Source organism: Serratia sp. CC22-02 (genome assembly GCF_900182895.1).
Classification (GTDB): domain Bacteria; phylum Pseudomonadota; class Gammaproteobacteria; order Enterobacterales; family Enterobacteriaceae; genus Serratia; species Serratia nevei.
The window spans coordinates 1-56,293 of record NZ_FXUD01000002.1; the positions used below are offsets into that span (position 1 = coordinate 1).

General features: G+C 58.9%; 55 protein-coding genes, 3 tRNA genes and 1 rRNA gene (1 of these 59 cut by a window edge). 43 read left to right on the forward strand and 16 right to left on the reverse strand.

What is annotated here, in order from left to right; genetic code table 11:
* From rrf to dkgB, 3 genes are all read left to right on the forward strand, one after another.
* Window positions 1-85, forward strand: a 5S ribosomal RNA gene (gene rrf, locus QOL81_RS25790); the annotation flags it as partial.
* Window positions 86-179: 94 nt separating this feature from the next.
* Window positions 180-256 (forward strand) — tRNA-Asp (locus QOL81_RS06735).
* 213 nt (window positions 257-469) lie between these two features.
* Window positions 470-1,273 (forward strand): 2,5-didehydrogluconate reductase DkgB, encoded by an 804-nt coding sequence (gene dkgB, locus QOL81_RS06740; protein ID WP_060425251.1) that lies wholly within the window; start codon window positions 470-472, stop codon window positions 1,271-1,273.
* 46 nt (window positions 1,274-1,319) lie between these two features.
* On the opposite strand, the gene yafC is transcribed toward dkgB, so the two are convergent.
* Window positions 1,320-2,204 (reverse strand): DNA-binding transcriptional regulator YafC, encoded by an 885-nt coding sequence (gene yafC, locus QOL81_RS06745; protein WP_060425254.1) that lies wholly within the window; start codon window positions 2,202-2,204, stop codon window positions 1,320-1,322.
* A 330-nt stretch (window positions 2,205-2,534) separates the two neighbouring features.
* Between yafC and QOL81_RS06750 the strand changes: the two genes are divergently transcribed.
* Window positions 2,535-3,329: an endonuclease/exonuclease/phosphatase family protein gene (locus QOL81_RS06750; protein WP_025160092.1), complete on the forward strand. Its 795-nt coding sequence runs from the start codon at window positions 2,535-2,537 to the stop codon at window positions 3,327-3,329.
* A gap of 52 nt (window positions 3,330-3,381) precedes the next feature.
* On the opposite strand, the gene mltD is transcribed toward QOL81_RS06750, so the two are convergent.
* Complete coding sequence (mltD, locus tag QOL81_RS06755; RefSeq protein WP_060440648.1) at window positions 3,382-4,764, reverse strand: murein transglycosylase D; 1,383 nt, start codon at window positions 4,762-4,764, stop codon at window positions 3,382-3,384.
* A 71-nt stretch (window positions 4,765-4,835) separates the two neighbouring features.
* The gene (gene gloB, locus QOL81_RS06760) at window positions 4,836-5,591 is read right to left on the reverse strand and encodes a hydroxyacylglutathione hydrolase (RefSeq protein ID WP_072265509.1); all 756 of its coding nucleotides are present in this window, start codon (window positions 5,589-5,591) and stop codon (window positions 4,836-4,838) included.
* Window positions 5,592-5,635: 44 nt separating this feature from the next.
* Here gloB and QOL81_RS06765 point away from each other — a divergent pair, with 44 nt between their 5' ends.
* Window positions 5,636-6,355 (forward strand): class I SAM-dependent methyltransferase, encoded by a 720-nt coding sequence (locus QOL81_RS06765; RefSeq protein ID WP_060425259.1) that lies wholly within the window; start codon window positions 5,636-5,638, stop codon window positions 6,353-6,355.
* Here QOL81_RS06765 and rnhA read toward each other — a convergent pair.
* Entirely contained in the window at window positions 6,352-6,819 is a 468-nt protein-coding gene (gene rnhA, locus QOL81_RS06770) for a ribonuclease HI (protein ID WP_033649910.1), read from the reverse strand. The genes QOL81_RS06765 and rnhA overlap by 4 nt on opposite strands.
* A gap of 72 nt (window positions 6,820-6,891) precedes the next feature.
* Here rnhA and dnaQ point away from each other — a divergent pair, with 72 nt between their 5' ends.
* Entirely contained in the window at window positions 6,892-7,635 is a 744-nt protein-coding gene (dnaQ, locus tag QOL81_RS06775; RefSeq protein WP_159317667.1) for a DNA polymerase III subunit epsilon, read from the forward strand.
* Between the two features lie 144 nt (window positions 7,636-7,779).
* Window positions 7,780-7,856: transfer RNA gene (locus QOL81_RS06780), tRNA-Asp, on the forward strand.
* A 105-nt stretch (window positions 7,857-7,961) separates the two neighbouring features.
* Here QOL81_RS06780 and QOL81_RS06785 read toward each other — a convergent pair.
* A complete protein-coding gene (locus QOL81_RS06785; protein WP_283439748.1) occupies window positions 7,962-10,202 on the reverse strand; it encodes a TonB-dependent siderophore receptor in 2,241 nt (746 codons plus the stop codon).
* A 229-nt stretch (window positions 10,203-10,431) separates the two neighbouring features.
* Here QOL81_RS06785 and QOL81_RS06790 point away from each other — a divergent pair, with 229 nt between their 5' ends.
* The 4 genes from QOL81_RS06790 to hpxK all read left to right on the forward strand — a co-directional run bounded on the left by QOL81_RS06790 (window position 10,432) and on the right by hpxK (window position 14,989).
* Window positions 10,432-11,310: a siderophore-interacting protein gene (locus QOL81_RS06790; protein WP_100397117.1), complete on the forward strand. Its 879-nt coding sequence runs from the start codon at window positions 10,432-10,434 to the stop codon at window positions 11,308-11,310.
* A 136-nt stretch (window positions 11,311-11,446) separates the two neighbouring features.
* On the forward strand, window positions 11,447-12,286 hold the full coding sequence (locus tag QOL81_RS06795; protein WP_283439749.1) for a MurR/RpiR family transcriptional regulator: 840 nt from the start codon (window positions 11,447-11,449) through the stop codon (window positions 12,284-12,286).
* A 208-nt stretch (window positions 12,287-12,494) separates the two neighbouring features.
* On the forward strand, window positions 12,495-13,739 hold the full coding sequence (locus tag QOL81_RS06800) for a pyridoxal-phosphate-dependent aminotransferase family protein (protein ID WP_283439750.1): 1,245 nt from the start codon (window positions 12,495-12,497) through the stop codon (window positions 13,737-13,739).
* Window positions 13,736-14,989: an allantoate amidohydrolase gene (hpxK, locus tag QOL81_RS06805; protein ID WP_100397115.1), complete on the forward strand. Its 1,254-nt coding sequence runs from the start codon at window positions 13,736-13,738 to the stop codon at window positions 14,987-14,989. Before QOL81_RS06800 ends, hpxK begins: the two co-directional genes overlap by 4 nt.
* Here hpxK and QOL81_RS06810 read toward each other — a convergent pair.
* Together QOL81_RS06810 and QOL81_RS06815 are read right to left on the reverse strand one after the other, a co-directional pair.
* A complete protein-coding gene (locus QOL81_RS06810; RefSeq protein WP_197784817.1) occupies window positions 14,981-15,754 on the reverse strand; it encodes an amidohydrolase in 774 nt (257 codons plus the stop codon). The genes hpxK and QOL81_RS06810 overlap by 9 nt on opposite strands.
* Window positions 15,742-16,902, reverse strand: a complete 1,161-nt coding sequence (locus QOL81_RS06815; protein WP_141958030.1) for a pyridoxal phosphate-dependent aminotransferase — start codon at window positions 16,900-16,902, stop codon at window positions 15,742-15,744. Before QOL81_RS06815 ends, QOL81_RS06810 begins: the two co-directional genes overlap by 13 nt.
* 164 nt (window positions 16,903-17,066) lie before the next feature.
* Between QOL81_RS06815 and QOL81_RS06820 the strand changes: the two genes are divergently transcribed.
* From QOL81_RS06820 to QOL81_RS06830, 3 genes are read left to right on the forward strand one after another with little or no spacing between them, the layout of a single operon-like run.
* Window positions 17,067-17,681: a methylthioribulose 1-phosphate dehydratase gene (locus QOL81_RS06820; RefSeq protein WP_038871354.1), complete on the forward strand. Its 615-nt coding sequence runs from the start codon at window positions 17,067-17,069 to the stop codon at window positions 17,679-17,681.
* Window positions 17,678-18,367 carry an acireductone synthase gene (gene mtnC, locus QOL81_RS06825; RefSeq protein WP_043135516.1) on the forward strand — a complete coding sequence of 230 codons (690 nt, stop codon included), beginning with the start codon at window positions 17,678-17,680 and terminating at the stop codon, window positions 18,365-18,367. The genes QOL81_RS06820 and mtnC overlap by 4 nt, the downstream gene beginning before the upstream one ends.
* Entirely contained in the window at window positions 18,364-18,906 is a 543-nt protein-coding gene (locus tag QOL81_RS06830; RefSeq protein ID WP_169318072.1) for a 1,2-dihydroxy-3-keto-5-methylthiopentene dioxygenase, read from the forward strand. Before mtnC ends, QOL81_RS06830 begins: the two co-directional genes overlap by 4 nt.
* Window positions 18,907-18,923: 17 nt before the next feature.
* Here the strand turns inward: QOL81_RS06830 and mtnA are convergent, their stop codons facing one another.
* Window positions 18,924-19,952: an S-methyl-5-thioribose-1-phosphate isomerase gene (mtnA, locus tag QOL81_RS06835; RefSeq protein ID WP_060425286.1), complete on the reverse strand. Its 1,029-nt coding sequence runs from the start codon at window positions 19,950-19,952 to the stop codon at window positions 18,924-18,926.
* A gap of 146 nt (window positions 19,953-20,098) precedes the next feature.
* Here mtnA and mtnK point away from each other — a divergent pair, with 146 nt between their 5' ends.
* The 10 genes from mtnK to QOL81_RS06885 all read left to right on the forward strand — a co-directional run bounded on the left by mtnK (window position 20,099) and on the right by QOL81_RS06885 (window position 29,303).
* Complete coding sequence (gene mtnK / locus QOL81_RS06840) at window positions 20,099-21,298, forward strand: S-methyl-5-thioribose kinase (RefSeq protein WP_169318073.1); 1,200 nt, start codon at window positions 20,099-20,101, stop codon at window positions 21,296-21,298.
* Window positions 21,299-21,808: 510 nt separating this feature from the next.
* Window positions 21,809-22,111 (forward strand): urease subunit gamma, encoded by a 303-nt coding sequence (locus QOL81_RS06845; RefSeq protein ID WP_025160087.1) that lies wholly within the window; start codon window positions 21,809-21,811, stop codon window positions 22,109-22,111.
* Between the two features lie 55 nt (window positions 22,112-22,166).
* Window positions 22,167-22,613 (forward strand): urease subunit beta, encoded by a 447-nt coding sequence (locus tag QOL81_RS06850; protein ID WP_087763216.1) that lies wholly within the window; start codon window positions 22,167-22,169, stop codon window positions 22,611-22,613.
* Window positions 22,614-22,616: 3 nt separating this feature from the next.
* The gene (locus QOL81_RS06855; RefSeq protein ID WP_064290444.1) at window positions 22,617-24,332 is read left to right on the forward strand and encodes an urease subunit alpha; all 1,716 of its coding nucleotides are present in this window, start codon (window positions 22,617-22,619) and stop codon (window positions 24,330-24,332) included.
* Between the two features lie 12 nt (window positions 24,333-24,344).
* Window positions 24,345-24,941: an urease accessory protein UreE gene (locus tag QOL81_RS06860; protein WP_070915461.1), complete on the forward strand. Its 597-nt coding sequence runs from the start codon at window positions 24,345-24,347 to the stop codon at window positions 24,939-24,941.
* Complete coding sequence (locus QOL81_RS06865; protein WP_070915463.1) at window positions 24,938-25,624, forward strand: urease accessory protein UreF; 687 nt, start codon at window positions 24,938-24,940, stop codon at window positions 25,622-25,624. The genes QOL81_RS06860 and QOL81_RS06865 overlap by 4 nt, the downstream gene beginning before the upstream one ends.
* An 18-nt stretch (window positions 25,625-25,642) precedes the next feature.
* Entirely contained in the window at window positions 25,643-26,278 is a 636-nt protein-coding gene (gene ureG, locus QOL81_RS06870; RefSeq protein ID WP_019454316.1) for an urease accessory protein UreG, read from the forward strand.
* A complete protein-coding gene (locus QOL81_RS06875) occupies window positions 26,275-27,222 on the forward strand; it encodes an urease accessory protein UreD (RefSeq protein WP_049202286.1) in 948 nt (315 codons plus the stop codon). Before ureG ends, QOL81_RS06875 begins: the two co-directional genes overlap by 4 nt.
* 19 nt (window positions 27,223-27,241) lie before the next feature.
* On the forward strand, window positions 27,242-28,219 hold the full coding sequence (gene yut, locus QOL81_RS06880; protein ID WP_060425293.1) for an urea transporter: 978 nt from the start codon (window positions 27,242-27,244) through the stop codon (window positions 28,217-28,219).
* Window positions 28,220-28,259: 40 nt separating this feature from the next.
* Entirely contained in the window at window positions 28,260-29,303 is a 1,044-nt protein-coding gene (locus tag QOL81_RS06885; protein ID WP_049271941.1) for a HoxN/HupN/NixA family nickel/cobalt transporter, read from the forward strand.
* 73 nt (window positions 29,304-29,376) lie between these two features.
* Here QOL81_RS06885 and QOL81_RS06890 read toward each other — a convergent pair whose 3' ends face one another.
* Window positions 29,377-29,529, reverse strand: a complete 153-nt coding sequence (locus tag QOL81_RS06890; RefSeq protein WP_197794041.1) for a Hok/Gef family protein — start codon at window positions 29,527-29,529, stop codon at window positions 29,377-29,379.
* Between the two features lie 289 nt (window positions 29,530-29,818).
* Window positions 29,819-32,275 (reverse strand): acyl-CoA dehydrogenase FadE, encoded by a 2,457-nt coding sequence (gene fadE / locus QOL81_RS06895; RefSeq protein WP_038871338.1) that lies wholly within the window; start codon window positions 32,273-32,275, stop codon window positions 29,819-29,821.
* A 246-nt stretch (window positions 32,276-32,521) separates the two neighbouring features.
* Here fadE and lpcA point away from each other — a divergent pair, with 246 nt between their 5' ends.
* Together lpcA and QOL81_RS06905 are read left to right on the forward strand one after the other, a co-directional pair.
* Window positions 32,522-33,103 (forward strand): D-sedoheptulose 7-phosphate isomerase, encoded by a 582-nt coding sequence (gene lpcA, locus QOL81_RS06900; protein WP_004930220.1) that lies wholly within the window; start codon window positions 32,522-32,524, stop codon window positions 33,101-33,103.
* 97 nt (window positions 33,104-33,200) lie between these two features.
* Entirely contained in the window at window positions 33,201-34,004 is an 804-nt protein-coding gene (locus QOL81_RS06905; protein ID WP_004930222.1) for a class II glutamine amidotransferase, read from the forward strand.
* On the opposite strand, the gene dpaA is transcribed toward QOL81_RS06905, so the two are convergent.
* The gene (gene dpaA / locus QOL81_RS06910; protein ID WP_060425295.1) at window positions 33,939-34,706 is read right to left on the reverse strand and encodes a peptidoglycan meso-diaminopimelic acid protein amidase; all 768 of its coding nucleotides are present in this window, start codon (window positions 34,704-34,706) and stop codon (window positions 33,939-33,941) included. The genes QOL81_RS06905 and dpaA overlap by 66 nt on opposite strands.
* Window positions 34,707-35,259: 553 nt before the next feature.
* Here dpaA and QOL81_RS06915 point away from each other — a divergent pair.
* From QOL81_RS06915 to QOL81_RS06955, 9 genes are all read left to right on the forward strand, one after another.
* Window positions 35,260-36,609, forward strand: a complete 1,350-nt coding sequence (locus QOL81_RS06915) for a Na(+)-translocating NADH-quinone reductase subunit A (RefSeq protein ID WP_060425296.1) — start codon at window positions 35,260-35,262, stop codon at window positions 36,607-36,609.
* Window positions 36,610-36,612: 3 nt separating this feature from the next.
* Entirely contained in the window at window positions 36,613-37,854 is a 1,242-nt protein-coding gene (locus QOL81_RS06920) for an NADH:ubiquinone reductase (Na(+)-transporting) subunit B (protein WP_033649926.1), read from the forward strand.
* Window positions 37,844-38,638: a Na(+)-translocating NADH-quinone reductase subunit C gene (locus tag QOL81_RS06925; protein ID WP_015376731.1), complete on the forward strand. Its 795-nt coding sequence runs from the start codon at window positions 37,844-37,846 to the stop codon at window positions 38,636-38,638. Before QOL81_RS06920 ends, QOL81_RS06925 begins: the two co-directional genes overlap by 11 nt.
* Entirely contained in the window at window positions 38,631-39,260 is a 630-nt protein-coding gene (locus QOL81_RS06930) for an NADH:ubiquinone reductase (Na(+)-transporting) subunit D (RefSeq protein ID WP_004930232.1), read from the forward strand. The genes QOL81_RS06925 and QOL81_RS06930 overlap by 8 nt, the downstream gene beginning before the upstream one ends.
* A 6-nt stretch (window positions 39,261-39,266) precedes the next feature.
* On the forward strand, window positions 39,267-39,863 hold the full coding sequence (nqrE, locus tag QOL81_RS06935; RefSeq protein WP_015376732.1) for an NADH:ubiquinone reductase (Na(+)-transporting) subunit E: 597 nt from the start codon (window positions 39,267-39,269) through the stop codon (window positions 39,861-39,863).
* Between the two features lie 15 nt (window positions 39,864-39,878).
* Complete coding sequence (nqrF, locus tag QOL81_RS06940; protein WP_033649928.1) at window positions 39,879-41,102, forward strand: NADH:ubiquinone reductase (Na(+)-transporting) subunit F; 1,224 nt, start codon at window positions 39,879-39,881, stop codon at window positions 41,100-41,102.
* On the forward strand, window positions 41,103-42,134 hold the full coding sequence (locus tag QOL81_RS06945) for an FAD:protein FMN transferase (RefSeq protein ID WP_283439751.1): 1,032 nt from the start codon (window positions 41,103-41,105) through the stop codon (window positions 42,132-42,134).
* 7 nt (window positions 42,135-42,141) lie between these two features.
* Complete coding sequence (nqrM, locus tag QOL81_RS06950) at window positions 42,142-42,369, forward strand: (Na+)-NQR maturation NqrM (RefSeq protein ID WP_004930244.1); 228 nt, start codon at window positions 42,142-42,144, stop codon at window positions 42,367-42,369.
* A 176-nt stretch (window positions 42,370-42,545) separates the two neighbouring features.
* Window positions 42,546-42,965: a putative T6SS immunity periplasmic lipoprotein gene (locus tag QOL81_RS06955; RefSeq protein WP_197757424.1), complete on the forward strand. Its 420-nt coding sequence runs from the start codon at window positions 42,546-42,548 to the stop codon at window positions 42,963-42,965.
* Window positions 42,966-43,113: 148 nt separating this feature from the next.
* Here QOL81_RS06955 and QOL81_RS06960 read toward each other — a convergent pair whose 3' ends face one another.
* From QOL81_RS06960 to QOL81_RS06970, 3 genes are all read right to left on the reverse strand, one after another.
* Window positions 43,114-43,323: a hypothetical protein gene (locus QOL81_RS06960; RefSeq protein WP_033651022.1), complete on the reverse strand. Its 210-nt coding sequence runs from the start codon at window positions 43,321-43,323 to the stop codon at window positions 43,114-43,116.
* On the reverse strand, window positions 43,320-43,838 hold the full coding sequence (locus QOL81_RS06965; RefSeq protein WP_197757423.1) for a type VI secretion system amidase effector protein Tae4: 519 nt from the start codon (window positions 43,836-43,838) through the stop codon (window positions 43,320-43,322). Before QOL81_RS06965 ends, QOL81_RS06960 begins: the two co-directional genes overlap by 4 nt.
* 390 nt (window positions 43,839-44,228) lie before the next feature.
* Window positions 44,229-45,122 carry a glycerophosphodiester phosphodiesterase family protein gene (locus QOL81_RS06970; RefSeq protein WP_197658110.1) on the reverse strand — a complete coding sequence of 298 codons (894 nt, stop codon included), beginning with the start codon at window positions 45,120-45,122 and terminating at the stop codon, window positions 44,229-44,231.
* A gap of 183 nt (window positions 45,123-45,305) precedes the next feature.
* On the opposite strand from QOL81_RS06970, the gene dinB reads away from it, so the two are divergent.
* The gene (gene dinB, locus QOL81_RS06975) at window positions 45,306-46,367 is read left to right on the forward strand and encodes a DNA polymerase IV (RefSeq protein ID WP_283439752.1); all 1,062 of its coding nucleotides are present in this window, start codon (window positions 45,306-45,308) and stop codon (window positions 46,365-46,367) included.
* Between the two features lie 41 nt (window positions 46,368-46,408).
* Here dinB and pepD read toward each other — a convergent pair whose 3' ends face one another.
* Window positions 46,409-47,869 (reverse strand): beta-Ala-His dipeptidase, encoded by a 1,461-nt coding sequence (gene pepD, locus QOL81_RS06980; RefSeq protein WP_060425301.1) that lies wholly within the window; start codon window positions 47,867-47,869, stop codon window positions 46,409-46,411.
* 338 nt (window positions 47,870-48,207) lie between these two features.
* Here pepD and gpt point away from each other — a divergent pair, with 338 nt between their 5' ends.
* The 7 genes from gpt (at window position 48,208) to QOL81_RS07015 (ending at window position 55,291) form a co-directional block, all read left to right on the forward strand.
* Complete coding sequence (gene gpt / locus QOL81_RS06985; RefSeq protein WP_159317676.1) at window positions 48,208-48,666, forward strand: xanthine phosphoribosyltransferase; 459 nt, start codon at window positions 48,208-48,210, stop codon at window positions 48,664-48,666.
* A 141-nt stretch (window positions 48,667-48,807) separates the two neighbouring features.
* Window positions 48,808-50,055: an esterase FrsA gene (gene frsA, locus QOL81_RS06990; RefSeq protein WP_070915473.1), complete on the forward strand. Its 1,248-nt coding sequence runs from the start codon at window positions 48,808-48,810 to the stop codon at window positions 50,053-50,055.
* A gap of 60 nt (window positions 50,056-50,115) precedes the next feature.
* Window positions 50,116-50,517, forward strand: coding sequence for a sigma factor-binding protein Crl (gene crl, locus QOL81_RS06995; RefSeq protein ID WP_004930258.1), 402 nt, complete (start codon window positions 50,116-50,118; stop codon window positions 50,515-50,517).
* Between the two features lie 116 nt (window positions 50,518-50,633).
* Complete coding sequence (gene proB / locus QOL81_RS07000) at window positions 50,634-51,737, forward strand: glutamate 5-kinase (protein ID WP_015376738.1); 1,104 nt, start codon at window positions 50,634-50,636, stop codon at window positions 51,735-51,737.
* Window positions 51,738-51,746: 9 nt separating this feature from the next.
* Window positions 51,747-53,000, forward strand: coding sequence for a glutamate-5-semialdehyde dehydrogenase (gene proA, locus QOL81_RS07005; protein WP_060425303.1), 1,254 nt, complete (start codon window positions 51,747-51,749; stop codon window positions 52,998-53,000).
* Between the two features lie 187 nt (window positions 53,001-53,187).
* A tRNA-Thr gene (locus tag QOL81_RS07010) sits at window positions 53,188-53,263 on the forward strand.
* Between the two features lie 87 nt (window positions 53,264-53,350).
* Window positions 53,351-55,291, forward strand: a complete 1,941-nt coding sequence (locus tag QOL81_RS07015; protein WP_197757421.1) for a site-specific integrase — start codon at window positions 53,351-53,353, stop codon at window positions 55,289-55,291.
* A gap of 327 nt (window positions 55,292-55,618) precedes the next feature.
* Here QOL81_RS07015 and QOL81_RS07020 read toward each other — a convergent pair whose 3' ends face one another.
* On the reverse strand, window positions 55,619-56,293 hold the 3' portion of the coding sequence (locus QOL81_RS07020; protein ID WP_283439753.1) for an HNH endonuclease. Its footprint extends 501 nt past the window's final position; 675 of the gene's 1,176 nt are visible here — the last part of the coding sequence; the start codon falls outside the window, past its right edge; its stop codon occupies window positions 55,619-55,621.

Below are 56,293 nucleotides of genomic sequence, written 5' to 3' on the forward strand. Positions count from 1 at the left end.
ACCCCATGCCGAACTCAGAAGTGAAACGCCGTAGCGCCGATGGTAGTGTGGGGTCTCCCCATGCGAGAGTAGGACACTGCCAGGCATCAAATAAACGTTATCAGTGTGACGACTGGTAATGCGCAAATCGCAGAGCGCGATTTTGCCGGCATCGAGAGATGCAACGTAAAAGAATCGGTGGAGCGGTAGTTCAGTTGGTTAGAATACCTGCCTGTCACGCAGGGGGTCGCGGGTTCGAGCCCCGTCCGTTCCGCCACTTAATTGATAAGCCCTGAGTCTCTGACTCAGGGCTTTTTCATATGCAAAATTCACGGAATATCGTCGAAATTGCCACCGCTCCTGCCGCTTTTCCTCAATATTGTTGCCTGTTGATCAAAAGTCTTATGCCGAACCTGGCGTTTTTGCTCACTAAAAATATTGCCATACTCTCTCGCATCGCTATTTATCCACTAATGAGAGAGTAAACATTGTGAGCATTCCTGCATTTGGTTTAGGTACTTTCCGCCTTCAGGATCAGGTCGTTATCGACTCGGTGAGTACGGCGCTGGAACTGGGCTATCGGGCTATCGATACCGCACAGATCTATGAAAACGAAGCGGCCGTCGGCCAGGCTATCGCAGCCAGCGGTGTGCCGCGTGACGAGCTGTTCATCACGACCAAAATTTGGATCGCGAATCTGGCCAAGGGGTCATTAATTCCCAGCCTGCGAGACAGCTTGGTCAAACTGCAGACCTCGTATGTCGATCTGACATTGATTCACTGGCCATCGCCAAATGATGAAGTGTCGGTCGCCGAGTTTATGGCTGAATTGCTGGAAGCCAAGCGATTGGGGCTAACCCGTCAGATAGGGGTATCCAATTTCACGGTCGATCTGATGCAGCAGGCGATTGACGCGGTCGGTGCCGATCAGATCGCAACCAACCAGATCGAACTGTCGCCGTTCTTGCAGAATGAGAAAGTGGTGGCGTTCGCACGGCAGCATGGCATTGCCATCACCTCTTATATGACGCTGGCGTATGGCAAAGCGTTGCAGGAGGAGACGATCAAGCGTATCGCGGCGCGGCACAAGGCGACGCCGGCACAGGTGGTCCTGGCCTGGGCGCTGAAGCTCGGCTATGCGGTGATCCCTTCCTCGACCAAGCGTGAAAACCTGGAAAGCAACCTGCTAGCGCAGCAGCTGCAGCTGAGTGATGAAGATATGGCACAGATTGCCGCGCTGGAAAGCAACGGCCGGTTGGTCAGCCCGGAAGGTCTGGCACCCGACTGGGACTAATCTTCAGATATGATGACCTCAGGCGCTCGAGAGAGCGCCTTTTTTATCACTTTAACCGCTCGCTGATAAAATCGATAAAGCTGCGCAGGCGGTTACTGACGGCGCTATCGCTGTAGTACACCGCGTTGATCGGCATTTCGAGTGGCAGCGTGTCCCCCACCAGAAGGGGGACCAGATCCCCGCGTTTGACGTCTTCATCACTCATAAAGTCCGACAGGCAGGCGATGCCGTTGCCGTGCAGGCACAGGTGGCGCTGGGTTTCGCCGCTGTTGGTGGTCAGCCCTGGAACGATCTCCAGTTGGCGACCATCGGCACAGGCCAGCGGCCAGCGGTTTAGGTTAGGCAGGTCGTTAAAGCCGATGCAGCAATGGTGTTCCAGATCGGCCACCGTCTTTGGCGCGCCATACTGCGCCAGGTAGGCGGGGGAGGCCAGGATGCGCCGATAGCTGGCCATTAGCTTGCGCGCTTTCAGCGTAGAGTCCGTCAGCTCGCCGACGCGGATTGCGATATCCACTTTCCGTTCGATCAAATTGATGAAGTTTTCCGAAGAGACTAACGATAGCGACATTTCCGGATAGCGTTCACGAAACTCGGCGACCAGCGGCGTCAACAGATGCAAGACGACCGGCGTTGCGGCATCGACGCGCAGCAGCCCCTGCGGGCGTTGGCGGCTTTCCAGCAACGCATTTTCCGCTGCGGCCATATCGCTCAACACCTTTTGCACCTGCCGAAAGTAGTTTTCGCCTTCCTGTGTCAGGCTGATTTGGCGTGTCGTACGGTTGAGCAGGGTCACGCCCAGCTTGCTCTCCAGTTTTTTTACCGTACGGCTAACCACGGAGTTGGCCTGCTGCAGGCGCTCTGCCGCCCGGCTGAAGCTGCCGCTCTCCACTACGGTGACGAAGGTGATAAGCTCGTCCGAATTCGCTTTCATTTTTGCTCCACAGGCAAACATCGTTTGAAATTTTGAGCGATTTCGTCATTTAATCACGTCGGAGCATCGCCGTCACCCACTTGAGCGCGAACCTGTACATTCCGATATCCCGTGCGCATTTTGCTGGCCTTTTCGCATTTTTCACCTCTGATGCGTCACCTTTACACAGCTATACCCTCAGAATATTGAAATCACCGCAGACGGCCCCTATAACTGAAAAGATTATGCCTGTAAAAGCCATGCCCTCTGTGCGGGGCAGGCGTATAATCAATTCACCGTTGGCGAAGTCTTCATCGCCAGTTTCATGCTAATGGGTAATAGGCGAATCGCGTGCCGAAACGAACTTATGCAATGAGGTATGTTGCAGGCCAGCCAGTTGAGCGAATTTTTCCTGGCGCCGTTAACCAGCCGTTGCCGCCAGGGGCTGCGCTGCCGACGACCGGCGCTCTGCGCGTCATGGTATGGAATATTTTCAAACAGCAACGAGCCGACTGGCTTTCGGTGCTGAAAAATCATGGCAAAGATGCGCAGCTGGTGTTGTTGCAAGAGGCGCAAACCACGCCGGAGCTGGTGAGCTACGCTACCGCCAACTATCTGGCGGCCGATCAGGTGCCGGCCTTTGTGTTGCCGCAACATCCTTCCGGCGTGATGACGCTGGCAGCCGCTCATCCGGTTTACTGCTGCCCGCTGCGTGAGCGTGAGCCGCTGCTGCGGCTGTCCAAATCGGCCTTGATCACCGTTTACCCGCTGTACAATGGCGAGCTGTTGATGGTGGTGAATATCCATGCGGTGAACTTCAGCCTGGGAGTCGACGTCTATAGCAAGCAGCTGGGGCCGATTGGCGAGCAGATCGCCAGCCATCGGGGGCCAGTGATCATGGCGGGGGACTTCAACGCCTGGAGCCGTAAACGTATCAACGCGCTGTATGACTTTGCCGGCGAAATGGCGCTGCGCGAGGTTAGCTTCACCGACGATCATCGTCGCAAGGCCTTTGGTCGCCCGCTGGACTTCGTGTTTTACCGTAACCTGGGTGTTGTTGAGGCCTCGGTGCTGGTGACCAGCGCGTCGGATCACAATCCGTTGTTGGTGGAGTTCCACCCGGAAAAAGACTCCCCCGTCTGGTGAATCGCAGGTAATAAAAAAGCACCCCGAGGGGTGCTTTTTTTGTGCCGGAAACTTAGGTATCCGGCGTTAGCTTGTTGCCGACAAACAGGGTCAACTTCAGACCGGGTTGCAGACTGCCTTTACCGAGCGTTGAATTCCAACGCATCACGTCGTTAATATCGACGCCGTGACGACGTGCAATGCTGGCGAGCGAATCACCTTTGCGAACCTGATAGGTGATACTGCTGTTACTGCCCGTATTGCTGGCCACTTGCAGGGTTTGCCCAACTTTTAAGGCGCTCTTGGCGCGCAAGTTGTTCCAACTCTGCAAATCGCTGGTCTTAACGTTCAGCCGCTTGGCAATGCCCGATAAAGTGTCGCCGGAGCGTACTTTATACGAACTGCCACCGGACAAACCGCTGTTCTTCGCCAACTGCGTCGTTGGCTGAGTCACGGCGATCTGGCCATCGGCCAGCGAGTCTTTCAGCTGATCGGCATGCCCTTTGGGAACCATGATGTAATGGGGCCCGTTAGGTGCCGTAACGCCTTTTTTGTAGCCTGGGTTATACGCTTTCATCTTGGTGACCGAAAGCCCTGCCATCTCAGCCGCCTGAGTCAGCTGGATCTGCTGTCCGACATCGATACGCGCCAGCGCACGGGTTTCATCCGTTTTCGGGAGTTTCACGCCGTACTTCTTGCTGTTCTTGATGATGTCGCTCAGCGCCAGCATTTTCGGGACATAGATTGACGTTTCACGCGGAAGCGACAGTGCCCAGAAATTGGTTGGCTTACCCTGGCGTTTGTTTGCCTTCACCGCTTGCATCACGCGGCCTTCACCACTGTTATAGGCGGCTACGGTCAATAACCAGTCGCCGTTAAACATGCGGTTCAAGCGTTGCATCATGTTAAGCGCAGCGGTTGTCGAGGCGACGACATCGCGTCGACCGTCATACCACTGATTGTTTTTCAAACCATAATTGCGACCCGTTTGCGGCACGATTTGCCATAGCCCTGCGGCGTTGGCACTTGACGTGGCGTGTGGGTCAAAAGCGCTCTCCACTATGGGTAGCAGTACCAGTTCCATCGGCATATTACGTTTCTTAATCTGCCCGACTATCCAGTACATGTACGGCTCTGCCCGTAATGTTACATCGTGGAGATAGCTCTTACTTTTTAAGTACTTTCTTTTCTGATCACGGATCCGGGAATTTTCCGGAACCTCCATCTTCAGCTCGTCGCTAATGAAGTTCCACAGGTCCTGTTGCGCGGCGGGACTGTTGTTATCCAACCACCGCGCCGAGCTCGCTCGGCCATTTGCTGTGTACTCTCCTGCTTCACCATCTTGACCAGCCGAAGACAAACTCTGTGCATGCTGTTCTGGCGCCGGTGCGTCCTGCCTGGACGACTGGCAACCCACTAGCAAGACTGAGGCGAGAAATATCGCTTTAGCCTTCATGTGTGTGTCAATGTAGTTGCTTAAAAGACGAGCAATAATACTTTGCTTCGCCAAATAACACAACTAAAAGCTTAGAAGTTATCTTTCCGCAGGCGTAATTCGGAAAAAACTGAATGAAGGCTTTCCGGTGGTGAATTAAAGCCTAATTTCTTTTGTAAATCAGCGTCATGGCAACGTAAAAACAGGTTAATTTTGCGCTCTAATTGCAATGTGGTTGGCACGCTGGCTTGGCCTTTTGCCCTTAACGCTTCAACATGTTGTTGATATGTTTCAATCTCTCGATCTTCCGGCAAAATAGCCCGCGCAAACTTAAGATTTGAAAGAGTATATTCATGCGCGCAGCAAATTAAGGTGTTATCGGGAAGTTGCGCGAGTTGTTGAAATGAGTCGTACATTTGTTTGGCGGTGCCTTCAAACAGCCTGCCGCAGCCGGCAGAGAACATTGTGTCGCCGCAGAACAGATAAGGGGCACTATAGAATGCCACATGGCCTAACGTATGGCCGGGGACGGCGAACGTCCTGTAATGGCGGCCATCGATGTCAAAGGTGTCGCCGTCGCGGACGATGTGATTGGCGCCTTTGTCTGCGGTTTCTTGCGGCCCATAGACGGCCAGGCCGGGATACTGGGCCACGATCTGCGCCACGCCGCCGACGTGATCGTGATGGTGGTGGGTCAGCAGGATCGCCGCCGGCACCAGCTGCAGGCGCTGCAGCGCTTCGAGCACCGGCTGCGCCTCACCCGGATCGACGATAATGCAGCGTCCCTGCCGGTCATCCAATAACCAAATGTAATTGTCCTGGAAGGCGGGAATACTGATAAGATTCATGGTGTACCTCTCGTTGGCAACGGCTTGAAAGAAGATAATAAATCATGAAACCAGCCCATACTCTACAAAAGCTCACCGGCCCGCAGTCCTGGGCGGCGCTGCCGTGGGGGGAGTACTATCGTGAAGCGCTCGAGCGGCAGTTGCAACCCTGGTGGCCGAAGCTGTTCGGTTTCCATCTGCTGAAGATGGGCATGCTCAGCGCCGAGTTGGCCACGGACAAATGCGCGATTTCCCATCAGGTCAACGTAGGGCTGGAGGGCGAAGGGCTGCAGGTGATCGCCGATGCTTATCAACTGCCGTTTGCCGCCAAGTCGGTGGATGCCTGCCTGTTGGCGCATACGCTGTCCTACGCGGACGATCCGCACCGCATGTTGCGCGAGGTGGACAGGGTATTGATCGACGACGGCTGGTTGGTTATCAGCAGCTTCAATCCGTTCAGCCTGTTGGGATTGGGCAAGCTGGTGCCCGGATTGCGTCATCGCCAGCCCTATGTCAGCCGCATGTTTACCCAGATGCGGCTGCTGGATTGGCTTAGCCTGCTGAATTATGAGGTGCTGCACCAGGCGCGTTTTCACGTGCTGCCGTGGCATCGCCAGGGTGGAAAATTTTTATGCACCCATTTGCCGGCGCTGGGCTGCATGAGCGTGATTGTGGCGCGCAAACGCACCTTGCCGCTGACGCCCACGCCGATGAAACTGGGGGCGAGAAAACCGTCTCTCAGCCGCGCGGTGGGCGCGACCAAGAGCTACCGCAAACTGCCTTAGGCTTCCGGTTGATAACCGACGTCTTCCTGCGTCGGCTTGCCGGCCGCTTCGCGCGCCAGCACGTCACAACGTTCGTTCTCCGGGTGGCCGGCGTGGCCCTTGACCCATTCCCATTTTACCTCGTGGCGCTGAATGGCCAAATCCAACCGCTGCCACAGATCGACATTCTTGACCGGCTTTTTGTCGGCGGTTTTCCAGCCGCGCTTCTTCCAGTTATGGATCCAACTGGTGATGCCCTGGCGCACATACTGGCTGTCAGTGCTGAGCGTCACGGCGCAGGGTACGGTCAGCGCTTCCAGCGCCACGATCGCCGCCATCATTTCCATGCGGTTATTGGTGGTCAGACGAAAACCCTCGCTGAAAGTTTTTTCCGTCTGCTTATAGCGTAATATCGCACCGTAACCCCCGGGGCCGGGATTGCCAAGGCAGGAGCCATCGGTGAAAATTTCTACCTGTTTGAGCATCTCTGGTAGACTCTTCCTATCAGTTTTATAAAAGCCAAGTCTGACATAAACGAGCGCTGTGAGCACTGCAATATGATCTCTACAACCACCAGACAGATTGTCCTCGATACCGAAACCACCGGTATGAACAAGCTTGGGGTGCACTACGAAGGGCACCGCATCATCGAAATCGGTGCGGTGGAGGTGATTAACCGCCGCCTGACCGGGCGTAACTTCCACGTTTACATCAAGCCGGATCGGCTGGTGGATCCGGAAGCTTACGGCGTACACGGCATCAGCGACGATTTCCTGGCCGACAAGCCGACCTTCGATCAGGTTGCCGACGAATTCCTCGACTTTATCCGCGGCGGCGAGTTGGTGATCCATAACGCGGCGTTCGATATCGGCTTTATGGATCACGAATTCCGCATGTTGCAGCAGGGCATCCCGAAGACCGAGACCTTCTGCACCATCACCGACAGCCTGCTGATGGCGCGCCGCCTGTTCCCAGGCAAGCGCAACAACCTCGATGCCTTGTGCAGCCGCTATGAGATAGACAACAGCAAGCGTACGCTGCACGGCGCATTGCTCGATGCCGAGATCTTGGCGGAAGTCTATCTGGCGATGACCGGCGGTCAGACCTCGATAGCGTTCCAGATGGAGGGTGATACCCAGCAAAACGACGCCGCGCAAGAAATTCAGCGCATTGTCCGCCCGGCGACCGCGATGAAAGTGGTCTACGCCAGCGACGAAGAAGTGAAGGCGCACGAGGCGCGTCTGGATCTGGTGGCGAAAAAGGGCGGCAGCTGCCTGTGGCGCGGTTCGCCGGCCGAGTAATGGCATTGTTGCACGAAAAAAACGCACCGGATGAACCTTCGTTGAAAAACTGTGCAAACGGTTCATTTGGTGAGAAAAAGGCGTTGACGGAACCGAGAGGCGTCCGTAATATGCGCCTCGTTCCCCCGCAAGAGGGAATGGCGCGGAGCGGTAGTTCAGTTGGTTAGAATACCTGCCTGTCACGCAGGGGGTCGCGGGTTCGAGCCCCGTCCGTTCCGCCACTATTCAGAAGCCCTGAGTTAGCGATAACTCAGGGCTTCGTCGTTTCTGCTCTCTGCAAAACGGTGCGGCCCAATAAACGGGGCCGGCAGACCGGCCCCTTATCCTCAGAACAACACCGAGTAGTTCAAGCCGAAGGTGCGTCCGCGGCCTTTATAACTGTACAGCTCAGGCGAGCCGTAGGTCGGGCTGTACAGGATCGGCGCGCGTTGGCCCCAAACGGTGGTGTACTCCTTGTCCAGCAGGTTTTCCACGCTGAAGCTGACTTTCCCTACCGGCAGGGTATAGCTGCCGAGGAAATCGAGAGTGTTGTAGCCATCGATTTTGCGGCCCTGGGTGGAGTTGGCCTTGGTGTAATCGCCGTCGTCCGACACGTCGAAGGTTTGCTGCGACTGTAAGCGCAGATTCCAGTCGCCCGGCGCCCAGCCGACATAGGCGGTGACTTTCGATGGGCTGGCGGTATCCACCACCAGCTTCTTCCATTCGCCGTTGACCTTGGTTTCGGAACGGATAACGTTGAAGTTGGTGCCGGCGCTCCAGTCGCTGTCTTCAAAGAAATAATCCACCGCGCCTTCCACTCCGTAGATGCGGCGCTTGTCCGCATTGACGTTGATGGTCATGTCGGTTTTGTTGATGGCGATGCTCTTGTCGGACAGCGAATAGTAGGCGGCGATTTGCGTGCGCAGGTTATCGCCGGTATAGCGCCAACCCAGCTCGTAGGCATTGACCTTGATGCCTTCCAGCTTGGAATCGCCGACGTTGACGCTCTTCAGCAGCCGGTAATGGCCGCCATTCAACGCGTAGGTGCCGTTGCCGTAATACTTGCCCGGGTCCGGGATCTCGAAGCCCTGAGAGAAGTTGAACCAGGTTTGCTGGCGATCGGTCAGGTGCGCCAACAGGCCGGCGTTGAACAGCGCGTTGTTGTAGTCGGTTTTCCCTCCCGGTATCGCGTCGGCGGACGTCGCGGCGCCGGTGGCGATCACCTGCTGTTGGTTATAGCCGACGAAGTCGTCAATCTTGTTTTCGGTGTACTGGTAACGCAGGCCACCGCTCAGGGTGAAGATCGGGTTGATGTCGTAGCTGGCCTGCAGGAACGACGCCAGGTTGCTGGTGGTATAGCTCGGGTAGCGGCCGGTATTGTAGGCGTTCTCCAGCGTCATGCCGCCGGACTGTTGCGCCTTCGCCAGGTTGAAGAACTGTTGGTTGGCGTTGAAGCTCTCATGCTCGGCGTCGAGACCGTAAGTCAGCGTCAGTGCATCGACAGGCTTGCTGTTTAACGTCAGCTTGCCGCCGTAGAAATCGGTTTTTTGCTGCGAAGCGCCAATGCTGCTGACGTAATAGTTCGGCGCTTTGCCCGCCAGCGTCGGGAACGGGTAGAAGGTCAGGGTTTCGTCACGGTAGTAGACCTGCGCCACCAAATCCTGGCCGAGGAAATCGGTGTTGGAATACTGCAGGTTGATCAGATGGCGTTCGGTGCCGGGGATACGGTCGGAATTTAAGTTGCCGCTGTTGTATGCCTTGGCATTGCCGGTCACCGCCGCAAAGTTCTCTCCCAGGAACAGGCCGTGATCGCCGTCGGATTGGCTTTTATAGTATTGAGTGGTCAGCTGCAGCTGTTGGTGTTCGTCGATGTTGAGGGTGCCGGTGCCCATCACGTCGAGGCGATCGGAATACTGCAGGCCGGTTTGGGTATTGTCGATCAGCACCTCGTTGCCTTTGCCGTCGTACCAGCCACCGTAGCGTTGGTAAGAAACGGACAGGCGTCCCGAGGCGTTGTCGTTGCCACCGCTGACCGCCGCCGCCACGTTTTCGTCGTGATCGTTATGGCCGCCAAAGCCGGTTTTACTGCCGATCTGTAATTCGACCTGCTGTTCTCGTTGCCCCTTTTTGGTGACGATGTTGATCAGGCCGCCGGTGCTGCCGCCGCCGTACAGCGAGGTCGCGCCGGAAATCACCTCAATATGATCGATATTGAACGGATCGATCGAATCCAATTGGCGGCTGTCGCTGCGCGATGAATTCAGGCGTACGCCGTCGATCATCACCATCATCGAACGGCCGCGCATATTCATGCCATAGTTGGTGCGGCCCTGGCCGCTGACGTCCATGCCGGGGATCAGCTGCGCCAACATGTCCTTGATCTCTTTACCGCCCTGAACCTGCTGTTCGATCTCCTGGCTTTCAATGATCCAGGTCGTTTGCGCCATTTCCGCCGCGCTACGGTGCGAACGGCTGGCGGAGACCACCAACTGCTCTTCGTTGCCGGCTTTCTGATCCTCTGCCCAAGCCGCCGGCGCAAGCATTGCCAGCAGACAAGGGTTCAATACCCAAAGGTGTTTGCGTTTCATCGTTATTTCCCAGGTGATATTGTTATTACGTTATTTTTGAGAATGATTCTTTTATCAATAACGTTTCTTGTTATCAATAAAATCATGATATGATTTTTTGCGATACATTAACGTAATTAATTAGTTTTATTAACATTTTACCCGCTGCACGATCGCGCACTCCACGCCGTCAAACGGTAGCCGATCGGCCATACGTATAAGCGACAGCCGTTGCCGGAGAATCGAGAACATGTCCGCCAGCTACAGAATTTTTGATATCACCTTGAAAAGCAAAACGCTGATTTCACCTTCGCTGGTGCGCTGCGTGTTTGAAGGTGCGGATATTCATCGGATGAAGCTGGAAGCGCCGGATCAGCGCATCAAACTGTTGTTCCCGGCGGCGGACGGCAAGATCCCGCAGTTGGTCAACGGCCCGGACTGGTACGGCGATTACATGGCGATCCCCAAAGAACAGCGTCCGGTGATGCGCACCTATACGCTGCGTGCGCTGCGCTGTGAGCAGAATCAGATGGACGTCGAATTCGTGCTGCATGGCGTGAACGGCCCGGCCTCCGCCTGGGCGACCCACGCCGAGCCGGGTGACGCCCTTCAGACGGTCGCCCCCAACGCTGACTTCGACGGCGACAGCGGCGGCTACGAATGGGTGCCGCCGGCGCAGTTGCAGCAGGCGCTGTTGATCGCCGATGAGACGGCGGTGCCGGCGGCGATGGGTATTCTGGAGCAGCTGGCGCAGCAGGCCAATCCGCCGCGAGTGCAGGCATTTTTTGAGGTGCCGGTGGCGGGGGATTGCCTGGATTTGGCCCGTTTCCCGTTCGCCGAGGTTTACTGGCTGCCGCGTGACGTGGGCCACCAAATGGCGCATGGCACGCTGCTGGTGGAGGCGGTGCGCCAGCGGGTCGTTATCCCCGCGTCGGCGTGTGCGCAGGCGCAGTCCCTGGCGGAAAGCAGCCTGAGCGATGAGGTGTTGTGGGAGCGTGCGGCCGGCGGTAACGCTTTTTATGCCTGGGTGGCGGCCGAGTCTTCCACGGTGAAAACGCTGCGGCGTTATCTGATCGGCGAACGCGATCTGGATCGCGCTACCGTCAACTTCATGGCCTATTGGTGCTGAACGCGCGGCCCTTTTCCGGCATTGACGCGGTAGAAGGGCATGCCGCTGCCATTCCCCACCCACGAATAATTGCTTGCCAGCGGGTAGTTCGACCGTGCTATGTTCCGCTGAAACGAAGGTTACAGCGAGAACGATAATGCAACGGTTCGACGAACGCCTGCGCCGCGACTACCCACAGCTGACGCCACAGGAGCAGCGGGTGGCCGACTTCATTTTCGATCACTATGACGATTTGATCGGTTACAACAGCGCCGAGCTGGCGCGCCTGAGCGGCGTTTCCAAAGCCACGGTCAGCCGCTTGTTCAAACGGCTGGGCTACCCCAACTACCGCGCCATGCGCGATGAGCTGCGCACCCTGCGCCAAAGTGGCATGCCGCTGACCGACAGCCGCGATGCGGTGCAGGGCGATACGCTGCTGGCGCGGCACTGTAAGCAGGAAATGGCCAATCTCACCCGCTGGGTAAAGCAGATCGATGCGGTGCAGTTCAGCGCGGCGATCGCCGCACTGGCGCAGGCGCGAGGCGTAATGCTGCTGGGGCTGCGCAACAGCTATCCGATGGCGATGCACCTGCGCCAGCAGCTGATGCAGGTGCGTGAACAGGTGCTGCTGGCGCCGCAGCCGGGGCAGACGCTGGCGGAAGATCTGGCGGGGCTGACGCCGCAGGACGTGGCGGTGGTGGTGGCGTTCCGTCGCCGGCCGCGCCAGATAAAGGCAGTGCTGGCGCTGTTGCAAAGCCGCGGGGTACCGACGCTGTTGATCTGTGAACCGCAGGCGCAGGCGTTGTTCCCGTTGGCCAACTGGCATTTGACCGTGCCGCTCGACAGCGTGTCGGCCTTTGACAGCTATGCTGCCGCCATGAGCCTGGCCAGCCTGCTCAGCAATGCGTTGCTGCATGAGAGGCTGGCGCAGGGGCGGCAGCGCATTCATCACGTCGCCGAACTGTTCCAGGCGCTGGACGAACTGGAGCTGCGTTAAGCACGGCAGTTCATTTCCCTTCCTTCACCTTCCGCCGTTTAAGGCGGATCGGTCACCTCATTGTGTTACTTTGGTTTCATTAATTGATCATAAGAATCTTTTGTTTCAACTGAATCCCTATCGGGAGTAGGCTGTTGGGCAGCAAACAAACGTCATGTCGACGCTGACGGCATAACTCAATAACTTACTAAGCTGACAGGGAATGAACATGTTGGATATTTCGCAATTCGATCAGATTAACCCGCCGGCGCGCCTGCTGATGGGGCCGGGGCCGATCAACGCCGATCCGCGCGTGCTGCGCGCCATGTCGAGTCAGCTGATCGGCCAGTACGATCCGGCGATGACTGGTTACATGAATCAGGTCATGGCGCTGTACCGCGCGCTGTTCCGCACCGAAAACCGCTGGACGATGCTGGTGGACGGCACCTCGCGCGCCGGCATCGAGGCACTGCTGGTTTCCGCCATTCGACCGGGCGATAAGGTGCTGGTGCCGGTCTTCGGCCGTTTCGGGCATCTGCTGTGCGAGATTGCCCGCCGCTGCCGTGCCGAGGTACACACGATCGAGGTACCGTGGGGTGAAGTGTTCAGCGCCGATCGCATCGAAGACGCGATTAAGCGAGTGCGCCCGCGCCTGCTGCTGACGGTGCAGGGCGACACGTCCACCACCATGCTGCAGCCGCTGCATGAGCTGGGCGATATCTGTCGTCGCCACGGCGTGCTGTTCTATACCGACGCGACGGCTTCCTTCGGCGGTAACCCGCTGGAGACCGATGCCTGGGGGCTGGATGCGGTCTCCGCCGGGCTGCAGAAGTGCCTGGGTGGCCCCTCCGGCAGCTCGCCGGTCACTCTCAGCCCGCAGTTTGAAGAGATTGTGCGCCGCCGTAAATGCGTGGAGGAGGGGATCCGCACCGCCGAGCACGCCGATGGCGACGACGAGATGATCTACTCCAACTATTTCGACATCGGCATGATCATGGATTATTGGGGGCCGGAGCGCCTCAATCACCATACCGAAGCTACCAGCATGCTGTTCGCGGCGCGGGAATGCGCGCGGGTGATCCTCGAAGAAGGGCTGGATCACGCCATCGCCCGCCACCGGCTGCAGGGCGCGGCGATGCTGGCGGGCATCCGGGGCATGGGGCTGGCAGTGTTCGGCGATCTTGAGCACCGCATGAACAACGTGCTTGGCGTGATGATCCCGCCGCAGGTACAGGGTGAACAGGTGCGGCAGATGATGCTGAACGACTTTGGCATTGAAATCGGCACCTCGTTTGGCCCGCTGCAGGGCAAGATCTGGCGCATTGGCACCATGGGTTACAACGCGCGCAAAGATTGCGTGCTGCAAACCCTGGCGGCGCTGGAGGCGGTGCTGAACCGCCTCGGTTTCGCCAGCAAGCAGGGCGAGGCGTTGCAGGCCGCCTGGAACGTTTATGACACAGGCAAGCGTGGATGACGCCGCTGGAGGCACAGCAGGCCGCCGCACGGGTGATGGCGCGCTGTGACGAGCTGGCGGCGATCAGCGCAGAGCCCGATCGGCTGACGCGTCTTTATCTCTCCGCCGAACATCGGCGCGCCAATCACCGAGTCGGGGAGTGGATGCGTGAGAGCGGCATGCAGGTTTGGCAGGACAGCGTCGGCAATATCTGCGGCCGCTATGAAGGGCACACGCCCGGCGCCCCCGCGCTGCTGCTCGGTTCGCATTTGGACACGGTGCGTAACGCCGGGCGCTATGACGGCATGCTCGGCGTGCTCACGGCGCTGGAAACGGTGGCGCACTATCACCGCCAGGGGCATCGATTACCGCTGGCGCTGGAGGTGATCGGCTTTGCCGACGAGGAGGGCGCGCGCTTTGGCGTCACGCTGCTCGGCAGCCGCGGCCTGACCGGCCAGTGGCCCGCAGAGTGGCTGGCGCGCACCGACGCCGACGGCGTGAGCATAGCGCAGGCGATGCGCGACTTTGGGCTGGATCCGGCGGCGATCGCGCAGGCGCATCGCGCACCAAACGAAATTCGCGCCTATCTCGAATTACATATCGAACAGGGCCCATGTCTGGAGGCGGCCGATTTGGCGCTGGGCGTGGTGACGGCGATCAATGGCGCGCGCCGGCTTAACTGCACTTTCAGCGGCGAGGCGGGCCACGCTGGCACGGTGCCGATGGGGCAGCGCAAAGATGCGCTGGCGGCCGCAGCAGAATGGATCACGGCGGTCGAAACGCTGACCTGCGCCGCCGATTCGCCACTGGTGGCCACCGTCGGCTGCATCGAGAGTCTGCCGGGCGCGGTCAATGTGATCCCCGGTGAGGTGAAATTGACGCTCGATGTGCGCGGCCCGCAGGATGCGCCGCTGGCGGCGCTATTGACGGCGTTGCTGGCGCAGGCGCAGGCGATCTGCGCGCGGCGTGGAATGCGCTTCGCCAGCGAGGCGTTTTATTGCATCGATGCCACCGCCTGCGACGTGGACCTGCAGCGCCGCTGGCAGGCGGCTGTCGCACAAGTGCAGGGCCGTAGCCTGGCGTTGCCGAGCGGCGCTGGGCATGACGCCATCGCCGTGGCGGCGCAATGGCCGGTCGGCATGCTGTTCGTGCGTTGCGCCGGCGGCGTCAGCCATCATCCGGACGAAGCGGTGCGGCAGGCGGACGTGGCGCTGGCGATCCAGGCCTATTGCCTGATGATCGCCGGCTGGGAGAAGGAGGAATCAGTCTAAACGCAGAAAGCTGTCGGCATCGCGCCAGGCCGGGAAGGCGCTGCGGTAACTCTGCAGGGTTTCCAGCGACAGCTCGGCGTCCAGCCGCGTGGCCGCGCAGGGCTCCGCATTCGCCAGGATCTCGCCCTGAGGGCTGATGATTAAGCTGTCTCCGCTGTAGCTCAGGCCGTTGGGATCTTCGCCCACCCGGTTGCAGCCCGCCACGTACACCTGGTTTTCAATCGCCCGCGCCGCCAGCAGCGTTTGCCAATGGTTGCTGCGCGGCGCCGGCCAGTTGGCGACGTACAGCGCCAGATCGTAATCCTGCTGATAGCGCGCCCAGACCGGGAAACGCAGGTCGTAGCAGATCTGCGGCAGGATGCGCCAGCCGCGCCATTCGAAGATTTCACGCCGGTTGCCGGCTTGGTAGTGCAGATGTTCGCCGGCCATGCGGAACAGGTGGCGTTTGTCATAGGCGTGCACCTGGCCGCCCGGCTCGACCAGCAGGAAGCGGTTGACCGCACCTTCGTCAGTTTTCAGCGCCACGCTGCCGCCGATTAACGCGTGGCTTTTCACCGCCCAACCGTGCAGCCAGTCGATCACCTGCTGTTCGGGCAGGGCGCTCTCGCCGGCATCCATGGCGAAACCGGTGGTGAACATCTCCGGCAAGACGATGAGATCTCGGCCAACGATCGGCGCCAGCAACGCATCGAAAGCCGCCAGGTTGGCGGGGCCGTCGCGCCAGACCAGCGGTTGCTGCAACAGGGTAATTTTTAAAGTCGACATAACCGCTCCGCAGCTGCATCCAGCGTGGCGTCCTGTTTAGCGAAGCACAGCCGGATCAATTTATGGGGGAAAGGATCGGCGCAGAAGACCGACAGCGGAATGGCCGCCACGCCCACGTGCTCGGTTAACCAATGGCAGAATGCCACATCGTCCAGATCGGAGATGGCGCTGTAGTCCGCCAGCAAGAAGTATGTACCCGCGCAGGGTAAAATTTCCAGTCGGCTGCTCGTCAGCGCCTGCACAAAGCGGTCGCGTTTGGCGCGATAGAACGCCGGCAGCTGTCGCCAGTGCTCCGGCTCGGCGCGCAGGCTATCCGCCAGCGCCAGCTGGGCCGGGGTATTGACCGAAAAGGTCAGGTATTGATGCACTTTGCGCACCTCGGCGCTCAGCGCGGCGGGTGCCACGCAATAGCCCACTTTCCAGCCGGTCATGTGGAAGGTTTTGCCGAAAGAGGACACCGCGATCGCGCGTTGGCGCAGCTGCGGGTGGGCCAGCACGCTGGCGTGCCCGCCTTTGGCGAAGCAGATGTGTTCGTAAACCTCGTCGCTGAGCACGTAGATTTCGCGTTCGGCGATAGCGTGCCACAGCTGCTGCATGTCTTCCGCCTGCCAGGCGGTGGCGGACGGGTTGTGCGGCGTGTTGACGATCACCAGGCGGGTGCGTGGCGACAGCGCGGCGGCGAACCCTGGCCAATCCACGGCAAACGCGGGCGGCTGCAGGGCGATGCGTTTGAGTATGCCGCCGGCCAACGTGACCGCCGGCGCATAGCTGTCATAGCTGGGATCGAAGCAGACCACTTCGTCGCCGGGGCGCACCAGCGCACTGATGGCGGCGAACAGCGCTTCGGTGGCGCCGGCGGTGACGGTCACTTCGGCGGTGGCGTCCGGTTGCCAGCCATACAGCTCGGCGGTTTTGTCGGCGATGGCTTCGCGCAGCGGCGCCACGCCGGTCATTGGCGCATACTGGTTGGCGCCCTGGGCGACGTGCCAGGCCAGACGTTCTTTCAGGTAGTCCGGGCCGTCGAAATCGGGGAAGCCCTGCGACAGGTTGATCGCCTGATGCTGCTGCGCCAGCGCGCTCATCTGGGTAAAGATGGTGGTGCCCAGGGCAGGCAGTTTACTTTCGGGAATCAATGCGGAAGTGCTCATAGCAGGTGAATACTCCAGGCGCTTATATTGCCGTCAATATAACACGATGCTAGTATTTGGCAATCAAGACGCTTAGATGGCTAAATGCGAAAAAGTGCTTAGCCCGCCACGCGGCAGGCAACGTTTCATCTGCCGACCGCCTTACCGAACGGGAAACGATAATAATGACGGAGAATCCGCAACTTACCGCATTGCTGGCGGCCTGCCACTGGATTGGCGACAAAGGCTGGTGCCCGGCGACCGGCGGCAACATGTCGCTGCGCCTGGACGAACGTCAGTGCCTGGTCACCGAGTCCGGCAAAGACAAGGGTAGCCTCAGCGCCACCGATTTTCTGCGGGTGGATATCGCCGACAATCATGTGCCGAGCGGCCGCACGCCATCGGCGGAGACTGGGCTGCATACGCTGCTCTACCGCCTGTCTGCGCACATCGGCGCGGTGCTGCATACCCATTCCGTCAACGCTACCGTCCTGTCGCGGGTGGAGCGCGGCGATGCGCTGGTGCTGCAGGGGTACGAAATGCAGAAGTCGCTGGCGGGCCAGCGCAGCCACCTGGACAGCGTGGCGATCCCTATTTTCGACAACGATCAGGATATCCCCCGGCTGGCGGCGCGCGTGGCGGCCTATGCCGAGGCCACGCCGCTGCAATACGGCTTTCTGGTACGCGGCCACGGCCTGTATTGCTGGGGGAGCCAGGTGGCGGAAGCCCGCCGCCATCTCGAAGGGCTGGAATTCCTGTTCCAGTGTGAACTGCAACGCCGCTTACTGGAGGCGAAATGATCCGCGCTATCGTGACCGATATTGAAGGTACCACCAGCGATATTCGCTTTGTGCATCAGGTACTGTTTCCTTACGCCCGCGAACGGCTGGCGGATTTTGTGCGCCGCCATGCCGCTGAGAGCGAAGTCGCCGCGCCGCTGGCGGCGCTGCGCGCTGAAATTGACCAGCCGCAGGCAGATCTTGACGCGCTGATCGCCGCCCTATACCGCTTTATGGATGAAGACCGTAAATCTACCGCGCTCAAGGCGTTGCAGGGCATCATCTGGCGCAGCGGTTACCGCGAAGGGGACTTCCGCGGGCATCTTTATCCGGAGGTCGCCGGGCAGTTGGCCGCCTGGCAGCGGCAGGGGGTGAAGCTTTATGTCTATTCCTCCGGTTCGGTGGAAGCGCAGAAACTGCTGTTCGGCCACAGCGATGCGGGCGATCTGCAGCCGCTGTTCAGCGGCTATTTCGATACGCACGTCGGCGCCAAGCGTGAAACCGCGTCGTACCGCAATATCGCGCAGGCTATCGGCATCGCGCCCGACGAACTGCTGTTTTTGTCCGACATCCACCAGGAGCTGGATGCGGCGCAGGCCGCCGGCTGGCATACCTGCCAGCTGATCCGCGATGAGGCGGACGAGCAGAGCCGGCATCCGCAGGTTAACCGTTTTGATCGTATCGATTTAGGGGAGTTCGTCTCATGAGTGGATTGACCATTTTCAGCGATACAGCGCCGCAGCAGCCGCTGTGGCAGAGCCGCGACGCGCAGGAAATCCAGCGCCAGCTGGCGCAGATCGGCGTGCGCTTTGAGCGTTGGCAGGCGGATCGCGAGTTGGGCGACAACCCGCAGCCGGAGGCGGTGATCGCCGCCTACCAGCATGAGATCGACCGGCTGGTGGCGGAAAAGGGCTACCAGAGTTGGGACGTGATCAGCATGCGGCCGGACCACGAGCAGCGTCAGGCGCTGCGTGAAAAATTCCTGTCCGAACATACGCACGGCGAAGATGAAGTACGCTTTTTCGTCGAAGGAGCAGGGCTGTTTTGCCTGCATCTGGACGGCAAGATCTTCCAGATCCTGTGCGAAAAGAACGATCTGATCTCGGTGCCGGCCAACACCCGGCACTGGTTCGATATGGGATCGGCCCCGCATTTCACCGCGATCCGGGTGTTCGACAACCCGGAAGGCTGGGTGGCGCATTTCACCGGCGACACGATCGCCGATGACTATCCACGTCTGGACTGATCGTCAACCCGCGGGCGTTAACCCAACGTCCGTCGGAAGATCCCCGCTTCAACCTGCTGCGGCGTAATCACGCCGCTGTCGAATACCCATCCGCTGATGAGCTTCGCCGGCGTGACGTCGAACGCCGGATTGTAGACCGGTGCCTCGTTCGGCGCCCACTGACAGGCGCCGAAGCTGCCTGAAACGCCGGTGACTTCGGCCGCCGCGCGCTGCTCGATCGGGATAGCGGCGCCGTCCGGACAGTGCGGATCGTGGGTGGTATGCGGGGCAGCCACGTAGAATGGAATGCCATGGTAGTGCGCCAGCACCGCCAGGCTGTAAGTGCCAATCTTGTTGGCGACGTCGCCGTTGGCGGCGATGCGATCCGCGCCGACCCACACCGCATCGACCTGGCCCTGCGCCATCAGGCTGGCGGCCATCGAATCGCAGATCAGGCGATAGGGAATGCCCAGCTCGCCCAGTTCCCAGGCGGTCAGGCGGCCGCCCTGCAGCAGCGGCCGGGTTTCATCGACCCACACCTGTTGCACCTTGCCTTGCCGGTGAGCGTGCAGCAGCACGCCGATAGCGGTGCCGACGCCGGCGGTGGCCAACCCGCCGGTATTGCAGTGGGTCAGCAGGCGGCTGCCGGGCTTGACCAGCCCAGCGCCGTGATCGGCAATGCGATCGCACAATCGGCGATCTTCTTCCACCAACCGCAGCGCTTCGTTCACCATTGCCGGCACCCAATCAGGCTCCGCCAGCGCCAGCTTCATGCGATCCAGATTATTCATCAGGTTGACCGCCGTCGGGCGCGCGGCGCGCAGCGTGTGCAGCGCCTGCTCCAGCTCGGCACGCGGCAGACCGCGTTCCGCGAGCAGCGCCAACAGCAGGCTGGCAGACAGCCCGATCAGCGGCGCGCCGCGCACCCGCAGGCTGTGAATGTGCCCGACCAATTCCTCCACGCTGTCGCAGGCGCGCCACCGCTTTTCCTGCGGCAGGGCTTGCTGATCGAGGATCCAAAGGCGGTTGTCCTGCAGGGTCAAACTGGTGGTGTTAAGCGCTTGCATCGGCGGTTAATTCCTTGTTGCGTGGTTATTGCATCTGAAACGCTATTCTGCCAACATGACTTCCAGATGTATAGACGTCCAAATGCTTTTACGTCTAAATAAACAGAATCGCTGGGATCGGTGAGAGAGAATAGAGGGGTTGGGGAATGTCGCTTTATCGTACGTTTACGGCTGCCGACGCCGTTGAATACGCCCGCCAATACGGTCGGGTGTCTGAACCGCAGGCACTGGTCAGCGCCGACGAGATCGGTGACGGCAACCTGAACCTGGTGTTCAAGATCCGCGATCGCGAAGGGGTGAGCCGGGTGATCGTCAAGCAGGCGCTGCCTTACGTGCGTTGCGTGGGCGAATCCTGGCCGTTGACGCTGGATCGAGCGCGCATCGAAGCGGAAACGCTGCTGGTCCACGGCGGCTTCTGCCCGCGGCATACGGTAAAAGTCTTGTATCACGATCCCGAATTGGCGGTGATGGTGCAGGAAGACCTTTCCGACCATCGCATCTGGCGCAGCGAGCTGGTGCAGGGCAACTATCACCCGCTGGCGGCCGGGCAGCTGGCGGAATACCTGGCGCAGACGCTGTTCCACACCTCCGATTTTTATCAGTCGGCGCAGCAGAAGAAGGCGGAAGTCAGCCGTTTCACCAACCCCGAACTGTGCCAGATCACTGAAGATCTGTTCTTTACCGATCCTTATATCGATCATGAGCGCAATCGCTTCGAGGCGGCGCTGTTGCCGCAGGTGCAGGCGCTGCGTGAGGATACGCCGCTGAAGCTGGCCGTCGCCGGCCTGAAACATCGCTTTCTCAGCAAGGCGGAGGCGCTGCTGCACGGGGATATTCACAGCGGTTCGATCTTCGTGGCGGAAGGACGGTTGAAAGCGATCGACGCCGAATTCGGTTTCTACGGCCCGATCGGTTTCGATATCGGTACCGCATTGGGCAATCTGCTGCTCAACTATTGCGGGCTGCCAGGGCTGTTCGGGCCGCGCGAAGCCGCCGCCGGGCGCGAGCAGCGCTTGCAGGATGTGCGCGAGCTGTGGCTGATCTTTGCCGATCGCTTCCTGGCGCTGTGCCATCAGCAAAGCCGGGATGCGGCGCTGGCGACGCCGGGTTACGCCGAGCAGTTCCTGCAACAGGTCTGGGCCGATGCGGTCGGGTACTGCGGTACCGAACTGATTCGGCGCACCATCGGCCTGGCGCACGTCGCCGATCTGGACAGCATCGCCGACGCCGACATGCGCCTCGACTGCCAGCGGCATGCGCTGGGACTGGGGCGAACGCTGATCGTCAATGCGCCGCAGATCGAGCATATTGACGCGCTGTTGGCGCGCATTCGTCAGCAAGGCTGAATAACTCGGCAATGAGGCAAACCCGGCTGCGGCCGGGTTTTTTATTTTTAAGAACTTATTGGTATCAGCAATAGAATAGATAAATTGTTTTTAACTAAAAATGTATTTTTGCTCGTGTCTTATTTGTAAATTTAATTATATTTTCTGACCGTTGGTTACATGTGTTTAATATTGGTGGTTTGGTGCCTGAGGAGGGTATTTTTCTGGGTTTTATTGAGGTGGTGAAAACAAAGCCGGGCGGGCTGTGCTTTTTTTGATCGTTTTATTGTGGAAACAGAAAGAGAAAAAAAGAAATTTTATCGATAAAAACTATCATGTCACCGTTACTTTTTTATGGCGTGGGATAACTCATGCTCTAACGTGAATAAAGTTGTGGGTTGATCATCTCAATATTACCTCCTAGATTGTTCGAGGGTCAGATAAACGCAAATAAATAACGCAAGGTTATTAACTATTAATCACCTTTGGCCTCGTTTTGTCTGATTATTCCTATCGAGATCGGAGTGCCCCATGCAATTAACGCCAAGAGAAATTGAAAAGTTGATGGTCTATACCCTGGCCGACGTCGCATTAAAGCGAAAGTCCAGAGGGATAAAGCTGAATTACCCCGAGGCGGTGGCGATTATTACCACCGCAGCGCTGGAAGGCGCCCGCGAGGGAAAAACGCTGGAAGAAGTCATGAACGACACGCGGCAGGTATTGAGCCGCGATGACGTGATGGACGGCGTGGCGGATCTGATCCCGCACGTGCAGGTCGAAGCGATATTCAGCGACGGCAGCCGCCTGGTGACGGTGCACGATCCGATTCAGTAAGTGCGGTTTGCGTTCCTGATTGCCACGGATAAACCTTATCAGCACAGGTATTTCGATGAAAAAGCATGACCCAGAAAAGCACGTGCCGCCCGGCGGCTATATCCTGTCCGAAACCCCCATTACCTTCAATGAAGATCGCGAAAGCCTTATTTTAACGGTGCGTAACACCGGCGACAGGCCTATTCAGGTCGGTTCGCATTTTCATTTCTTTGAGGCCAACAAAGCCTTGCAATTCGATCGCGCTGCCGCCTTTGGCAAGCGTTTGAATATCACTGCCACGACGGCGATCCGTTTTGAACCCGGTGACGAGATTGAGGTGGCGCTTATTGCCATCGGCGGCAAACAAACGGTCTACGGTTTTAATAATCTGGTGGACGGTTGGGCGGGGGACAGCCCGGTTGCGGCCGGTGAAAGAGTAAAGAAAACGATAGATGTAAAGCGAGCTATTGAGCTGGGTTATAAAAACCTCGATCAGGCGCCGACGAAAACGAGCGAGGAATAACGCATGCCAACTCTCTCCAGGCAAGAATATGCCGGGCTGTTCGGCCCAACCACCGGCGATAAAATTCGTTTGGGCGATACGCAACTGTTTATTGAAATAGAGAAAGACCTGCGCGGCTACGGCGAGGAATCGGTCTACGGCGGCGGCAAGTCGCTGCGTGACGGCATGGGCGCCGACAACCGATTAACCAGCGATAACGTGCTGGATCTGGTGATTACCAACGTAACGATTTTGGACGCCCGGCAAGGGGTGATCAAGGCGGACGTCGGCATCAAAAACGGCCTGATCGCCGGCATCGGCAAAAGCGGCAACCCGGCGATGATGAACGGCGTCACGCCCGGGATGGTGGTGGGCGTCAGCACCGACGCTATCTCGGGCGAGCACCTGATCCTGACCGCCGCCGGCATCGATACGCATATCCACTTCATTTCGCCGCAGCAGGCGGCGCATGCGCTTTCCAACGGCGTGACGACGTTCTTCGGCGGTGGCGTCGGGCCGACCGACGGCTCCAACGGCACCACCGTGACCGCCGGGCCCTGGCATATCCACCGCATGCTGCGCGCCTTCGAGACTATGCCGGTCAACGTGGGGATGCTCGGCAAGGGGCACGCTTCGCACGCTGCGCCGCTGGTCGAACAAATCGCCGCCGGCGTGGCGGGGCTGAAAGTGCATGAGGACTGGGGCGCCACCAACTCCGCGCTGCGCCACGCGTTGCGCGTGGCCGACGACATGGATATTCAGGTGGCGGTGCACACCGACAGCCTGAATGAAGGCGGCTACGTCGAGGACACCATCGACGCCTTTGAAGGGCGCACCATCCACACCTTCCACACCGAAGGCGCCGGCGGCGGGCACTCGCCGGATATCATCAAGGTTGCCGCGCAGATGAACGTGTTGCCGAGCTCCACCAACCCCACGCTGCCGTTCGGCATCAACAGCCAGGCCGAATTGTTCGACATGATCATGGTGTGCCACAACCTCAATCCCAATGTGCCGGCCGACGTGGCGTTTTCCGAAAGCCGGGTGCGGCCGGAAACCATCGCGGCGGAAAACGTGCTGCACGACATGGGCGTGCTGTCGATGTTTTCCAGCGATTCCCAGGCGATGGGGCGGGTCGGCGAAAACTGGTTGCGGGTGATGCAGACGGCACATGCGATGAAAGTCGCGCGCGGCAAGCTGCCGGAAGACGCGGCGGAGCATGACAACTTCCGCGTGTTGCGCTACGTGGCGAAGATCACCATCAACCCGGCGATTGCGCAGGGCATCAGCCACGTGCTGGGTTCGGTCGAGGTCGGCAAGATGGCCGATCTGGTGCTGTGGGAGCCGCGCTTCTTCGGCGCCAAGCCGAAGCTGGTGATCAAGGGAGGGATGATCAACTGGGCGGTGATGGGCGATCCCAACGCGTCGTTGCCGACGCCGCAGCCCACGTTCTACCGCCCGATGTTCGGCGCCATGGGCAAATCGTTGCAGGAAACCTGCGTCACTTTCGTCTCCGGCGCCGCGTTGCACGACGGCATCAAAGAGAAACTGGGGCTGGAGCGGCAGGTGATGGCGGTGCATAACTGCCGGGCGATCTCCAAGCAGGACATGGTGCGCAATGCGGAAACGCCGCACATCGAGGTGGATCCCGAAACCTTCGCGGTCAAGGTCAACGGCGAACACGCCACGGTGAAGCCCATCTCCACCGCCGTGCTTAATCAACGCTATTTCTTCAGCTAGGAACCGCCGCTCATGATCGTGATTGAAAAGATACTCGGCAATATCAAACGGGATGCCGACTGGCGCGAACGCTTGCAACACGCCTCGCTGGACGTGCTGGCGCTTTCGCAGTGGGAGGCGCAGAAAAGCCGCTGTCGCAAGACGACCCGCGACGGCCAGGATCTCGGCATCTCCCTCGATCGTCATCAGGTGCTGGCCGACGGCGACGTGTTGCTTTGGAACGAAGCGAACCGCAGCGCGGTGGTGGTGCAGATGAACCTGCGCGACGTGATGGTCATCCATCTTGAGTCGTTGCTGGCGACCGATATGGCGACGGTGCTGAAGACCGCGTTCGAACTGGGGCATGCGCTGGGCAATCAGCACTGGAAATCGGTCATCAAAGGGAATCGCATCTTTATTCCGCTGACGGTGGCGACCAAGGTGATGGATTCGGTGATGAAAACCCACGGTTTCCACGCGTTGCCTTATTCGTTCGTAAAGGGCGAAACCATTTTGCCGCATTTGACCCAGCCCGAAGCGCGCTTGCTGTTCGGCGGCGCGGAGGATTCCGCCACCCATGTGCATGTCGACAGCCCCTTCCTCGGCCAGCATGTGATCAAACTGAAATGAACGCCGTCCAGTTGATTCGCATCCTGCAGTTTGCCGATTCGGTGCTGCCGGTGGGGGCGTTCGCCTTTTCCAACGGCGTCGAGTCGGCGATCCAGGCCGGCATCGTGCGCGATGCCGACACGCTGCAGTCGTTCACCCGCACCGCCTTGCAACAGGCGGCGGGCGGCGACGGCCGAGCGGTGACGGCGGCCTGCCGGGCGCTGCAGGCCGGCAATCGCGAGGCGGCGATGGGCCACGACTGGGCACTGTTCAACCGCAAGCTGAACGAAGAGGGCCGCAACATGGTGGTGCGGATGGGAAAAAAGCTGGCGGAAATGGCGGCGGCCATCTGCGACGAACCTCAGGTGGTCTGGTGGCTTGAGCAGATCAAAACCGGCCGCGCCGCCGGCACCTATCCGGTGACGCAGGCGGTGGTGATGACGGCGCTGGGCGCCGGCCCGCGCGAGGTGGCGGTGATGCATCAGTACGGCGTGGCGATGACCATTCTCAGCGCCGCCATGCGCCTGATGCGCGTCACCCATATCGACACCCAACGCATCCTGTTTCAACTCAACCGGGACATCGACGTTTTTTGTGACGAAGCCGAACGCGGCGGCGTTGAACAAATGGCCTCTTACGCGCCGGTGACCGATGTCCTGGCCGCACTGCACGTCGGCGCATTTACCCGACTGTTCAGCAACTGATAATAAGGAACGAGCAGAGTGAAGAAAATTACCCGCATCGGTATCGGCGGCCCGGTAGGCTCGGGCAAGACCGCGATCATTGAAGTCATCACGCCGCGCTTGATCGAGCGGGGCATCAGCCCGCTGATCATCACCAACGACATCGTCACCACCGAAGATGCCAAACAGGTCAAGCGCACGCTCAAGGGGATCCTGGACGAGGAGAAAATTCTGGGCGTGGAAACCGGCGCTTGCCCGCATACCGCCGTGCGGGAGGATCCGAGCATGAATATCGCGGCGGTAGAGGAGATGGAGGCCCGCTTTCCGGAAAGCGACGTGGTGATGATCGAGAGCGGCGGCGATAACCTGACGCTGACCTTCAGCCCGGCGCTGGCGGACTTTTACATCTATGTCATCGACGTCGCCGAAGGGGAAAAGATCCCGCGTAAAAACGGGCCGGGCCTGGTGCAGGCCGACATCCTGGTGATCAACAAAATCGATCTGGCCCCCTATGTCGGCGCCAGCCTGGCGGTGATGGAACACGACACCCGCGTGGTGCGCGGCGAGCGGCCTTATATTCTCACCAACTGCAAAACCGGCGAAGGCATCGACGAGCTGGTGGACATGATCATGCGTGATTTCCTGTTCACCCATGCGCCGTCGGCGGCGGTATGACGGCGGTCAGTGAAGCCGCGAGGCGCGTCGCGCAGCTTGGCGCCGATGCGCCGGAGCTGGCCGATTATCAGGATGAGCCGCCGCAAATGGCCAGCGGCGGCGTGGGCAAAACCGGCTATCTGCGGCTGGGGTTTGCGCTAAGCGGGCATCGCAGCGTGCTGCGGCAGATGGAGCGGCGCGTACCGTTTCTGGTGCAGCGGGCGCTGTATTGGGATGAAGCGCTGCCGCAGATGCCGTGCGTGTTCGTCATCTCCACCTCGGGATGCATCTTGCAGGGCGATCGCCTGACGCTCGAGGTGCAGGTCGCTCCCCAGGCCTGCGGGCATGTCACCACCCAGTCGGCGACCAAGATCCACGCCATGGAAAATAATTACGCGGCGCAGATGCAGACGCTGACGCTCGAAGAGGGCAGCTATCTGGAGATGATGCCCGATCCGGTGATCCCCCACTGCGGTTCGCGCTTCATTACCGATACCCGCATTACGCTACACCCGACGGCGACGCTGCTCTACGGCGAGATCCTGATGTCGGGGCGCAAACACCATCAGGCGGATCGCGGGTTCAGATTCGACGTGTACTCCTCGCGCATCAGCGCCTGCCGCCCCGAGGGCAAGACGCTGTTTGTCGAACGCTATGTGCTGGAGCCGCATAAACACCCGCTGAACGGGGTCGGCGTGATGGGGCCGTTCGACGTGTTCGGCAATGTGATCCTGCTGACGCCGCCCGAGCACCATCAGCGGATCCTCGATCGCATCGCGCCCCATTATGACGAGGTTGAGGGGATCGCCAGCGGCGTCAGCCGGTTGCCCAACGAGTGCGGGCTGATCTTTAAGGCCCTGGGCAAAGAGGCGCGCCAGGTGAAGGCGGCCATTCGCGTTTTCTGGCGCGTCGCCCGGGAAGAGATCCTGGGCGTGACGCTGCCGGAGCCCTTTATCTGGCGCTAATCTGCAGCGGGAAGCGGTCATGACGACAAGGTGGAGTTGGGGCGGTCTGTGTGCCCACAGCCGGATAGCGGTGGCGACGGATGCGGTGCTGCGCGGCTGTTCGCAGGTGATGTTTCAAAATAACCCGTTGACCGGATTACTGTTTTTTATCGCCATTTTCGTGGGCGCCTATGAGGAAGGGTTGCCGCAGGTGGCCTTCGGCTGTCTGCTGGGCACTGCGTCGGCGACGCTGAGCGCGGCGTGGCTGGTGGACGATCGCACGGCGTTGCGCTCTGGGCTGTATGGCTACAACGGCTGCCTGGTCGGCGCCGCGCTGCCGACCTTTTTACTGCCCTCGGCCTGGCTGTGGATCGGCGTGATGTTCAGCAGCACGATCTCGGTGATCGTCACCGTTGGCCTCAATCGGCTGTTGCGCACCTGGAAGATCGCGGCGCTGACGGCGCCTTTCGTGCTGACCACCTGGACGGTGCTGTTGGCCAGCTACCCGTTCAGCCATCTGCGGCATGTACGGTTGCCGGCGGCGGCCATCCCGGCCGACGGGGCGGTGTTCTACGCGCATCCCGGCGTCGCAGAGATGCTGAGCGGCGCGCTGCATGGCGTTTCTCAGGTCTTTTTGTGCAGCAGCGTGAGCGGTGGCGTACTGCTGTTGCTCGGGCTGGCGGTGTCGTCGCCGCGGGCGATGCTGCTGGGTTTTTTCGGCGCGTTGCTGGCGGTGGCCACATCGCTGGCGATCGGCGCCGATCCGCAGGCGGTTTTCGCCGGGCTGTACGCCTTCAGCGCAGTGCTGACGGCGGTGGCGCTGGGATCCGTCTTCAACCCGCCCGGCCGGCGAGTGCTGATCTATACGCTGCTCGGCGTGATTTTTACGGTGCTGGTACAGGGCGCGTTCAATACCCTGCTGGCCCCGCTGGGCATGCCGTCGTTGACCATGCCGTTCGTGATCGCGTCCTGGCTGTTTTTGAGCGCCAATCCGGCGGTGATCGCGGCGCGGCGCTAATCCATTGATTTGAACATAACGATAAAACAGGAGTGTGGGTATGGCGGTAGTTTCCGAAGGATTGCATGGCGCGGCCCGGCGACGGGCGGTATCCCTGTTGCTGGGGCTGGTGGCGGTCAACGTCATCGTCTGGCTGCTGGCGCTGGCGGTGTTCAAAGACAATGCCGCGCTGATGGGCACCGCCTTGCTGGCCTACAGTTTTGGTCTGCGCCATGCGGTGGATGCCGATCACATCGCCGCGATCGACAACGTGACCCGCAAGCTGATGCAGCAGGGCAAAACGCCGGTGGCGGTCGGTACCTTCTTCTCGCTCGGCCACTCGACCATCGTGGTGCTGGCCTCGGCCGCGATTGCCGCGACGGCGATGATGTTCAGCCGTCAGATGGGCTGGTTTCACGAAACCGGCGGCCTGATCGGCACGCTGGTGTCCTCGTTGTTTTTGCTGACGGTGGCCTTTATCAATCTGCTGGTGCTGATCTCCGTGTGGCGAGCGTTCCGGCAGGTGAAGGCGGGCGAACTGCCTGCGCATCAATCGCTGGATCTGCTGATGAGCGGCGGCGGTGTGCTGGCGCGTTGTTTCCGCCCGCTGTTCAGGCTGGTGAACCAGAGCTGGCACATGTACCTGGTGGGTTTCTTGTTTGGCCTGGGCTTCGACACCGCCACCGAGGTCGGGCTGCTGGGGATTTCGGCCGCCGGTGCGGGCCATGGCATGAATCTGTGGAGCATCATGCTGTTCCCGGCGCTGTTCGCCGCCGGCATGGCGCTGATCGACTCCATCGACAACTTCGTGATGATTGGCGCTTACGGTTGGGCGTTCTCCAAACCGATCCGCAAGTTGTACTACAACATGACCATCACGGCGGCGTCGGTGATCATCGCGGTGTTTATCGGCGGCATCGAAGCGCTCGGGCTTATCGCCGACAAGCTGGCGCTGTCCGGCCCGCTGTGGGACGCCGTCGCACGGCTCAACGATCATCTGGGGGAGATGGGCTATTGGGTGATCGCCGTGTTCATCTTCTGCTGGTTGGTGTCGGTGGTGAATTACCGCCTGCGCGGCTACGACAAACTGACGGTCAGCGGTTGAAAAGACGGGTGCTCGTGGATCCTGCCTGACACCATCGGCCAACGGGCGGGGCGAACCCCGCCGTTGGGTTGCCTTACCGTTCGGATTCGTAAGCCAAAGTGGCCGCAACCTCCGAGCCTCCCAGCCTGATGCGCAGTTCGCACAGCGAACCGCGGGTTAGCCAGATGAACGCGATCAGCGTCATACAGACGATCACCCGTTTAAGTACGACCCGTTTTTGCTGCATTTTTGACCTCCCTATCCTTGCCTTGCGGCGGGTAAGAGGCTAACCTGATGTTGCTTGGCATCAGAGTGGCCTCGGGTTGATAATATCGACTCGGGGCCTTTCTCTTTCTCTCCTTTGCCAAGGCTCCGGACAGAAAGATCCAGAGCACCCGCCGCGCAGTCTACTCGAACTTCCTTCCCGTGAAATCCGCCGTTGCGCCAACCTGCGGCGCGGTGCGCAGTTCGTGATGCAAGAAAAGAAAAAGGGGCGATGATGATCGCCCCTTGGATGCGTGAAGCTTGAATTGGCGTTAAGCCGCTTCGGTCTGCTGTTGGCGCTTAGACTGCGCCGCCGGCTTTTCCGGCTTGGCGGCCGCCAGCGCATCCGGCGCAAAGTCGTCCACGTTGATGGAGCGCAGACGGCTCTCTTCGGCTTTCACCAGAATTTTCGCTTCGTCGGCGCTGATCTTGCCTTCTTCCAGCGCGCGTTCCGCCAAACGATCCAGACGGGTGAACGGCAGGTTTTTGCCGACTGCCTTGCACAGACGTTCGTGAATCGGCTCGGCGGCCATCACGTCGGCCAGCGCCGCTTCCAGCAGGCCGATTGGGTTATGTTCGCTCGGCGTCAGGTACTGGCCGCGCCCCAGACGGCTGCGGGTGGCGGAAGGTACCTGCAGGATCTTGGCCAACTGGTGATCCAGACGATCAGACGGTGCGGTATGCACACGGCCGAGCGGGAAGACCACGAAGCGCATCGCGCCGGCGATAAAGCGGTTCGGGAAGTTACGCAGCAGGTCATCCAGCGCCTGTTCGGCTTTATGCAGGCTGTCTTGCACGCCCCAATGCACCAGCGGCAGATCTTCTTTCTGACGGCCTTCGTCGTCAAAGCGTTTCAGCACGGCGGAAGCCAAATACATCTGGCTGAGGATGTCCCCCAGGCGAGCGGAGATGCGCTCGCGGCGCTTCAGGCTACCGCCCAGCACGCCCATGGAAACGTCCGACAGCAACGCCAGGTTGGCGCTCAGGCGGTTCAATTGCTGATAGTAACGACGGGTCGCGTCCTTGGTCGGCGTGGCGCTGGTGCGGCCGTTGGTCAGGCCCAGCCAGAAGCTGCGTACCTTGTTGCTGCCGACGTGGCCCAGATGGCCGAACAGCGATTTATCGAAGGCGTTCAGATCGTTGCTCTGCGCCGCCGCCATTTCATCCAGCACATAAGGATGGCAGCGGATCGCGCCTTGACCGAAGATCATCATGGTGCGGGTCAGGATGTTCGCGCCTTCCACCGTGATGGCGATCGGTGCACCCTGATAGGCGCGAGCCAGGAAGTTGGATTCGCCGAGCATGATGCCTTTACCGCCGGCGATGTCCATGGCGTCAACGATCGACTGCTGGCCGCGGTGCGTACAGTGGTATTTGACGATGGCCGACAGCACGGCCGGCTTCTCGCCCTGCACCAGCGCATAGGTGATCAGCGAAGCGGCGGCGTCCATCACATAGGTGTTGCCGGCGATGCGCGCCAACGGCTCTTCGATCCCTTCCATCTTGCCGATGGAGATCTTGAACTGACGGCGAATGTGCGCGTAGGCACCGGTCGCCAGGGCGATGGATTTCAGGCTGCCGGTAGAGTTGGACGGCAGGGTGATGCCGCGACCGACCGACAGACACTCAACCAGCATGCGCCAGCCCTGGCCGGCCATTTTCGGGCCGCCGATGATGTAATCGATTGGGACGAACACGTCGGTGCCGCGGGTCGGGCCGTTTTGGAACGGCACGTTCAGCGGGAAGTGGCGGTTGCCGATTTCCACGCCCGGCGTGCTGGTCGGGATCAGCGCACAGGTGATGCCCGGGGATTCGTTGTCGCTCAGCAGGCGGTTCGGGTCATGCAGTTTGAACGCCAGGCCCAGTACGGTGGCGACCGGCGCCAGCGTGATGTAGCGCTTGTTCCAGGTCAGGCGCATGCCCAGCACCTGTTTGCCCTGCCAGTCGCCCATGCACACGGTGCCGACGTCCGGAATGGCACCGGCATCGGAGCCCGCTTCCGGGCTGGTCAGCGCGAAGCAAGGGATCTCGTCGCCGCGCGCCAGGCCCGGCAGATAGTGGTTTTTCTGTTCTTCGGTGCCGTAGTGCTGCAGCAGTTCGCCCGGGCCGAGGGAGTTCGGCACGCCGACGGTGATCGCCAGGATGCCGGAAACGCCGGCCAGTTTTTGCAGCACCATCGCCTGAGCATAAGGAGAGAATTCCAGACCGCCGTACTCTTTCTTGATGATCATCGCGAAGAAACGGTGTTCTTTCAGGTATGCCCAGAGTTCAGGCGGCAGATCGGCCAGTTCGTGGGTGATCTGGAAGTCGTTGGCCATGCGGCAGGCTTCTTCCACCGGGCCGTCGATAAACGCCTGCTCTTCTTCCGTCAGGCGCGGTTTCGGGTAGCTGTGCAGCTTGTTCCAGTCCGGCGCGCCGCGGAACAGATCGCCTTCCCACCAGGTGGTGCCGGCGTCGATCGCCTCCTTCTCGGTGGTGGACATCGGCGGCATCACCTTGCGGAAGGCGCGCAACGCCGGTGCGGAGAGCAGGGAACGGCGCAGGGAGGAAAGGTTCAGCGGCAGCAGCACGATCGCCAGCGGCAGCAACAGCCAGAAGCTCCACAGGCCAATCGCGCCCATGGCGGCGGTGTACGCCACCAGGATCAGGCTGCTGAGGGTAAGGTTCACTCGGTGGTAGAACACCACGCCGAGGAGAGCCAGTAAAACGACAATACTAAGAACCATCATAAGAAGCTCCGAAGTAGTAAGAGGTCTGACCTGTTGTGTGTATGTAATAGGTTTTAGTACAAGGCAGAATTTTTATCAATGCGTTTACAGTTTAATTACAACTCAGGTCACAAACTGACAGCACCAATCATCAAAAACCTCTCCGCTTCCTTAACCGGCGCGCTGTTTGGCTGAGAATGCTTCTCGCTGTTTCCGCGATCCGGTACACTGCGGAGCGGAAGATTTGACGATAACAAGAGGTTCCTCATGTACCACGACCTTATTCGCAGTGAACTGAACGAAGCGGCTGATACCCTGGCGAAATTTATCAATGACGACGCCAACATCGACGCCATCCAACGTGCGGCGGTGCTGCTGGCGGATTCCTTCAAAGCCGGCGGTAAAGTGATTTCCTGCGGCAACGGCGGTTCCCATTGCGACGCGATGCACTTCGCCGAAGAGCTGACCGGCCGCTACCGTGAAAACCGCCCGGGCTACCCGGCGATTGCCATCTCGGACGTGAGCCACCTGTCCTGCGTCAGCAACGACTTCGGCTATGAGTACGTCTTCTCTCGCTATGTGGAAGCGGTAGGCCGCGAAGGCGACGTGCTGCTGGGCATTTCCACCTCCGGCAACTCCGGCAACATCATCAAGGCCATCGACGCGGCGCGCGCCAAGGGGATGAAAGTGATCACCCTGACCGGCAAGGACGGCGGCAAGATGGCGGGTTCCGCCGATGTGGAAATTCGCGTGCCGCACTTCGGCTACGCCGACCGCATTCAGGAAATCCACATCAAAGCGATTCACATCTTGATTCAGCTGATCGAAAAAGAGATGGTTAAGGCTTGATAGCCTGCGGGGAGCTGCGGCTCCCCAAGAATAAGACTGCGGGCGCCGCATGCTGCGCCCGCACGGCCTGTGTCAGTGTGGTTAAGGAGTGCTGGCGATGTGTGAACTGCTCGGGATGAGCGCAAACGTACCGACCGATATCTGCTTCAGCTTTACCGGCCTGGTACAGCGCGGCGGCCGCACCGGGCCGCATAAGGATGGCTGGGGCATTACCTTCTATGAAGGGAACGGCTGCCGCACATTCAAGGATCCGCAGCCGAGCTTCAACTCGCCGATCGCCCGCCTGGTGCAGGACTACCCGATCAAGTCCTGTGCGGTGGTGTCCCATATTCGCCAGGCCAACCGCGGCGAAGTGGCGCTGGAAAACACCCACCCGTTCACCCGCGAACTGTGGGGCCGCAACTGGACCTACGCGCACAACGGCCAGTTGAAAGGCTACCGTCAGCTGGATACCGGCACGTTTCGCCCGGTCGGCCAGACCGACAGCGAATACGCGTTCTGCTGGCTGCTGCATCAGCTGGCGCTGAAATACCCGCGCACCCCGAGCCAGTGGCCGGCGGTTTTCCGCTACATCGGCCTGTTGGCGAGCCAGCTGCGCAAGAAAGGGGTATTCAACATGCTGTTGTCGGACGGGCGCTTCGTGATGGCCTATTGCTCCACCAACCTGTATTGGATCACGCGCCGCGCGCCGTTCGGCAAGGCGACGCTGCTCGATCAGGATGTGGAAATCGATTTTCAGCAGCAGACCACACCGAACGATGTGGTCACGGTGATCGCCACCCAACCGCTGACCGCCAACGAAACCTGGCACAAGATTGAGCCAGGCGAGTTCGCGTTATTTCACTTCGGTGAGCGGCTTGTTCTGAGCGAAGGGGTTGGTGTTGGGCGTCGGGCTGGCTGACGCGTACTGCGTCATCTGGCCGCTGCTCATCAACGGTTGACCCAGCACGTACTGGCCGTTGTCCACGGTCATCATCGGCGGCTGGTGGTTCTTCGCGAAGTAATCGTAGCCCGGCTTCAGCTGGCGCCAGAAGGCGATATAGCTGGATGACGCATGGCGCTTGAGGTTTTGCTCGGTCATGCGGAACGGGTAGATGCTGATGTCGACGCGGCTTTGGCCATAGGCGAAGGCGGCTTCGACATAGCGATAGATCTCATCCATATAGGTGTTGGTCATCGCGTAACAGCCGATCGATTTACATTCACCGTGGATCATCAGATAAGCACCGGAATAGCCCTGCGATTTATCGTAATCATTAGGGAAACCGATATTGATCGCCCGATAATACTTGCTGTCGGGTTTCAGATGGCGCGCGTCAACGCTATAAAAGCCTTCCGGACTTTTAAAGTCGCCTTCACGACGCTTAGGACCCAGCCCGCCGGAGAAATTACAGATCGGGAACGTGTTGACCAGGCGGAATTCATTGCCCATTTTGGCATACAATTCCAGCTTGCGTTCCTCTTTGAAGATCTGAATATAGACCGGCGAACCCAATAATTGCTGTTTAACTACCGGCGTTTCCGGTACCTGCTCGCTGGCGCTGCAGGCCGTGATCATCGGCATAGAAACAAGCATCGCAAACAACAGCGCGATTTTGCTCATTATTATTCCTGCTTATATTTATCTGCCGGCGCAATGACGTTGGTCGGCATGCCACTGATTATTGTTTTTACTGCTGCAAAACACCGCCAGATTACCAGCGCGTTTATTTTTAGCAATACGTGATATGTATAAAAAAACGACAAAGCTCGATAAAAGTGAAATGACCGGCAGATTTTAACGATAAGTAGTGAAAAACAGGCGAAATTTAATTGTGTTTGCTTGACCCAAGTCACGACGGAACGCAGAACAATGTTGCGAACAATGTTAATATTCCCTCTTCAATTTAACGCGCTGTGGCGATTGAAGCGGCAGGGGTTATGGCATATAACCCGGCCGTTTTGATGGTTATTTGGCTACAGGCCGTTAACACATCGACTGTCGAGCAAACAACGGAAAGGGGGAATCAAGGGAATGCGCGTTACCCCGATTTTTCACTGCGAGAAAGTTCATGTTGGGCGTGCCGCCATGCGCACTGCCCGGCAATCCTGGCATCGTCAGCACCCGCCTCTGGGGCCGGGCAGACGTGTAAACCAAACTACATCGTATAAATCCTATGATTAAGATCAGAAAAGGGTTAGATCTGCCAATAGCCGGGGCTCCGGTTCAGGCGATCCAAGACGGCCCGAACATTCAGCATGTCGCCCTGCTTGGGGAAGAGTATGTCGGAATGCGTCCCTCCATGCTGGTGCAGGAAGGCGATACCGTTAAGAAAGGCCAGGCGTTGTTCGAAGATAAGAAAAACCCCGGGGTTTTCTTCACGGCTCCCGCCAGCGGCCGCATCGCCGCGATTAACCGCGGCGAACGGCGCGTATTGCAATCGGTGGTGATTGCGCTGGAAAACGGCGGTGACGATCAGCTCGAGTTTGCGCATTACCCGCTGGGCGAGCTGGCCCAGCTACCGCGCGAACAGGTCGAGAGTGAACTGATCGCCAGCGGCCTGTGGACCGCGCTGCGCACCCGTCCGTTCAGCAAAACGCCGAGCCCCGGCAGCGAAGCGCGCGCTATTTTCGTCACCGCGATGGATACCCAGCCGCTGGCCGCCGATCCGCAGGTGATCATCGCCGAACAGCAGGCGGCGTTCAACGCCGGGCTGCTGGTGTTGGCGCGCCTGACGACGGGCAAGGTACACGTATGCCACGCCGCCGGTGCCTCCGTTGGCCAGCAGAGCAGCCCGCAGATCGCCTACAGCGAATTTGCCGGCCCGCACCCCGCCGGGCTGGTGGGTACGCACATTCACTTCCTGGAACCGGTCAGCCTGAAGAAAACCGTTTGGCACATCGGCTACCAGGACGTCATCGCCATCGGCACGCTGTTCACCACCGGTAAGCTCGATACCCGCCGGGTCGTGGCGCTGGCCGGGCCGCAGGTGGCGCAGCCGGCGCTGCTGCGCACCCGCCTGGGGGCCAGCCTCGAGGAGCTGACCGCCGGCCGCCTGAAAGACGGCGAGAACCGGGTGATCTCCGGTTCGGTGCTGAACGGCATGCACGCCGCAGGCCCGAACGCCTGGCTCGGCCGTTTCCACTCGCAGGTGTCGGTGCTGGAAGAAGGGCGCGACAAAGAGCTGTTCGGTTGGATCGTGCCTTCGCCGAACAAGTTCTCCATTACCCGCACCACGCTGGGCCACTTCCTGAAGAACAAACTGTTCGCCTTCTCGACTACCACTAACGGCGGCGAGCGCGCCATGGTGCCGATCGGCAACTACGAGCGGGTGATGCCGCTGGATATTCTGCCGACGCTGCTGCTGCGCGATCTGCTGGCGGGCGACAGCGACAGCGCGCAGGCGCTGGGCTGCCTGGAGCTGGACGAGGAAGATCTGGCGCTGTGCACCTTCGTTTGCCCCGGCAAGTATGAGTACGCGCCGGTGCTGCGCGAGGTGCTGACCAAGATTGAGCAGGAAGGATAACCGATGGGCCTGAAGAATTATTTTGAGAAGATAGAGCACCACTTCACGCCGGGCGGCAAACTGGAAAAGTGGTACCCGCTGTATGAAGCGACCACCACGGTGTTTTATACCCCCGGCACGGTGACGCGCGGCGCTTCGCACGTGCGCGACGCCATCGATTTGAAACGTATGATGATCCTGGTGTGGCTGGCGGTATTCCCGGCGATGTTCTGGGGCATGTACAACGTCGGCCAGCAGGCAATCCCGGCGCTGCACCATCTGTACAGCGGCGACGAGCTGCAACAGGTGCTGGCGGGCGACTGGCATTATCGCCTGGCGCAGTGGCTCGGCGCCTCGCTGGCGGCCGACGCCGGCTGGGTCAGCAAGATGGTGCTGGGCGCCTGTTACTTCCTGCCGATCTACGCCGTGGTGTTTGTCGTCGGCGGCTTCTGGGAAGTGCTGTTTGCCATTATCCGCAAGCATGAGGTCAACGAAGGCTTCTTCGTCACCTCTATCCTGTTCGCGCTGATCGTGCCGCCGACCCTGCCGCTGTGGCAGGCCGCGCTGGGCATCACCTTCGGCGTGGTGGTGGCCAAAGAGATCTTCGGCGGCACCGGGCGCAACTTCCTCAACCCGGCGTTGGCCGGCCGCGCCTTCCTGTTCTTCGCCTATCCGGCGCAGATCTCCGGCGATCTGGTGTGGACCTCTGCGGACGGTTTCTCCGGCGCGACGCCGCTGGCGCAGTGGAGCGCTGGCGGGGCGCACAGCCTGAGCAACGTGGCCACCGGCCAGTCCATCAGCTGGATGGACGCCTTCCTCGGCAACATTCCCGGCTCCATCGGTGAAGTCTCCACGCTGATGATCCTGATCGGCGGGGCGATTATCCTGTTCGGCCGCGTGGCCTCCTGGCGCATCGTCGCCGGCGTAATGCTCGGCATGGTGGCTTCCGCCCTGTTGTTCAACGCCATCGGTTCCGATACCAACCCGATGTTCGCCATGCCGTGGTACTGGCATCTGGTGCTGGGCGGTTTCGCCTTCGGCATGATCTTTATGGCGACCGACCCGGTTTCCGCCTCCTTCACCAACAAGGGGAAATGGTGGTACGGCATTCTGATCGGCGTGATGTGCGTGCTGATCCGGGTGGTCAACCCCGCCTATCCGGAAGGCATGATGCTGGCGATCCTGTTCGCCAACCTGTTCGCACCGCTGTTCGATTATCTGGTGGTGCAGGCCAACATCAAGCGGAGAAAAGCCCGTGGCGAATGAAGCGAAAAACGACGGCATCGGTAAAACGCTGCTGGTAGTGCTGCTGCTGTGTTTAGTGTGTTCTGTGGTGGTGGCGGGCTCCGCCGTCGGCCTGAAGTCCAAACAGCAGGAGCAAAAGCTGCTCGATAAGCAGCGCAATATTCTCGACGTAGCCGGCCTGTTGCAGCCGAAAATGGAGAGCGAGCAGGTCAAGCGCCTGTACAGCGAGCGCATCGAGCCGCGCCTGGTGGATCTGAACAGCGGCGAGTTTGTCGCCGGCAAGGCGGCGGCGTTCGATCTGGGCGCCGCGCTGCGCGACGACGCCAAAAGCGTGGCGCTGGCGGCGGGCGACGATCCGGCCGGCATCAAGCGCCGCAGCAATCAGGCGGAAATCTACCTGGTGCGCGATGAAAGCGGCCAGGTGAACAAGATTGTGCTGCCGGTATACGGCACCGGCCTGTGGTCGATGATGTACGCCTTCGTGGCGCTGGATAACGACGGCAACACGGTCAAGGGCATCACCTACTACGACCAGGGGGAAACCCCGGGGCTGGGTGGCGAGGTCGAGAACCCGTCCTGGCGCCAGCAGTGGGTCGGCAAACAGCTGTTCGACGACAACGGCCAGCCGGCGATCCGCGTGGTGAAAGGCGGCGCGCGTCAGGGGGATGTGCACGGGGTGGACGGCCTGTCCGGCGCCACGCTGACCTCCAACGGCGTGCAGCATACGTTTGATTTCTGGTTGGGCGAGCACGGCTTCGGCCCGTTCCTGAAAAAAGTTCGTGAAGGAGCGCTGAAAAATGGCTGATTCCAAAGAGATAAAGCGGGTCCTGCTGGGGCCGCTGTTCGATAATAACCCGATCGCCCTGCAGGTGCTGGGCGTTTGTTCTGCGTTGGCGGTGACCACCAAGCTGGAGACGGCGGTGGTGATGACCATTGCGGTGACGCTGGTCACGGCGTTCTCCAGCTTCTTCATCTCGCTGATCCGTCACCATATTCCCAACAGCGTGCGCATCATCGTGCAGATGGCGATCATCGCCTCGCTGGTGATCGTGGTCGATCAGCTGTTGCGCGCCTACGCGTTCGAGATCTCCAAGCAGCTGTCGGTGTTCGTCGGCCTTATCATCACCAACTGTATCGTGATGGGGCGCGCCGAGGCTTACGCCATGAAGTCGCCGCCGATCGAGAGCTTTATGGACGGCATCGGCAACGGGCTGGGCTACGGGGTGATCCTGGTGCTGGTCGGTTTCCTGCGCGAGCTTATTGGCTCCGGCAAGCTGTTCGGCGTCCCGGTGCTGGAAACGGTGCAGAACGGCGGCTGGTATCAGCCGAACGGCCTGTTCCTGCTGGCGCCGAGCGCGTTCTTCATCATCGGCCTGCTGATCTGGGTGCTGCGCACCCTGAAGCCGGCGCAGATCGAAAAGGAGTAAAGGCCGATGGAACACTATATCAGCCTGTTTGTGCGCGCGGTGTTCGTTGAGAACATGGCGCTGGCGTTCTTCCTCGGGATGTGTACCTTCCTGGCGGTGTCGAAGAAGGTCTCGACCGCCTTTGGCCTGGGCATCGCGGTGACCATCGTGCTCGGCATTTCGGTGCCGGTGAACAACCTGGTCTACAACCTGATCCTGCGCGACGGCGCGCTGGTGGAAGGCGTCGATCTGAGCTTCCTCAACTTCATCACCTTCATCGGCGTGATCGCGGCGCTGGTGCAGATTTTGGAGATGATCCTCGATCGCTTCTTCCCGTCGCTGTATAACGCGCTCGGCATCTTCCTGCCGCTCATCACCGTGAACTGCGCCATCTTCGGCGGCGTGTCCTTCATGGTGCAGCGCGACTACAACTTCGCCGAATCGGTGGTGTACGGCATCGGCTCCGGCACCGGCTGGATGCTGGCGATCGTCGCCATGGCGGGGATCCGCGAAAAACTCAAGTATGCCAACGTGCCGGCGGGACTGCGCGGCCTGGGCATTACCTTTATCACCACCGGACTGATGGCGCTGGGCTTCATGTCCTTCTCCGGTGTTCAGTTGTAAAGGCGGGAAGAATTTATGGAAATTATTTTAGGCGTAGCAATGTTCACCACCATCGTGATGGTGCTGGTATTGCTGATCCTGTTCGCCAAATCGAAGCTGGTGAACACCGGCGACATCGCGGTGGAGATCAACGGCGATTTGGATAAGAGCTTCCATGCGCCGGCGGGCGACAAGCTGCTCAACGTGCTCTCCAGCCAGGGAATTTTCGTCTCCTCGGCTTGCGGCGGCGGCGGTTCCTGCGGCCAGTGCCGGGTGGTGATCAAAGAGGGCGGCGGCGATATCCTGCCGACCGAGCTCTCGCACATCAACAAGCGCGAAGCAAAAGAGGGTTGCCGCCTGGCGTGCCAGGTGAACGTGAAGCAGAACCTGAAGATCGAGCTGCCGGAAGAGATCTTCGGCGTGAAGAAATGGGAGTGCGAGGTTATCTCCAACGATAACAAAGCCACCTTTATCAAAGAGCTGAAGCTGAAGATCCCCGATGGCGAAGACGTGCCGTTCCGCGCGGGCGGTTTCATCCAGATCGAAGCCCCGGCGCACGACATCAGCTACGCCGACTTCGACGTGCCGCAGGAGTATCGCGGCGACTGGGACAAGTTCAACCTGTTCCGCTACCGCTCGACGGTGAACGACACCACGGTGCGCGCCTACTCGATGGCCAACTACCCGGAAGAGAAGGGCATCATCATGCTCAACGTGCGTATCGCCACGCCGCCGCCAAACAACCCGGACGTGCCGCCGGGCATCATGTCTTCCTATATCTGGTCGCTGAAAGCCGGTGACAAGGTGACCATCTCCGGGCCGTTCGGCGAGTTCTTCGCCAAGGACACCGACGCCGAAATGATCTTCATCGGCGGCGGCGCGGGCATGGCGCCGATGCGTTCGCACATCTTCGATCAGCTCAAGCGCCTGAACTCGAAGCGCAAGATCACCTTCTGGTACGGCGCGCGTTCGCTGCGCGAGATGTTCTATGAAGACGACTTCAACCAGCTGCAGGCGGAGAACGACAACTTCACCTGGCACGTGGCGCTGTCGGATCCGCAGCCGGAAGATAACTGGACCGGCTACACCGGCTTTATCCATAATGTCCTGCTGGAGAACTACCTGAGGAATCACCCGGCGCCGGAGGACTGCGAGTTTTACATGTGCGGGCCGCCGATGATGAACGCTGCGGTGATCAAGATGCTGAAAGATCTGGGCGTCGAAGACGAAAACATCATGCTGGATGACTTTGGTGGCTAAATGCGCGCATTGGCGATGAAGAACTGGCTGACGGGCGTGGCGCTGAGCGCCACCCTGCTGCTGACCGGCTGCGGGCCGGAACAGGTGGACCTGAGGGGTAAAACCATGGGCACCTCGTATTCGATCCGTTATGTGACCGGCGACGATACGCCGTCGGCGCGCGAGATGCAGGCGGAGATCGATAAACGGCTGGAGCAGGTGAACGACCAGATGTCCACCTACCGGCCGGACTCCGAGCTGAGCCGCTTCAACGCCAGCCGCGACATTGACCGGCCATTCCCGGTTTCGCCGGCGACCGCCGAGGTGGTGCGCGAAGCGCTGCGCATCAACCGCGTGACCGATGGCGCGCTGGACGTGACCGTCGGGCCGCTGGTCAATCTGTGGGGCTTCGGCCCGGAAGGGCGGCCGGATAAAGTGCCGAGCGAGGCGGAGCTGGCGCACCGCCGCGCCTGGACCGGTGCCGATAAACTGACGGTGCAGGGCAGCGCGCTGGTGAAAAGCATCCCCGAACTGTATGTCGACCTGTCGTCGATCGCCAAAGGATACGGCGTGGACGTGGTGGCGGAGTATCTGCAATCGCAACACGTGCAAAATTACATGGTGGATATCGGCGGTGAGGTGCGCACGCGCGGGCGCAACGGCGAGCAAAAGCCGTGGCGCATCGCCATCGAGCGCCCGACCGCCGGTGCGCAGCAGCAGGCGCAGTTGGTGATCCAGCCAGGGGAGATGTCGATCGCCACCTCGGGTGACTATCGCAACTACTTCGAGCAGGACGGGGTGCGCTATTCGCACACCATCGATCCTATCACCGGCCGGCCGATCAACCACCGCCTGGTGTCGATCACCGTACTGAGCCCGACCTGTATGACCGCTGACGGCCTGTCCACCGGCCTGAACGTGATGGGGCCGGAGCGCGGCCTGGCGCTGGCCAATCTGCTCGGTATCCCGGTGTTCATGATCGTGAAAACCGCCGACGGGTTTGAGGAGCGTTATTCGGACGCGTTCAAACCCTACCTGAAAAAGAGTTCGTGAGGTTGCTATGCTGACGGTATTCGCCGCCACCTTCGTGTTGTTCCTGCTGATCGTCGGCGGGATGTCGCTGGGCTACGTGTTCAAACGCAAAAGCCTGCAGGGCAGCTGCGGCGGCATCACCGCATTGGGGATGGAGAAAGTCTGCGACTGCCCGGAACCTTGCGATGCGCGCAAAAAGCGCGAAGCCAAAGCGGCGCAGCGGCGCGAGCAGCTGGACAAGCACCGCATTCTGTAGCTGTAGCGAAAACCCGGCCTTGGCCGGGTTTTTTTATTTGGGCCTTGTCGAAAGGCGTATGAAAGTCTGGCTAGGCGCGATTAACAATGGCGTGAATTTTCAGGGTGTAACGGATAAAACGATCGCCAGAAAATACGAATATGCGCTTTCTCAGTTTTTTAAGCAGAGGTAACAGGATGAACCGCATTATTTTGGCTGGAACGCTGACTTTGCTGCTCGCCGGCTGTATGCACATGAACGATCCGAGGCCAAAGAACTACGCGGCCAGCGTCACTGTGGTTGATAACCACGTTTGCGTGCGGGTTCAACCGGAAGGGGACGAGCGGTTGGCCGGCGTCATTATCGAAGAAATCGGCAACGCCAACGCTATCTTCGGCAAGAACTTCGCGGATAACGAGATGCCTGCGGTCACCGCGGCTACGTGCATTTCTGACGATAACTATAAATTCGAGGGCGGGAGGTCTTACGGGGTTTCGGTGACGCTGTTGTCGCCGGATAAACGAAGTAAAGGTATTGAGCCTGCTGCCCGGCTATTTGGGGCAGGGTTTAGCGTACGCAATGAAAATGGCATCATCCAGGTGGTTCCTGCTCACTAACGGATGTTGAAAGCCGGGGGGCATAAGGTGGGTTTGTCGAACCGCCTTATGCCGTTAGTCGGTTATTTATTTCGCCTTGCGGAAGCTTTTCGTATCGATGTAAGGCACCTGCGTTCAAAAATATGTTACCGCATTCATTTATAAGGGGTTATTTGCTTTTGGAATAGGCTAGGTTGCCGAGTGAACCTCCCACGAAACAGCACAACACTAGGCCAATCGCCAGCAACTCGAAGTTAGCTGACATCTGATCCTCGCCCTCAACGTGGCCAATAATCCAGTCAGAGAGAAAGGGAAAAGCCAGGAGCATGAGGCCGATACCTATTATCGCACCGGCAATAATTGCTGCTATCCGTTTCATATCACCTGCCAGAACCAGACTTCTTTTGATTTAAAGAAATCGCTAAAACGCCCATCCCAAGAAAGCCCCCATTGAATACGAAAATAGCTCGATAGTGTGGTTAAACGAGAACCGTTCCACAGATCTATATGATCTCCCGAGCGATTGCGAAAATTTTCATTCCCTCGCTGCCAGTAATCTTTAAAAAAGATAATGCCGGTTTTGCTTTTCAGCACCCGCTCAAACTGGTTGGGTGTGACTTTTACCATGCGTCCTAGCCCCGGTATCGGTGTTCGTGCTAAGGCATTTGCCAATTCTTCAGCACGCAAAATATGGCCCTCACTTTTCTTGTGTAACCAACAAAAGTTCACGCCTGATAATTTACTGACATCATACCCACAATGAACCAAAGCTGCACCGATGCGTATAGCACACTGATCATCAAAGGCTTTATCACCATGGACAGTGCGGCATGGATACTCATCCCCATTGATTTGAGGATGTTTTTCCCAAAGTTTGTTAAAAGTTATCGACATATAATTCCTTTTAAATCATTCCATTATTCTCTAGCCCTCTGATGCCATAGCATAAGTTGATACCCGTAGAGCTATTTAGGTGACTGGAGGTGCTATTTAGAAAAGTCTAAGAAAGACAGATCGTTGGCGTGTTTCCAAAGATGGCCAGATCCTAGAGTATTGTCGTCACTAATGGTGATGTTTTGTTCGAAAAATAGACGTTGATCGCATTATGAGAAGAGGATATTTATGCACCGAATATTATGAGGCTATACGTTTTGTTTTTAATATATTTAATTGATAATAAATAAAATATTAATATTGATTGATCGTGAAATTCCGGAGAAATTCCCTTCATTGGGGGAGCGTTGAGTATCTCCATTCCCTCAGATTTTCTCCGGTGTTCTATTGTTATTTCGCCTTGCGGAAGCTTTTCGCCTCGGCCGGTGAGTTGACCATCACGCCGTCGGCGCCCAGCGCCAGCGCCTGCTGATACTCCTGCGGCGAGTTGACGCCGAACAGGATGATGTGCGCCGGGCCCTGCGAGCGGAAGCAGTCCATCGACTCTTTATCCCAGGTCAGAAACGCCTTCGAACGCCCTTCGCCGAGGGTATATTTCTCCACCACTTCCACCTCGCGTTTCAGCTCCAGCCCGTACCAGCGCGGCTGGCGGTTGTCCGGTTTGACGTCGCACTGGTGCGCCATGGTGATATTGGCCAGCAGCGTGCGGGTTTCGTCGCGGTTTTCGAAGCGCGGGATGGCCGGCGGCAGCGCCTGCAGGTATTTGGCGTCGGTGGAGTAGACGCGGATGCGGTTCAGGCTGTCGGTGCTCTCCAGCGTCGCCAGCAGCGCCTGGCCAAACTGCGCCGGATCGGCGTCCGGGGATTTGATGTCCAGATAGAAGGTGACGTGCGGAAACGCTTTAAGCACGTCGTCCAGCCGCGGAATGCCGATGCCCTGGCCGCGGAACGGGTGCGTATCCCCCCTGGCGAAGGCCCAGCCGGCGTCGGTCTCGGCCAGCTGCGCGGCGGTATAGGCAGAGACCGGGCCCTGCCGGTTGGTCAACGCTTTCAGATCCGAAGGGCGATACAGCACGATGACGCCGTCTTTGGATTCTTGCAGGGTGATCCAGATGGCGTCGGCGCCGTTTTTCAGCGCGGTTTCGATGGCGATGCGGGTGTTCTCCGGCGCATCGGCGGTGCCGCCGCGGTGGGCGACGATCGCCGGCGCGTGACCGGCAGCGCTGGCCGCCAGCGCGCTCAGCGACAGCGCGGAAGCCAGCAGCAAATAAGAAAATCTGATCATGTAGGGTACCTTGTCGTTATCGTTGTGGTGAGCCGCACGGGATGGCGGAAATCATACTATTGAAAAATTAAGCTTTTTTAACAACGCGGAAATATCTGGCGGAAACGGTGCTTTCGTCGAATCCTGCGGCCTTGAGCTTTCGGTATCTGACTGTATACTTATACAGTGTTACTGGAGGGTGCGATGCGTAAAATCATTCATGTCGATATGGACTGCTTCTTCGCGGCGGTGGAAATGCGCGACGATCCCAGCCTGCGCGATATCCCGCTGGCGATTGGCGGCAGCGCCGATCGCCGCGGGGTGATCAGCACCGCCAACTACCCGGCGCGGCGCTACGGCGTACACAGCGCCATGTCCACGGCGATGGCGCTCAAGCTGTGCCCGCACCTCACCCTGTTGCCGGGGCGCATGGCGGCCTACAAAGAGGCCTCGCTGCATATCCGCGAAATCTTCGCCCGCTATACTCCGCTGATCGAGCCGCTGTCGCTCGATGAAGCCTACCTCGATGTGACCGACAGCCCGCAATGCAATGGCTCGGCGACGCTGATCGCCCAGGAGATCCGCCAGGCGATCGCCGACGAACTGAACCTCACCGCCTCGGCCGGCGTCGCGCCGATCAAGTTTCTCGCCAAAATCGCCTCCGAGATAAACAAGCCGAACGGGCAATACGTGATCACGCCGGCGCAGGTGCCGGCGTTTTTGCAACAGCTGCCGCTCAGCAAGATCCCCGGCGTCGGCAAGGTGACCGCCAAGCGGCTGGAAGAGGTGGGGCTTATCACCTGCGCCGACGTGCAGCAATACGATTTGGCGCAGCTGCTCAAGCGCTTCGGCAAATTCGGCCGGGTGCTGTGGGAGCGGTGCCAGGGCATCGATCGGCGCGAAATCTCGTCGGAGCGGCTGCGCAAATCGGTGGGGGTGGAGCGCACGCTGGCGGAAGACATTCACGACTGGGAAGACTGCGAAACGCTGATTATCGACAAACTCTATCCCGAGCTGGAGATGCGACTGCGCAAGGTGAAGCCGGATCTGCACATCGCCCGGCAGGGCGTGAAGCTGAAGTTTCAGGATTTTCAGCAAACCACCCAGGAGCACGTGTTCCCGGTGCTGAACCGGCAGGATTTGCTGGAGGTGGCGCGGCAGGCGTGGCGCGAGCGGCGCGAAGGGCGCGGCGTGCGGCTGGTGGGGCTGCATGTGACGCTGCTCGATCCGCAGCTGGAGCGGCAGCTGGCACTGCCTTGGGAATAAAAAAGCCGGCGGTCGCCGGCTTTTTGCGTTAAGCGCGCAGCTTACGCGCGCTCAGGGATCGCTTTCAGCAGCGAGGTCAGCAGCTTCCAGTACAGACCGACGCTTTCGATATGCACCTGTTCATCCGGCGAGTGCGGGCCGGTGATGGTTGGCCCGATCGATACCATGTCCATGTTTGGATACGGCTTTTTGAACAGACCGCACTCCAGACCGGCGTGGATCACCATGATGTTCGGCGTCTTGTTGAACAGCTCCTGATACAGCTCGCGCACCAGGTGCATCACCGGCGAGTCGGCGTCCGGCTGCCAGCCCGGGTAGCCGCCCTTCGGCGCCACCTTGGCACCGGCCAGCTGGCCCAACGCGGTCAGCATCTCGACCACATAGTCTTTGCCGCTGTCGATCAGGGAGCGGATCAGGCAGATGATTTCCGCTTCGTTTTCGCTGGTGGTGACCACGCCGACGTTCAGTGAGGTTTCCACCACGCCTTTTACCGCGTCGCTCATGCGGATCACGCCGTTCGGCGTGCCGTTCAGCAGCGCCAGGAAGCGCTGCTGGCTGTCGGCGCTCAGCGCCTGCGAAGCGCTGGTGGTCGGCTCCAACAGTACGGTGATGTTCTTCTCTTTGGCGGAGAGTTCGTTCTGCAGCACCGCCAGGAACTCCTGGCTCAGGGCTTTCAGCGCGTCGGCCTTGTCCGCCGGCACCGCAACCACCGCGGAGGCTTCACGCGGGATGGCGTTGCGCAGGGTGCCGCCGTTCAGATCCAGCACGCGCAGGTTCAGCGCCGCCGCATGGGCGAACAGGAAGCGCGCCAGCAGCTTGTTGGCGTTGCCCAGCCCGACGTGGATCTCGGCGCCGGAGTGGCCGCCTTTCAGGCCCTTGAGCGTCAGCTTCAGGGTTTGGTAACCGGCCGGTACCGCTTCGCGCTGCAGCGGCAGGGTAGTGATGAAGTCGATACCGCCGGCGCAACCCATATAGATTTCGCCTTCCTCTTCGGAATCGGTATTGATCAGGATGTCCGCCTGCAGCCAGTTCGGCTGCAGCCCGAAGGCGCCGTCCATACCCGCTTCTTCGGTCATGGTCAGCAGCACTTCCAGCGGGCCGTGCTCTACGCTGTCGTCGGCCAGCACCGCCAGGGCGGAGGCCATGCCGATGCCGTTGTCGGCGCCCAGCGTGGTGCCGCGCGCTTTCACCCACTCGCCGGCGATATAAGGCTGGATCGGATCCTTGGCAAAGTCGTGTACGGTGTCGTTATTCTTTTGCGGCACCATGTCCAGGTGCGCCTGCAGCGCGACCGGCTTGCGGTTTTCCATGCCTTTGGTGGCCGGCTTGCGCAGCAGGATATTGCCGACCCGATCGCGCTCTGCGTGCAGGTTCTTTTCTTTGGCCCAGGTGAGGATGTGCTGCGCCAGCGCTTCTTCATGATAAGAAGGGTGTGGGATAGAACAGATCTTGGCGAAAATATCCCACAGCGGCTGTGGCGAAAGCTGAGACAATTCAGACACTATAAGTCTCCTGTGACGGCAGGCTCCGACAGGACGGGCGTGCCGCGCGGTTAAGGTGAGTGGGCATCTGTGCGTCGTGGCACGATCATCAGAGAATATCACTTTATTTCCGGCGGTGCGCGCCCCGTATTGTGCGGTTTAAGCGCTTGATCACACGGCTTCGCTGCGGGAACGTTCGTTTTTTCAGCATCAATCACCGGAAAGCCGCGCGGCGGAAATCGCGAGGTTTTCCTCGGTACAGCTGGAATTCAATGCGGCCAGTCTCTATAATCTCGCGCAACCTTTTTTCCCCTGAACTATAAAATAAGCCGCTTCACCGCCGGCTGGGACACGATTCTATGAGCGAAAAATACGTTGTTACCTGGGATATGCTGCAAATGCACGCACGCAAGCTGGCGCACCGCCTGCTGCCTGCCGACAAATGGACAGGCATCATTGCCGTAAGCCGCGGCGGTCTGGTACCGGCGGGCCTGCTGGCGCGCGAACTGGGCATCCGCTATGTGGATACCGTCTGCATTTCCAGCTATGACCATGACAACCAACGCGAAATGAAAGTGCTCAAGCGCGCCGAAGGCGACGGTGAAGGCTTCATCGTGGTGGATGATCTGGTGGATACCGGCGGCACCGCGAAAGCGATCCGCGACATGTACCCGAAAGCGCATTTCGTCACCATCTTCGCCAAACCGGCGGGCCGCCCGCTGGTGGACGACTACGTGGTCGACATCCCGCAGGACACTTGGATCGAACAGCCGTGGGACATGGGCGTCAGCTTCGTTCCCCCTATCGGCGGCCGCTAAGCCCAGCCCGTTCCAGCCAAACGCCCGGTTATGCCGGGCGTTTGCGTTATCTTGGTTTATCCCGCCAGAGTTAGGTACACTACCTCCAGTTAAGTAGGCCTTTTGCGGCCTATCGCCAGATTTACGGAGGCTGTTGTTACCATGGCACAGGCCAACCTTTCTGAAATTCTTTTCAAGCCCAAATTCAAACACCCTGAAACCTCGACGCTGGTGCTGCGCGCGCGCAACAAAGTGAGCGCCGCCATGCATTCCGCGTTGGAAGGCGACACCACCGGCAACTGGTACCGCATGCTGAATCCGCTGCTGTGGGCCTGGCGCGGCGTCAGCCCGATCGAAATCCACGAAGTGCTGGCGCGCATCGCCGCCTCGGACGCCGAGCGCAGCAATCCGCAGCGGCTGGATACCGTGGTGGGCTACCGCAACGGCAACTGGATCTACGAGTGGATCCATCAGGGCATGCAGTGGCAGCAGCGGGCGACGGAGCAGCAGGATCCGCTGCTCGGCGGCGAATACTGGCTGAAGGCCGCGAGCCTGTACAGCATCGCCGGTTACCCGCACCTGAAGGGCGACGAGCTGGCCGAACAGGCGGAGATGCTCGCCAACCGCGCTTACGAAGAGGCGGCGCTGCTGCTGCCGTATCAGCTGAAAGAGCTGGAGTTTCGCATCGAGGGCGGCGGCAGCGTCACCGGTTTCCTGCACATGCCGGAGAAGGGCGAAGCGCCGTTCCCGACGGTGCTGATGTGCGGCAGCCTCGACACGCTGCAGACCGACTACCACCGCCTGTTCCGCGATTACCTGGCGCCGCACGGCATCGCCATGCTGACGCTCGACATGCCGTCGATCGGCTCCTCCTGCAAATGGAAGCTGACGCAGGACTCCAGCTACCTGCACCAACAGGTGCTGATCCAGCTGGCCTCGGTGCCGTGGGTGGACCATCAGCGGGTGAGCGCCTTTGGCTTCCGCTTCGGCGCCAACGTGGCGGTGCGATTGGCCTACCTGGAGCCGCAGCGGCTGCGCGGCGTGGCCTGCCTGGGGCCGGTGGTGCATCGCCTGCTGTGTGACAGCAGCACCCAGTTGAACGTGCCGGACATGTATATGGACGTGCTGGCCAGCCGCATGGGCATGGCTAATGCCTCGGACAACGTGCTGAAGGTGGAACTGAACAGCTACTCGCTGAAAATGCAGGGGCTGCTGGGGCGCCGCTGCCCGACGCCGATGATCTCCGGCTACTGGGAGCGCGATACGCTCAGCCCGAAAGAAGAGTCGCAGCTGATCGTCACCTCTTCGGTGAGCGGCAAGCTGGTCGCCATCCCGCGCACCCCGGTTTACGACAGCTTCCATCGGGCGCTGCTGCAGATGTCCGGCTGGCTGAAGGACAAAATGCGTTAATTAGTTGCTAAATTTTAACAGTTTGTTAAAAAGAGTGGTCTACATTGAGGAGGTTAGAGAATGACGTTACCGAGTGGTCACCCTAAAAGCCGACTAATGAAACGTTTTGCCAGCTTGGGGCCGTACCTGCGTGAAGGGCAATGTGAAAACGACCGTTTTTTCTTTGATTGTTTGGCCGTTTGCGTCAATGTAAAGCCCGCTCCGGAGAAGCGCGAGTTCTGGGGCTGGTGGATGGAGCTGCAGGCGGAAGAGGCGCGCTTCACCTATTCGTACCAATTCGGCCTGTTCGACAAGGAAGGCGACTGGACGGCGCAAAACATTAAGGATGATGAAGTGAACGCCAAGCTGGAAGACACCCTGCGCGACTTCCATCGCCGCCTGGGCGAGCTGCTGGCGACCATGGAACTGGGGCTGGAACCCGCCGACGATTTCAAAGAAAAACTGATCAAACTCTCCGCCTGACCCCGTTTGACCACGTATTGTGCTGATTTCGCGTTGTGCCTGTTGGCATAACGCGTCTCTCCTGTTACAAAGACCTTTGCACTCTTCTTCTCATCATTACACACGGCAGAAATACTATGAACGGCAGCCAGACATTGGTTGTGAAATTGGGCACCAGCGTGTTGACCGGCGGATCGCTGCGTCTGAACCGCGCCCACATCGTCGAATTGGTGCGCCAGTGCGCGCAGCAACACGCCGCGGGCCACCGCATCGTCATCGTCACCTCCGGCGCCATCGCCGCTGGGCGCGAACACCTGGGCTACCCCGAGCTGCCCGCCACTATCGCTTCCAAGCAGCTGCTGGCAGCGGTGGGGCAGAGCCGGCTGATCCAGCTGTGGGAACAGCTGTTCTCCATTTACGGCATCCACGTTGGGCAGATGCTGCTGACGCGCGCCGATCTGGAAGACCGCGAGCGCTTCCTCAACGCCCGTGACACCATGACGGCGCTGCTGGACAACCGCATCGTGCCGGTAATCAATGAGAACGACGCCGTCGCCACCGCCGAAATCAAGGTGGGCGACAACGATAACCTGTCGGCGCTGGCGGCCATTCTGGCCGGGGCCGACAAACTGCTGCTGCTGACCGATCAGCAGGGCCTCTACACCGCCGATCCGCGTAACAACCCACAGGCTGAACTGATCCGTGAAGTGCACGGCATCGACGACGCGCTGCGCGCCATCGCCGGCGACAGCGTCTCCGGCCTGGGCACCGGCGGCATGGGCACCAAGCTGCAGGCGGCCGACGTGGCCTGCCGCGCCGGCATCGACGTGGTGATCGCCGCTGGCAGCAAGCCGGGCGTGGTGGCGGACGTGATCGAAGGCAAACCGGTGGGCACCCGTTTCCACGCGCTGGAAACCCCGCTGGAAAACCGCAAGCGCTGGATCTTCGGCGCGCCGCCGGCCGGTGAGATCACCGTCGACGACGGCGCGGTGGAAGCGATGATGGCGCGCGGCAGCTCGCTGCTGCCGAAGGGCATCCGCGAAGTGAAGGGCGACTTCTCGCGCGGCGAAGTGATCCGCATCCGCAACCTGGCGGGGCGCGATCTGGCGCACGGCGTCAGCCGCTACAACAGCGACGCGATGCGTATGATCGCCGGGCACCACTCGCAGGAAATCAGCGAAATCCTCGGTTATGAATACGGTCCGGTGGCAGTGCACCGCGACGATATGATTGTCAGTTAAGGAGTGAGCATGCTGGAGCAGATGGGGAAGGCCGCCAAGCAGGCCTCCTGGCAGCTGGCGGTGCTGAGCACGGCGAAGAAGAATCAGGTGCTGTCGGTGATGGCCGACAGGCTGGAAGCCAACAGCGAAGCGATCCTGCTGGCGAACGAACAAGACATGGCGCAGGCGCGCGCCACCGGCATGAGCGAAGCGCTGCTCGATCGCCTGCTGTTGACCCCGGCACGGCTGGCGGCGATCGCCAACGACGTGCGCCAGGTGTGCCGCCTGAACGATCCGGTCGGCCACGTGCTGGACGGCAACCTGCTGGACAGCGGGCTGAAGCTGGAGCGCCGCCGGGTGCCGCTCGGCGTGATCGGCGTGATTTACGAGGCGCGGCCGAACGTCACCATCGACGTCGCCAGCCTGTGCCTGAAAACCGGCAACGCGGTGATCCTGCGCGGCGGTAAAGAGACGCACAATACCAACCAGGCAACGGTGAAAGTGATCCAGCAGGCGCTGGAACAGTGCGGCCTGCCGGCGGCGGCGGTGCAGGCGATCGACAGTCCGGATCGTGCGCTGGTGAACGAACTGCTGCGCCTGGATCGCTATGTCGACATGCTGATCCCGCGCGGCGGCGCCGGCCTGCACAAGCTGTGCCGCGAGCAATCGACCATCCCGGTGATCACCGGCGGTATCGGCGTGTGCCATACCTACGTGGATGCCGACGTCGATTTCGACAAGGCGCTGACGGTGATTGAAAACGCCAAGATCCAGCGCCCGAGCGCCTGTAACTCGCTGGAGACGCTGCTGGTGAACCGCAGCATCGCCACCGAGTTCCTGCCGGCGCTGAGCGCCAAAATGGCGGCGGCGGGCGTGACGCTGCACGCGGCGGAAAACGCGCTGCCGCTGCTGCAGGGCGGCCCGGCGACGGTGGTGCCGGTGAACGCGGAAGATTACGACGACGAATGGCTGTCGCTGGATCTGAACGTGCTGCTGGTGGACGATATCGATCAGGCCATCGACCACATCCGCACCCACGGCACCAACCACTCCGACGCGATCCTCACCCGCTCGCTGAGCAGCGCCGAGCACTTCGTGCGCGCGGTGGACTCCTCGGCGGTGTACGTCAACGCCAGCACCCGTTTCACCGACGGCGGCCAGTTCGGCCTGGGCGCGGAAGTGGCGGTAAGCACCCAGAAACTGCACGCCCGCGGCCCGATGGGCCTGGACGCGCTGACCACCTACAAGTGGATCGGCTACGGCGACGATCTGGTGCGCAGCTAAGGCCGCATTGCGATCATAAAGAGGTCAGGGCGCAGCGGGCTGCGCCCTAATTTTTTTGGAAGGGCCAATGCGCGGCAGTGTGGCTGCTTGCAAAACAACCAAACGCCCCAGCGGCTATTGACTCATTTCGTGCACCGGTCTACCTTGTTCAACTCACTTCCGGCTTGCCCCGCAGGCTTGGCTCGATGCCGATATAGCTCAGTTGGTAGAGCAGCGCATTCGTAATGCGAAGGTCGTAGGTTCGACTCCTATTATCGGCACCAGTCATTTCTATCTAGTTGATTTAATTAACGTTAAATTCATTCAGAGTGAAATCGCGTAGCCTCTACTACATAGAGGTCATACAGCCGATGGCTCAACGTGATAATCTGTATCGCCGTAGCAGCGGTATTTATGTTGTCCGTATTGCAGTTCCCGCCCGATACCGTCTCTACACGGGACAGCGTGAGATTCACGCTTCGACAGAAACAAACGACATCAGAAAAGCGCGAGCGATTGCAGCAGGTCTATTGGTTGTCTGGCAGCGATGTCTGGGTGAGTATCAAAAATTGGATAGAGAAAAGTTGGTAAGCAGTGCGCCTGCTTTGGCTGGCGAAGGAATGATCAGCCTCGCTGAATTTTGCGGTTTAACAAGTGCTTCCCTGCAACAAGTCGCTCAGCGCCTGCTTGATACGAATATCCCGCTGTTTTGGCTTGCTGATGGGCGTCCTGCCTACTATGTAGAAGATCTTTCACTCGTTGATAAGGATGACCCTGAGGCTTCTGGATTTATCATCGATAGTGCCATTAACATCGGGATCAGAGGTTCTCTGAGCGGTTATGTTCAGCCCTTGGTTTCATCACGTATATTACGTCAGATGATCGCTGGCGAGCCGCTGGATGCAGAAACCGCATTTAAATCTTCAGAGGCTTCATCCAAAGCCGCTTGGTTCGTTGACTTTCCCGGTGTCGAAATCTCGCCTAATTCATTGATGATTCACCGTGTTCAAGCCGAGCGCTTACGATTATTTTGGCTGTCACATAGCACCGCAGTTTCTCCAGTCATGCTTGAGAAAACAAAAACAATTATCCCTGTATTATTGCCCTCATCGATACCGGATAATGAATATGTAAAACGTAAATACTACTCAATGAAAATGAGCGAGTTATGTGAAAAATATATTCGCTACAAGCGCGGGGGGAAATTCACGGAGAAGGCAGAGAATCGAGTTCGGGAAGGTTTTAGCTTACTCCTTGAAGTTATGGGTGATTCAACGCTTGAAAAAGTTGACCGTGACTTCCTCCGTAAGTATGAGCTCTTACTAAGGTCGATACCTGCAAGGCGCGATCTGGCAAAAATAAGATATAAAATCAATGATTTTCATGAATTGATTGTCAAGGCAAAAGAGAGTGGCGACCCTCTAATGAGCGATAATGCTGTTCGTAAATATATGCGAATTCTCTTCGAGGCTTTCCAGTGGGCTGATGGAGAAGGCATTTTTATTAAGTCTCCTGCGAATAAATTCTTTGCACCTGTAGAAAATGAAAAGATGGATCAGGATTTCAAATCTGATTTCACTGATGAGGATTTAAACGCTATTTTTGGTATGCCTTGGTATAAAAGTGGGACAGTCGATAAAAACAGGCAGGGGCAATTCCATCATTATCGTGCATTTCATTACTGGCTACCGCTAATTGGCTTTTTTACCGGCGCGAGGATAAATGAATTATGTCAACTTTACCTTGACGATATTAAGCAGGATGCTGCCGGTTTTTATTTTTTCGAAATCAGCAATGAGCGTGCAGATCAGTCGCTAAAAACTATTCATTCGCGACGAAAAATACCGTTGCATCCGACATTGATCAAGCTTGGATTAGTCCGCTATTGCGAAGCATTGAAGAAAGCAGGCCATGAACGTTTATTTCCCGAGCTTCCTTACCACCCTGTAAAAGGATATGGCGATAAAGCTTCGGACTGGTTTAATCGCTCGTTGCTCAAAGAACGGTTAGGCTTTGAAAAAGAGAGCAAAAAATCTTTCCATTCATTCCGGCACACCTTTTCTACAAGACTCAAACAAGAGGGAATCGACAGCGAGACACGTGCGCAGTTTGTTGGACATATCCGCGGTTCTGGCGAGACAGAGAACCGGTATAGCAAAGATCATCCACCAGCGGCTCTCTATGCTGTTCTTGAGAGCGCTACGCTAGGGCTACCGGAAGTTGCTCCATTTGTTTGCGAAGATGGTGTGGTTGCTGTAGCTGATGCGCTACGGATTAAGCAGAGCAATAAATCGCGGAAAGAACCGCAATAGCCTGACTTTTTCTCTTACTCTAACGCGCTCAGAATGGTTCTGGCGCGTTTTTTATTAAGGGTGGTGGATTTCATAGTGCTGAATTTGGAGACGCTCAAAACGCGTTTGGTGAGACTTGATTTGTATTAGCTCAGACTTGATCTGACGGTTTTCACTTACAGCACACAATCAAGTCTATCAGTCCGCCTTGAGCGAGGAGCGGAAACTAAGCGCTTCGATAGGGCCGTAGCATGTTATGAAGGAGAAAGCTGCTTTACAGAAAGAATCTATCAAGCATTCTTTCTCAGCAACAATAACTGAATAAATTTTACTTCGAAGGAGCCAATATTATTCAATATTAATTTCTTCTTCCCACGCCAATCCATTTTCTATATGAGCAAGCTTCTCTGAAAATGATCTGATTATTTCAGATATGTCAGAGTCAACGGATGCAGTTTGAACAGAAATCATTAACTCTTGGCTGAGGCTTCTAATATACTCTTCGGTCGATAAACTTTGACAGTGCTTTACTATAGAATTCATTGCTAACTGAACATTTTTCCTAACGGATTCATGTTCAATTTTGAATGAGTCAATATTTTTAGGTATGTAACTTAATGGCGGGTTAAATAAAACGTTAAACCTTGAAGGTTTTCCTGTTGTAGGATTTAAGCACAAGCATTTAGGTGATATACTCGAATGATTACCTAAAATAATAGAGAAATTAAATGCACCAAAAAGTTTTATATAAGCAACCAATTGGTGATTTACATTAGTTATAAATACAGTGTGTTCAAAACCACATTGAATGGCGTCTGGGGTTTTTTCGTGTGGGTGTAAATTTGTAATGACAGGAAAATCATTTGCATAGTCCCATCCGCAATATTTTGTAATGTCAGGTTCTCCACTTCGTATGGATTCCCTAAGGCTCTGATAGATATCGGTTCTTGCTCGAGAATTGCCATACAAAACAACATAGGAGACTACAGCAATTTTCGCTATAGCACGAAAAATCTTATTTCC

Coding starts and splice junctions, on each gene's coding strand:
- yafC (WP_060425254.1), bottom strand. CDS start 2,204: ATGAAAGCGAATTCGGACGAGCTTATCACCTTCGTCACCGTAGTGGAG.
- mltD (WP_060440648.1), bottom strand. CDS start 4,764: ATGAAGGCTAAAGCGATATTTCTCGCCTCAGTCTTGCTAGTGGGTTGC.
- gloB (WP_072265509.1), bottom strand. CDS start 5,591: ATGAATCTTATCAGTATTCCCGCCTTCCAGGACAATTACATTTGGTTA.
- QOL81_RS06765 (WP_060425259.1), top strand. CDS start 5,636: ATGAAACCAGCCCATACTCTACAAAAGCTCACCGGCCCGCAGTCCTGG.
- rnhA (WP_033649910.1), bottom strand. CDS start 6,819: ATGCTCAAACAGGTAGAAATTTTCACCGATGGCTCCTGCCTTGGCAAT.
- dnaQ (WP_159317667.1), top strand. CDS start 6,892: ATGATCTCTACAACCACCAGACAGATTGTCCTCGATACCGAAACCACC.
- QOL81_RS06785 (WP_283439748.1), bottom strand. CDS start 10,202: ATGAAACGCAAACACCTTTGGGTATTGAACCCTTGTCTGCTGGCAATG.
- QOL81_RS06790 (WP_100397117.1), top strand. CDS start 10,432: ATGTCCGCCAGCTACAGAATTTTTGATATCACCTTGAAAAGCAAAACG.
- QOL81_RS06795 (WP_283439749.1), top strand. CDS start 11,447: ATGCAACGGTTCGACGAACGCCTGCGCCGCGACTACCCACAGCTGACG.
- QOL81_RS06800 (WP_283439750.1), top strand. CDS start 12,495: ATGTTGGATATTTCGCAATTCGATCAGATTAACCCGCCGGCGCGCCTG.
- hpxK (WP_100397115.1), top strand. CDS start 13,736: ATGACGCCGCTGGAGGCACAGCAGGCCGCCGCACGGGTGATGGCGCGC.
- QOL81_RS06810 (WP_197784817.1), bottom strand. CDS start 15,754: ATGTCGACTTTAAAAATTACCCTGTTGCAGCAACCGCTGGTCTGGCGC.
- QOL81_RS06815 (WP_141958030.1), bottom strand. CDS start 16,902: ATGAGCACTTCCGCATTGATTCCCGAAAGTAAACTGCCTGCCCTGGGC.
- QOL81_RS06820 (WP_038871354.1), top strand. CDS start 17,067: ATGACGGAGAATCCGCAACTTACCGCATTGCTGGCGGCCTGCCACTGG.
- mtnC (WP_043135516.1), top strand. CDS start 17,678: ATGATCCGCGCTATCGTGACCGATATTGAAGGTACCACCAGCGATATT.
- QOL81_RS06830 (WP_169318072.1), top strand. CDS start 18,364: ATGAGTGGATTGACCATTTTCAGCGATACAGCGCCGCAGCAGCCGCTG.
- mtnA (WP_060425286.1), bottom strand. CDS start 19,952: ATGCAAGCGCTTAACACCACCAGTTTGACCCTGCAGGACAACCGCCTT.
- mtnK (WP_169318073.1), top strand. CDS start 20,099: ATGTCGCTTTATCGTACGTTTACGGCTGCCGACGCCGTTGAATACGCC.
- QOL81_RS06845 (WP_025160087.1), top strand. CDS start 21,809: ATGCAATTAACGCCAAGAGAAATTGAAAAGTTGATGGTCTATACCCTG.
- QOL81_RS06850 (WP_087763216.1), top strand. CDS start 22,167: ATGAAAAAGCATGACCCAGAAAAGCACGTGCCGCCCGGCGGCTATATC.
- QOL81_RS06855 (WP_064290444.1), top strand. CDS start 22,617: ATGCCAACTCTCTCCAGGCAAGAATATGCCGGGCTGTTCGGCCCAACC.
- QOL81_RS06860 (WP_070915461.1), top strand. CDS start 24,345: ATGATCGTGATTGAAAAGATACTCGGCAATATCAAACGGGATGCCGAC.
- QOL81_RS06865 (WP_070915463.1), top strand. CDS start 24,938: ATGAACGCCGTCCAGTTGATTCGCATCCTGCAGTTTGCCGATTCGGTG.
- QOL81_RS06875 (WP_049202286.1), top strand. CDS start 26,275: ATGACGGCGGTCAGTGAAGCCGCGAGGCGCGTCGCGCAGCTTGGCGCC.
- yut (WP_060425293.1), top strand. CDS start 27,242: ATGACGACAAGGTGGAGTTGGGGCGGTCTGTGTGCCCACAGCCGGATA.
- QOL81_RS06885 (WP_049271941.1), top strand. CDS start 28,260: ATGGCGGTAGTTTCCGAAGGATTGCATGGCGCGGCCCGGCGACGGGCG.
- QOL81_RS06890 (WP_197794041.1), bottom strand. CDS start 29,529: ATGCAGCAAAAACGGGTCGTACTTAAACGGGTGATCGTCTGTATGACG.
- fadE (WP_038871338.1), bottom strand. CDS start 32,275: ATGATGGTTCTTAGTATTGTCGTTTTACTGGCTCTCCTCGGCGTGGTG.
- lpcA (WP_004930220.1), top strand. CDS start 32,522: ATGTACCACGACCTTATTCGCAGTGAACTGAACGAAGCGGCTGATACC.
- QOL81_RS06905 (WP_004930222.1), top strand. CDS start 33,201: ATGTGTGAACTGCTCGGGATGAGCGCAAACGTACCGACCGATATCTGC.
- dpaA (WP_060425295.1), bottom strand. CDS start 34,706: ATGAGCAAAATCGCGCTGTTGTTTGCGATGCTTGTTTCTATGCCGATG.
- QOL81_RS06915 (WP_060425296.1), top strand. CDS start 35,260: ATGATTAAGATCAGAAAAGGGTTAGATCTGCCAATAGCCGGGGCTCCG.
- QOL81_RS06920 (WP_033649926.1), top strand. CDS start 36,613: ATGGGCCTGAAGAATTATTTTGAGAAGATAGAGCACCACTTCACGCCG.
- QOL81_RS06930 (WP_004930232.1), top strand. CDS start 38,631: ATGGCTGATTCCAAAGAGATAAAGCGGGTCCTGCTGGGGCCGCTGTTC.
- nqrE (WP_015376732.1), top strand. CDS start 39,267: ATGGAACACTATATCAGCCTGTTTGTGCGCGCGGTGTTCGTTGAGAAC.
- nqrF (WP_033649928.1), top strand. CDS start 39,879: ATGGAAATTATTTTAGGCGTAGCAATGTTCACCACCATCGTGATGGTG.
- QOL81_RS06945 (WP_283439751.1), top strand. CDS start 41,103: ATGCGCGCATTGGCGATGAAGAACTGGCTGACGGGCGTGGCGCTGAGC.
- nqrM (WP_004930244.1), top strand. CDS start 42,142: ATGCTGACGGTATTCGCCGCCACCTTCGTGTTGTTCCTGCTGATCGTC.
- QOL81_RS06955 (WP_197757424.1), top strand. CDS start 42,546: ATGAACCGCATTATTTTGGCTGGAACGCTGACTTTGCTGCTCGCCGGC.
- QOL81_RS06960 (WP_033651022.1), bottom strand. CDS start 43,323: ATGAAACGGATAGCAGCAATTATTGCCGGTGCGATAATAGGTATCGGC.
- QOL81_RS06965 (WP_197757423.1), bottom strand. CDS start 43,838: ATGTCGATAACTTTTAACAAACTTTGGGAAAAACATCCTCAAATCAAT.
- QOL81_RS06970 (WP_197658110.1), bottom strand. CDS start 45,122: ATGATCAGATTTTCTTATTTGCTGCTGGCTTCCGCGCTGTCGCTGAGC.
- dinB (WP_283439752.1), top strand. CDS start 45,306: ATGCGTAAAATCATTCATGTCGATATGGACTGCTTCTTCGCGGCGGTG.
- gpt (WP_159317676.1), top strand. CDS start 48,208: ATGAGCGAAAAATACGTTGTTACCTGGGATATGCTGCAAATGCACGCA.
- frsA (WP_070915473.1), top strand. CDS start 48,808: ATGGCACAGGCCAACCTTTCTGAAATTCTTTTCAAGCCCAAATTCAAA.
- crl (WP_004930258.1), top strand. CDS start 50,116: ATGACGTTACCGAGTGGTCACCCTAAAAGCCGACTAATGAAACGTTTT.
- proB (WP_015376738.1), top strand. CDS start 50,634: ATGAACGGCAGCCAGACATTGGTTGTGAAATTGGGCACCAGCGTGTTG.
- proA (WP_060425303.1), top strand. CDS start 51,747: ATGCTGGAGCAGATGGGGAAGGCCGCCAAGCAGGCCTCCTGGCAGCTG.
- QOL81_RS07015 (WP_197757421.1), top strand. CDS start 53,351: ATGGCTCAACGTGATAATCTGTATCGCCGTAGCAGCGGTATTTATGTT.